Origin of the sequence: Odoribacter laneus YIT 12061 (assembly GCF_000243215.1) — a bacterium.
Taxonomy (GTDB): Bacteria; Bacteroidota; Bacteroidia; order Bacteroidales; family Marinifilaceae; genus Culturomica; species Culturomica lanea.
Window position 1 is genome coordinate 1,118,465 of sequence record NZ_JH594596.1, and the last position, 57,671, is coordinate 1,176,135.

Sequence of the window (57,671 nt, forward strand, 5' to 3'; positions counted from 1 at the left end):
TTTCTTACAGAGAAACCACACGATTTAGCCTCTCCAAAATCTCCTTATTTGCCTCATCTATAACAGAATTTTCGAGTGACGCTAAATAAATCTGTGTCGTTCTCTCGCTGGTATGCCCCATACCTTCACTGATAACAGAAATAGGCACATTATGGTTACGCGCCGTCGTTGCCCATGTATGACGGGCTGTGTATGAGGACAGATATAGATGCTCTCCGATTTCTTCTCCCAGTCTCTTCAATTTGCGGTTGTGGTAACTTAAGGCTATCTGATACTGATTGTATGCCACTTCCGGATCTGTCGCAGTGATAATAGGAAAGACATATATGCTGTCTGCTGTTTCAGTTTCATATTGCTTTATGATTTTTTCAATACAAGGTTCAATCCTGATGCAAAGCTGCTGTCCTGTCTTATGTCGCACATAACTGATAACGCTGTTTGATACATCTGATTTCTTAAGGAAGGAAATATCGACGAATGACATACCGCGGGTGCAATAGCTGAAAACGAAGAGATCTCGCGCCAAAGCAAGAGGTTTGGAATAATCCAAATTCATTTTTAGCAAACGCATTATGACATCTTCTCCAACGGCTCGCTTACGGGTTCGGTCTGTACCGGTATAGGCATTGTTGAACGGAAACCTTTGCTCTGTAAGATTCCTCTTCACCGCCTTGTTGTAAATTGAACGCAAATTTCTGATATAGAATGAACTGCTATTCCTTACCACACCGTTTCCGGCAAGCCATCTTTCATATTCTAAGACAAGTGTTTCTGTTATCATGGTAAAAGGGATGTCGTTCCCTTTCAAGAAGGTTCGGATGCTGTTCAGAGTGCGCTGATAGTTTCGGACAGTTCCCATTTGCCTGTTCAGCTTGCAATGCTCTATCTGCTCCTCGAAGAACGAGAAAACCAACAAGTCACTTTCCGACTTATTAAACAATGATATGACATCGGAGAGTGTGTACTTGTCACCCTTTACATCAAGCTCGCCAATGATATGTTTCAGTCTCGACAAATCGCTGTCGATTTTGAAATGATATTCGCTGAGCAACGGATTGACGCTGGGCTCTGATGACAATTTGATAATATTCTCTGCCTTTGTATCCCAATACTCAGGACATAAATGGATATTAGTTGACAATTGCTTAACCTTGCCTTCATGACATAGCTGATAGTATATACTGCCGGGCTTTCCAGCGACTGTTGATTTTCTGAATTTTACCTTTATTGTTGCCATATAATGCTTGGGTTATTAATGATTTAGACCATAATATTGCCAATATAAAAGCCTCCACTCGTGAGAATGAAGGCTGAGATTATCGTTTGTTAATTTGTACAAAGCTTTCCATAAAATCTAAGAGTATAATCAAAAATTTTACATACTATATACAAAGGCTGATAAGGACAGAGAAAAAGAGAGAAAAAATAAATTTTTGAAACAAAAACTTTCTTCAAATCAAGAGAAGGAGGTCTTTTAAAGATAAAAAATTATACCTGTTTTAAGAAACTCTATTTTCTTCACACTTTCACCAACGAGTAATTTTACTTAATGCCTTCTTTCGAAGTAGAATTAACTTTATTTACTTTAAATGTATATTTTCTCCGAATAAGTCCTATAATAAAAAGTAAATCATTATTTTGTCCAAAACTTTATTGTTGAAAAATGTCGAAATTATTTAAAAAATATAAGTTTTCAAGGTTTATGTAATAAGTTTTTCTCTACTTTATTGATTTAAAATGAATAAAAGAGGTGATTTATCGGCAAAAGGGATGCTTTTTTATTGCTGTAATTTTCATTATCTTTGTAAGCTTAATTCATTCAAAAGTCTAAAAGTTCAAATGTATAAACTTTCAAGAGTTTAAGGGGACTTCGCTCCTGATTAAAGAATCCGGAAATAGGAGTGTTTTTATCAAATTTCCCTTTAGGAAGCATTGATCCCCCTGTACGAACTGTTAAGCATTTAAGCTTCTGAACATTAAATATTTTTATTACAGGAATGGAAAAAGGAAAACAATATATAGAGCTGAAGGGAGTCCGGGTACATAATCTGAAAAATATCAACTTAAAGATAGAGTTGAATAAATTGATTGTGATTACCGGCGTATCGGGTAGCGGGAAATCTTCTCTGGCTTTTGATACCTTATATGCTGAAGGACAGCGCAGATATGTGGAGAGTTTGTCAGCTTATGCCAGACAATTTTTAGGACGGCTGAATAAGCCGGAATGCGATTATATCAAAGGTATCCCGCCGGCTGTCGCGATTGAGCAAAAAGTAAATACTTCTAATCCCCGTTCGACAGTGGGAACTTCCACGGAAATATACGATTATATCAAATTGCTTTATGCACGGGCAGGACGGACTTTCTCCCCTGTATCCGGTAAAGAAGTACAACGGGATTCCGTAGACAGTATTTGCAGATATATTATAGAAGGGCACGAAGGGAAAAGCGTTATTATCCTGTCCCGTCCAGAAAAGCTACAGGAAAAAGAGAGTCTTTCTCTTTTACTGAGCCAGGGATTTACCCGTATTAAAAGCGGAGACCAGTTTTTCCGCATCAACGATATTATGGATCAGCCGGAACTATTGGAAAAACAGGCGGAAACTTATCTGGTAGTGGACCGGATTTCTATTGATAAGGAAAGAGATACGCAATCCCGGATTTCAGAATCTGTAGAAACAGCCCTTTACGAAGGGAAAGGAGAATGTTTTATTGAAATAGACGGAAATATACGGTCTTTTTCAAACCGGTTTGAAGCCGACGGAATGGTTTTTCAGATTCCTTCCGTCAATATGTTCAGTTTTAACTCTCCCATAGGAGCCTGTCCTAAATGCGAGGGGTACGGCAGAGTATTGGGAATAGACGAAGATTTGGTCATTCCCAATAAAGCACTGAGTGTGTACGAGGATGCCATTATGTGCTGGCGGGGAGAAGTCATGAGCGAATGGAAAAAAGAACTCCTCCGGAACGCGCATCATGTAAAATTTCCCGTCCACACTCCCTATTATGAGTTGACTCCTGAGGAAAGACAACTACTTTGGAACGGTTGCCGGTATTTCCATGGAATCTATGATTTTTTTACTTATCTGGAATCCAAAAAATATAAAATTCAAAACCGGGTCATGATTGCCAGGTATACCGGAAAGACCAGATGCCCCGACTGTCAGGGAACCCGCTTAAAACCGGAAGCTGCTTTCGTAAAAATCGACGGGAAATCTATTCCGGAATTGGTAGAAATGCCTGTAGACGAATTAAAATCGTTTTTCGATCAACTCACCCTGACCGATTATCAGCAGAAAGTGGCAGAGCGGATATTGCCTGATATTCGTAATCGTCTGGAATTTCTACAGGAAGTAGGACTAGGGTATCTCACTTTAAACCGTCTCTCCTCTTCTCTTTCCGGAGGGGAATCTCAACGGATCAATCTGGCTACATCTTTGGGATCTGCACTGGTCGGTTCGCTTTATATCTTAGATGAACCCAGTATAGGACTTCATTCCAGAGATACAGCACAACTGATTAAAGTTTTGAAAAGACTGAGAGATCTGGGAAATACGGTTATTGTCGTAGAACACGACGAAGATATTATCCGGGCGGCGGATCAAATTATAGATATCGGCCCTTATGCCGGCAGACTGGGCGGAGAAGTCGTATTCCAGGGAACGATGGAAGATATGAAAAAAGCGAATACTCTGACAGCCGGTTATATCTATGGAAAAGAGCATATTGAAGTGCCCCGGCAACGCCGTTCTTTTTCCCGGAAAATTACAGTTACGGGGGCTACGGAAAATAATTTGAAAAATATTTCAGTAGATATTCCCTTGGGAGTTATGACTGCTGTAACCGGAGTCAGCGGTTCCGGAAAAAGTACATTGATTAAAGACATACTGGTACCGGCTTTACAAAAATATTACGGCGATTATTCAGACAGGACCGGAAGCTTTGATAAACTGTTGGGGGATCTGAAAGCACTGTCAGCAGTCGAATTTATCGATCAAAATCCGATCGGAAAATCTACCCGTTCCAATCCGGTCACTTATGTGAAAGCCTGGGATGATATTCGAAAGATATTTGCAGATGAAAAATTATCAAAACAACAAGGCTTTAAACCCTCCCATTTTTCGTTTAATGTTCCGGGGGGACGCTGTGAAGAATGCCAGGGGGAAGGTATCATTAAGGTCGAAATGCAATTTATGGCCGATGTGTACCTGGAATGTGAACATTGCAAAGGACGGCGTTTTAAAGATGATGTGCTAGAAGTAAAATACAAGGGAAAAAATATATTCGATGTTTTGGAAATGACCGTCAATCAAGCTGTCGAATTCTTTTCCTCCGGGAGCTCTCATAGTGAACGAAGTATCATTGAAAAATTACAAAAATTGGTGGATGTAGGCTTAGGATATGTAAAATTGGGACAATCTTCCAGTACATTGAGTGGCGGAGAAAGTCAACGGGTAAAACTGGCTTATCATCTGAGCCGGGAAAATCCGGAACCGACTTTATTTGTATTTGACGAACCGACTACCGGCCTGCATTTTCACGATATCCACAAATTGATGGATTCTTTAAATGCCCTACTGGACCGGGGACATACCGTACTGATCATCGAACACAATATGGATGTGATAAAATGTGCGGATTATATTATTGATTTAGGTCCGGAAGGCGGAAAACAAGGAGGAAAGATTGTTTTTGAAGGCCGGCCGGAAGAGCTTATTCTCTGTGAACAATCTTATACCGGAAAATATTTAAGAGAAAAACTGAAATAAAGTGAATAATCAGGTGTGTTATGCATAATTCATGCAGTATGAAAAAAATAATCGATTTCCTAGTAAAGGAGAACCGGCAACTCAATGAAAATATGTTTTTACTGAGTTTGTATTCCGAAGAATTGCCTTCTCTCCGGCCCGGACAGTTTGTAAATGTGAAAGTGGAAGATTCTCCTGCCACTTTTTTGAGGCGTCCTCTATCTGTTTATGATGTAGATGAAGAAAATAAACTGTTATTCTTATTCATAAAGATAGCAGGTGCAGGTACACAAAGACTCTCCCGTTTAAAAGCAAATGAAAGGTTGAACCTTATACTACCCTTGGGTAATTCTTTTTCTATACCCCAAAAGGGACGCTGTCTACTCGTTGGAGGGGGTGTGGGAATAGCCCCCTTGCTGTATTTATCCAAGGAAATGCATAAAAAAGGATTAACCCCGGATTTATTGATCGGGGTTCGTTCAAAAAATGACATCGTACTGGAAGATTCTTTCCGGCAATATGCTCAATTATACTATACAACAGAGGACGGTTCCTTCGGGGAAAAAGGGTATCCTACCCAGCATTCCCTGTTGGCCAATCAATACGATCACATTTTTTGTTGTGGTCCCGAACCCATGATGAAAGCTGTGGCAAAATATGCAGCAGCCCGTCAGGTGGATTGTGAAGTATCTTTGGAAAACTTGATGGCCTGCGGCATTGGAGCCTGTCTTTGCTGTGTTACGGATACGACTGCCGGACACAAATGCGTATGTACAGAAGGACCTGTTTTTAATATAAAAGATTTGAAATGGCAGATTTAAACGTTCATTTAAAAGGATTGGATTTGAAAAATCCGGTATTAACGGCTTCCGGTACTTTCGGCTACGGTTCTGAATTTCAAGATTTCATCGACCTATCCCACTTAGGAGGCTTTATTGTCAAAGGAACTACTTTAAACCCCCGTGAAGGGAATCCCTACCCGCGCATGGCAGAAACTCCTTGCGGTATGCTGAATGCCGTAGGTTTGCAAAACAAAGGGGTGGATTATTTTATTACTCATATCTACCCGGAAATTAAAGATATCTCTACTTCTGTTCTGGTGAATGTTTCAGGGTCTACTGTTTCAGATTATATAGCCACTGCGGAGAAAATTAACGAGTTGAGCCATATTCCGGGTATTGAATTGAATATATCCTGTCCGAATGTGAAGGAAGGCGGGATGGCTTTTGGCACCCGTTGTTCTTCCGTTTCGGAAGTGGTTAAAGCTGTCAGACAAGTTTATCACAAACACCTGATGGTAAAATTATCCCCTAATGTTACCGATATACAGGAAATAGCCCTTACAGCTGAGGGAGAAGGAGCAGATTCCGTCTCTTTGATCAATACACTGCTGGGTATGGCTATAGATATCAAAACCCGTAAACCCAGGCTCAGTACGGTGACAGGCGGGTTAAGCGGTCCATGCGTAAAGCCTGTCGCTTTGCGCATGGTATGGCAAGTTGCTAAAGTCGTAAAAATACCCGTCGTGGGATTAGGCGGAATCATGAACGCAGAGGATGCTATCGAATTTTTCTTAGCGGGAGCCTCAGCTATTCAGGTTGGTACGGCTAATTTCATCGATCCTGCGGTAACGATAAAAATAACAGAAGGGATAAACGATTATCTGGACAAAAACGGATTCCAAAAAATACAGGATATTGTCGGACTGATCTAAATCCTATCCTTTTAGATAGTCTTCAAAACTACCGTCAGTAAAAAACAAGACAATCCGTTTTACGGTCTTACCTGACTCCGTCCTCGGTAAAGCGGCAGTTATTTCGTCCGGAATAACTGCCGGAGAGGCTGAGGATGTCACAACGGGAGACTCCTCCGTCTCTTTTTTTATTTCCTTTTTGTTTTTCTCACTATCTACAGAGGGTAAACTTAAATTTGCCGGGGACGGGGAAACCGACATGCTTCCTTTTCCTGTCAACAACCAATCCATACTGATATCCGGAAACACTTTGGCTATATTTACCAATACATCATATCCGGGCTTATTCCTTCCTTTCAACAAATGTGAAATGGCAGAAGGATTGACCTCTATCATATTTGCAAATTTTGTTGCCGTCAATCCCTTTTTTTCAATCAACTCGTTTAACCGTTCTTTCATAAAAACCGCATCTTTAGTAAAACCTCCCTAAAACGATAATACAACGTAATCTGTATATATTACAAATGTAATAAAAAGAAAAAGAAAAATCAAATTACAATTGTAATTAATAACCTGTTACAATTGTAACTAAAATCATTCTTATTTCTAATTTTCATTTTAATAACTGGTATTCAATTTATTAAAAACAATCCTCTGGCACTCAATGCTTAAAATTTTTATAATCAATATATTAGTATTAAAAGATCATTTTTTCAAGACTGTATTTCACATGTATTTCTACTTTATATAAATGTTATATTTCATTGATTATAAAACACATTACTATTAATTTTATATTATTTTTCAATTAAAATGAAAGAAAATAAATTTTTAGAGCTTATAATTATAAAGTAAAATATTAATTGATTATGAATTTTATATTGGTTATCAATTTATTATATGCACAATATAATCTTTGTCAATCTGTTCTTGCTAACAATGAATTTACAACTGTATTTTTATCTGTTTTAAATGGTTTTGTTACAAGTGTAAACTCTATTATCCCCTTTTTAAGGCCTTGAACTTAGATTACATTTGTAATGAGGATTTTTTTCTTCTAAAAATAATTTTGTGAACCCTGTTTCAATTTGTTATTTGTAAATTGTACGATTCTTATTATATTTGAAAAAATAATAAAATTGAATAATTTATGACGATAAAGGAAAAACTGGCTGCCTTACGGGAAATTATGGACCGGGAAGGTTTAGACGCTTACATTGTCTCCGGTATAGACCCGCACAATAGCGAATATTTACCAGAAGCCTGGCAGCAGAGAAAATGGATATCCGGTTTTACCGGTTCCTATGGTACGGTTGTGGTAACACAGGAAGAAGCAGGTTTGTGGACAGATACCCGTTATTTCATTCAGGCAGAAAAGGAATTGCAAGGAAGCGGGATTCATATGCATAAGTTGAGGGTACCGGAAGCTGTAGATTATCCTGAATGGTTGAATGATACACTGGCTCCGGAATCGAGAGTCGGAATCGATAGTTTTTGTATGACTGTCGGAGATATTGAACGGTTAAACCGGGTATTTGCTTCCAAACAGATTCGTGTAGTAGAAAAAACGGATTTGTTGGGAGAAATATGGCTGGACCGGCCGGCCCTTCCGGAAGCTGCTGTATTCTTATTGGATGCAAAGTATACCGGACTGACAACAAAACAAAAAATTCAGTCCGTCAGGGATTATTTAAAAGAAAAAAAAGCGGATGCACTTCTTTTAAGTTGTCTGGACGAAATTGCCTGGTTGTACAATATCAGAGGAAAGGATATTCCTTATAACCCGGTTGTTATCAGTTACGCTTTGGTCTCTGCCGAACGGGCCTGGTTGTTTGTAAAACCGGCTAAGATACCTGCCGAAGTCAAGCAGGCTTTGGAAGAAGCCGGAGTCGAAATTCGGGATTACCATCATTTGTTTCTCTTTTTGGAAGAATGGAAAGACAAAAAGAAATTTTGCCTAGACACCTCTACATTGAATTTTGCTGTATACAATAAAATCGCTGCTTCTCATGAGATCATTACAGGCAGATCCCCCGTCGTCCTTTGGAAAGCGTTGAAAAATCCGACGGAAATTGCTGGATTCCGAAAAGCTTGTCAACAAGACGGGATTGCCATGACGCGCTTTTTTTACTGGCTGGAACAACAAGTGGGAAAACGGACAATTTCTGAAACCGAGGCTGCCGAAAAACTTACTGCTTTGCGGAAGGAAAATCCGGATTACATTTCAGACAGCTTTCATACAATTTCCGCTTATGGTCCTAACGCAGCTTTACCACATTATTCGGCTGTCCCTGGAAAAGATACCTTGTTACAACCCAAAGGCTTGTATCTGGTGGATTCCGGAGCTCAGTATTGGTATGGCACCACGGATATAACCCGTACTGTTCCGCTGGGCGAATTGACTGCTCTGGAAAAAGAAGATTACACCCTCGTTCTGAAAGGTATGATTGCTTTGAGCAGATGTATTTTCCTGCAAGGAACTAGCGGTGCAAATATCGATATAGTTGCCAGGCAGCCTTTGTGGGATCATTTCAGAAACTTTGGACACGGCACCGGACATGGAATTGGACATGTCCTTTGTGTACACGAAGGACCGCAGGATATACGTCAAACCTGGAAAGATCAGCCTTTGTTACCTGGAATGGTTACTTCCGACGAACCGGGAATATACCGGGAAAATTTCCACGGCGTGAGACATGAGAACATTACTGTCTGTTGTCGGTTGAGGGAGAATGAATTCGGTATATGGTTGGGTTTTGAAACACTAACACTTTGTTATTTCGATACCTCTGCCCTTTTACCTGAATTATTAAATGAAGAAGAAAAAAAATGGCTGAATGCATATCACCATAGCGTCTACAAACAAATTTCTCCTTACCTCTGTCCGCAAGAAGCTGAATGGCTCCAAAAGAAAACAAAAGAAATTTAAAAAATATTGCGTCATTCTTTAAAGAGTGACGCAACCTTTTTAGGTGTCGTGCATCTTATCAACAGCTACCGATGTGTAAATTGGATAATATAATAGATAAATGTAAAAAAGGTGATCCGAAGGCTGCTGAGGAACTTTACCATATGTTCGCGAGCCAAATGTTTGCCATATGTATCCGATATTCACGGGATAGAACGGAAGCAGAAGATAATTTGCAGGATGGTTTTCTGAAAGTATTTGAATCGATATCGCAATATTCGGGAAGAGGTTCTTTTGAAGGATGGATGAAACGGATTTTTATTCATATCACATTCGAAAAATACCGGAAAAACAATATGCTGCAGGTGGTGGAAGAAGTACCGGAAACGACAATGGCCGATATAGAGGAAAATATTTATATCCCGGAGGAAGTTTTATTCGGTTTTATCGAAGAATTACCGGAAAAATACAGACAGGTTTTCAGTTTATATGTCATAGACGAGATGCAGCACAAGGAAATTGCGGCTTTAGTGGGGATAAGTGAAGGGACGTCGAAGTCCAATTTGGCAAGAGCAAGAGAGATATTGAAAAGGAAAATTAAAGATTACCTGAAATATGAGCAATAATATTGATTCATTATTTAAAAAAGCATACCAAAACAGGCATGCTGAACCGCCAGCTTATATTTGGGAGAATATAAATCAACAACTGCAAGTCCATAAAAGGAAAAGAAAAATTATCCTGTGGCGATACCGGGCAGCTGCAGCAATCGCATTGTTGCTTGCTATAGCCGGAGTGACGATTCTGAAAAATACATCTGAGGTTAAACCTGCGTTTTATTCTTTTTCTGCACCTCCTGTCCATAAACTGGAATATACGCTACCTACCCCTCAGTTAATAGTTATGACACCTGCCGTTCATCCCATACCCGTCATAAAAGAACGTATTCCTGAAAAACGTACAATTTTCCCCGAGTTGCTACCTGAGTCGATTGGAGAAACGAAAGTTGCATTGGCTACTTCTCAACCTTCATTCAGGAAATTAACACCTAAGGATTATATTCCATTGATCAATAAACAATCTTATAAAACTTTACGACTTTACCAGCAGGTATTAGAATCCGAGCAAATTGAAAAAAAGGCTGTCTCCGTTTCGGATAAAAAGACTAAAATTTTACTGAGCGGACACATCGCTCCCGGCTATGCTTCCGGAAGCTATAATACTCCGGAAGCCTTGAACCGGGATTATGGTTATTCCAAGGATCAGATGAGCGGTATATTCAATTTTAGCGGAGGAATGAAAATCGCCATTATTCCTCACAAACGCTTTTCTATACAGACAGGTATTATGTATACCCGTATGGGGCAAAAAACAGGAGAAAGCCGGGCTTATACCTATATGGACAACAGCAAAGCACCGGCCTATATCCTATCGCCTTTAGGAGCAGTAAGTAAAAAAGTAACCCACTCCCCCCTGGGAAACATCAAAAGCCGGAGCACTGCAGAAGTAGTAGGAGCCCCTAGCTTTATTGCTCCTAAAAATGGTAGCAGTAGTGAAATAGAACAAATTTTCGATGCACTGGAAATTCCGATAGCTGTGAAATATTACCTGAACAATAATAAGATCCGATTCAGTTTATTGGCAGGTTTCAGTGGGAGTTTTATCATCAGCAATAAAGCTTACCTGAATTATGAAAACAACAGAGAATACATTGGCAGTACAGAAAATATCCGGAATTTCAATATTAGCACCGATTGGGCTCTCGGCGTCGAATACCCCATTTCCCCTAAAGTTAAAATCATGCTGGAACCCGGATTCCGTTATTATTTACAATCGATTAGCGAAGATGAGAATATCGATTTTAAACCGTATATATTCTCCTTCTCAACCGGAATAGGTATTAATTTCTAATCGTATTTCCGGTTGAGGATTTCGTTATATAGAATTGCCTTTTTCAAATCAAACTGAAAATCACCTTCTTCTTCGGTCGTTTCCCGGGGTTCTTCAGATTCTGTATGCTTCATCGCAAGTTTCTCCTTATAATAATCTCCCCCCTTTAAAATTTCCGTTTCCGTCGCTTCTATCCGGTTTTTATAATAATCAGAATACTCTTCCACTATTATCGGCTCCGTCCTTTGATTTCCGTTCTCTTCCGGCCATTCTTCTTCCTCGTCAATCTCCTCTGCGGAATGCGGATGTGAAGGAATAGGTTTTTTTTTCGACAAAGATTTTATCATACTCAACCCTCCTGCGACCAAAGCCATAAGCAGGTATATCCAATCGGAAGCATTATTGTCATTCATTTTTCAGGAATTTACGTTTCCATTTTTCTCTATTGTTCAAAAGTAGTATTTTTTATTTATACTCTCGTTTAAAAAAATGAATATTCCTCTGAGAAGAAAATGAAAGATAAAAATATTCACGCTGTTTTATTCTTCGGACAAACTGTCAATATATTGTTATACAGACAATTATAAGCTACTAAGCGAACCTCTGATAAAAATATTGCACTATCTGCCAATTTATTAAAAAAAAACGTTCTTTTTTTTTACCTTTGCGACGAAACGAAATTCACACTAATAAAATATCCGGATGAAAAGAGCATTAATCAGTGTTTTTGATAAAACAGGAATCGTTGATTTTGCAAAATCATTGAATTCCTTAGGATGGGAAATCATTTCTACCGGAGGAACCTCTAAAAAACTGAAAGAAGAAGGCATTCAAGTTCAAGATATTTCAGACCTGACAAAGTTCCCCGAATGTTTCGACGGCCGAGTAAAAACTTTACATCCCAATGTGGAGGGAGGAATATTGGCTGTCCGAGACAATGACCGCCATCTCCAGCAAATGAAAGAATTGGGAATTGAGCCGATAGATATAGTAGTATGTAACCTCTATCCTTTTAAGCAAACCATTTTAAAACCAGGGGTTTCACATGAAGAAATCATCGAGAATATCGATATCGGCGGTCCCACTATGATCCGTGCAGCAGCTAAAAATTACCGCTTTGTGACGGTGCTGACGGATCCGGAAGATTATGATAAAGTATTGGACGAACTTCGGCAAAAAGGCGATACTTCTTTGGAAACCAAAGAAATGCTGGCGGCTAAAGTATTTATTCATACGGCTCATTACGACGCCTTGATTGCAAACTATTTTTCAGAGCGTCTGCGTATCGAAGAACCCAAAACCATAACCCTCACTTTTGAGAAAAGGCAAGCTTTGAGGTATGGAGAAAATCCCCACCAGTCAGCTGCTTTTTATACTGCCGTAAAAGGTACGGAAGGTACCTTAACTTCTGCAAAGCAGTTGCATGGCAAAGAATTGTCTTACAACAATATAGGGGATACAGATGGCGCTTTGGAAACGTTAAAGGAGTTTGATGAACCGACTGTGGTAGCTGCAAAGCATGCCAACCCTTGCGGAGTCGGCAGTGCTCCCACTCTTGCAGAAGCATACAAAAAAGCATACGAAGCAGATCCGGTTTCCATTTACGGGGGAATTGTAGCTGCCAATCGGGAAATTGACAGAGAAACGGCTGAGAAGATGTCTCAGATTTTTCTGGAAGTAATTCTGGCACCTTCTTTTTCTCCGGAAGCTTTGGAAATTTTAACCCAAAAGAAAAATATTCGCTTACTTCAGTTGGACAACATCCTGAAGACAGACAAAACGGCCTTTAAAGCAAAAACGGTATTGGGCGGTTTACTGGTCCAGAACCTGGATACTCTTCTTCTTCCGGAAGAGGGATTTAAAGTAGTGAGCAAACGTCAACCCAGTGAAAAAGAACGGGAAGATTTGCTTTTCGCCTGGAAGGTTGTAAAGCATACTAAATCCAACGGTATTGCTATAGCAAAAGATAAATGTACGACGGGCGTAGGACCGGGACAAGTCAGCCGTATTTGGGCTCTGGAAAATGCTATCCGGCAAGGAGGAGATAACATAAAAGGTAGTGTAATGGCTTCAGATGCCTTCTTTCCTTTTTCAGACTGTGTAGAGGCGGCTCACAAGGCCGGAATCACAGCGATTATCCAACCGGGGGGATCCGTTCGGGATCAGGAATCGATAGACGCTGCTGATAAATATGGGATTGCAATGATTTTTACAGGAATGAGACATTTCAAACACTAATAAAGACATGGGATTATTTTCTTTTTTATCACAAGATATAGCTGTTGACCTGGGTACGGCCAACACCATCATTATAAATAACGATAAGATGGTTGTCAATGAACCTTCTATCGTAGCCATTGACCGGCGGACAGAAAAAGTAATTGCCATTGGGGAAAAAGCCCGGCAAATGCAAGGAAAAACACACGATAATATCAAGACAATACGGCCTTTACGGGACGGGGTTATCGCCGACTTCAATGCAGCGGAACAAATGATTCGCGGGATGATAAAAATGGCTAATATCAATAACAAATTTTTTTCACCTTCTTTACGGATTGTCATCTGTATTCCTTCGGGAAGTACGGAAGTTGAAGTACGTGCTGTACGGGATTCTTCGGAACATGCCGGAGGCCGCGATGTTTATATGATTTACGAACCGATGGCCGCCGCTTTGGGAATCGGCTTGGATGTGGAAGCACCGGAAGGAAACATGATTGTAGATATAGGAGGAGGTACTACAGAGATTGCTGTCATTTCCTTGGGAGGAATTGTTACCAATAAATCCATCCGTATTGCAGGAGATGATCTGACGGACGATATCCAGGAATATATGCGTCATCAGCACAATATAAAAATCGGAGAAAGGACGGCAGAAGAAATCAAAATTCATGTGGGATCAGCGCTTTCAGAATTAGATGAACCACCGGCCGATTTTATCGTACAAGGTCCGAACCAGATGACTTCTCTCCCGGTTGAAGTTCCTGTTTCCTATCAGGAAATAGCCCATTGTCTGGAAAAATCAATTTCCAAAATCGAAATCGCTATTTTAGGCGCTCTGGAACAAACTCCCCCAGAACTGTATGCCGATATTGTCAATAAAGGTATTTATCTGGCCGGAGGCGGAGCATTACTACGGGGATTAGACAAGCGTTTGTCCGATAAATTGAATATACCCTTCCATATTGCGGAAGATCCTTTACGTGCGGTGGCAAGAGGAACCGGTATCGCTCTGAAGAATGTGGACAAATTCTCCTTCCTGATCCGCTAGATCCAATCACTAATCTGTAAACGACTGCTGAAAAGACGGATCGCTGGTTCACCCGGACTTTTCAACAGCCGTTACAAGACATTAAAACCGTGAAGAATATTATAAAACTTATATTAAAGTATCATTTTACTATAATTTTTATATTATTGGAATTTGTGGCGTTCTCTTTGATCGTGCAACACAATAACTATCAGAAAACCATATTTTCCCGGCAAACATCTTCTCTCTTCTGTTATATTTCCTCTTATCTCACAGATATTCAAAGTTATTTTCGTTTGAATGCTGTCAACCAAAAGTTACTGGAGGAAAATACAGTTTTGAGAAACAGAATCGAGCAACTGAAAGCGAATGTCTCTCCGGATTTACTCGATTCTACGAAGGTGGCCGGCATGTATATCTTTCGGAAAGCCAAAACCATCAATTCCAATTTCAATAAAACTAAAAATTATATTACGATAGATAAAGGATTCGCAGATGGGATAAGAAAGGAAATGGCCGTTATTTCTGCAGATGGAGTGGTCGGTATCATTCAAAATATCAGTAATCATTATGCCGTTATACTCCCTTTAATCAATGTCAACCTAAGGGTTTCTGCCAAAGTGAAAAAAAATGGATATTACGGCTCTTTCCAATGGGACGGAAACAACTATCGCTATTCTTACCTGAATGATATTCCCTTTCATGTGGATGTACAAAAAGGAGATACAATTGTGACATCCGGGTTCTCTTCTATTTTTCCGGAAGGGGAATTGATTGGATTTGTAGAATCAGTTGACAAGGAGACTGCTAACTTTTTATCTATCAAAGTAAAATTGGCAACTGATTTTAAAAAGATATCAGATGTCTATGTGATTGAAAACAGGGAAAAAGAAGAAAAGAGAAAACTAGAGGCCCATACTTATGAAGAAAAATAGGTCGGATAAATTTATATGCGATGAATGGTGCTAAATATTGGATTCATGTAGTGTGTTTATTTATTATCCAGCTGACTATTCTGGATAACATTCAGCTACACTCCTATGTCTATATTAATATTTATATTTTAGCTATTCTGGTTTTACCTTATGGAATGAAGAAACTGACAGTGTTGTTTCTGGCCTTTCTATTCGGTTTGATTGTGGATTTAGCCAATAATACAATGGGGATTCATGCTGCAGCTACTACTTTTTTGGCTTATATCCGTCCCCGCTTATTACAACTTACTTTTAACCGGGAACCGGTTGACGAAATGGAAGGAACCCACAAGATGAGAAATCTGGGCTGGTTTTTAAAATACACCTCTTTTTCTGTATTGGCATACAATGTGGTATTAATTCTGGCAGAAGCTTTTACATTTGCCAATATAAATATTACCTTTATGCGTATTTTGTGTAGTAGTATCGTTTCTTATGTTTTTATTCTCCTCTATTATTTCATTGCGATCAAGAAGAAACAGGAATAATCGGAAGGATGGAATGCAGCGGGATTTTTAAAGGTTTCAGAGAGCCATGAATAAATTTACTCATAGAAAAACGATCATTTCGGGTATTATTATCGGTGTATTCGGAATATGTATCGTACAGCTGTTTAATTTACAGGTAATAGATGAATCGTATAAGCTGTCTGCGATCAATAATGCCCAGCGGACGGAGACTCAATATCCGGCCCGGGGATTGATCTACGACCGGAATCAGGAATTATTGGTATACAATCAGGCGGCTTACGATTTAATGATTATTCCGCGTCAGGTAAAAGTATTCGATACCTTGGAGCTGATATCGATTCTAGGTATTTCGAAAGAGACGCTGGAAAAGAATATTCATAAATGTAAACACTATTCCAATTTCAAAGCTTCTATTCTGATTTCTCAGATTACAGACAGTAAATACGCCCGCTTACAGGAAAAATTATACAAGTATCCGGGTTTCTTTATGCAGACCCGAACATTACGGAAATACAATGTAGCTCATTCTGCCGACGTATTCGGTTATATCGGAGAAGTAAGTCCGGCCCAGATTGAACGGGATAGCAATTACGCTTTAGGGGATTATATCGGTATCAACGGTTTGGAAAAAAGTTATGAAACGGTATTAAGGGGTACCAAGGGAAAGAGAATTCTGTTGGTCGACAATTACAATCGTGTAAAAGGCTCTTATCACAACGGCGATTACGATGTCCCGGCTATTGTCGGAGGAAATATCACAACAACACTGGACATCAAATTGCAGGAATATGCTTATCAGTTGATGAGAAATAAAAAGGGGGGTATTGTTGCCATCGAACCCTCAACAGGAGAGATATTATTAAAAGTCTCCAGTCCCGGTTACGATCCTCAGTTATTGGTCGGTCTTGAACGGGGTATGAATTACCGGAAGCTGCAAGCCGATGAGAATACCCCTTTATTCGATCGTACCGTCATGGCTTCTTACCCTCCCGGCTCTACTTTTAAAACAATTCAAGCCTTGATTGGTTTGCAGGAAGGGGTTATCACTCCCGAATCCCGGTTTGAATGTCACGGAGGTTATTTTTTCAACGGCCTGCGTATGGGATGTCATAACCATGCTTCTCCCCTCGATTTGAAGGCTTCCATACAACATTCCTGTAATCCGTACTATGTAAATGTATGGAGACGTATTTTGGAAAATTCCAAATATCCGAATGTCAGGGAAGCATACGGAAACTGGAGAAAATACGTGATGTCCTTTGGCCTGGGGCAAAAGATATGTCCGGATTTCCGGAATGAGCTGAGCGGCTCCATACCCAGTCAGGAGTATTATGACAAGGTACACAAAACCAAAAACTGGCACTGGATGTATATCATGTCCTTATCTATCGGACAAGGAGAACTGCTGATCACTCCTTTACAAATCGCCAATATTGCTGCTTGTATTGCCAATCGTGGTTATTATATGACACCTCATATTGTACGTCCTTCCGAACAGGTCAGCAACTATGTAGAAAAACACATCGTTCCCATCGACCGGAAAAACTTTGAAATAGTCATTGATGGAATGCAAATGGCTGCAGGTGGAGGAACGGCACGTAGCGCTTCTATCGATTCTATTATTGTCTGCGGGAAAACGGGTACGGTACAAAATCCTCACGGAGCAGATCATTCCGTATTTATGGCTTTTGCTCCCAAAGAAAATCCGAAAATAGCCATTGCAGTATACGTAGAAAACGGTATTTGGGGAGCCACCTATGCTGCTCCTATTGCAGGGTTGATTATGGAAAAATACCTGACAGGGAAAATTTCTCCCCGTAAGAAAGATTTGGAACAGCGGATGATGAATGCGAATTTACTCCCTGTCAGCAAACAACTGAAGAATGCGGAGAACGAAGAAAATATAGGCGATTAATACACCAACGGCATGAACAGACAATCTAACCTTTTAAAAAATATCGACTGGGTATCTATTTTTCTCTATACCCTATTGATCTTTATGGGATGGCTGAATATTTATGCGGCTGTATACGACGACACCCATAGTAATATCCTGGACATGACCCAAAAATACGGGAAACAACTTCTTTGGATTGGAGCCTCTTTTTTAATCGGCTTTTTGATTTTATTGACTGACAGTAAATTTTTTACAGCTTTTTCTTTTGTCATATACGGTTTAATGATTTGTCTGTTGGCAGCCGTACTGGTTTTCGGGCGGGAAGTGAACGGGGCCCGTTCCTGGTTTGAATTGGGAGGAATCCGGATACAGCCGGCAGAATTTGCTAAGTTTGCCACGGCTTTAGCGGTAGCTAATGTCATGAGCCGGCACGGATTTAAGATCATGCGGTTCTCCAGTTTGCTACAATTGGGAATCCTGTTATTTATTCCCGCAGCTCTGATCATTTTACAAAACGATACCGGGTCCGCTTTGGTATACAGTTCTTTTATTCTGGTCATGTACCGGGAAGGCCTGCACGGATCCATACTGTTGCTCTGCTTTGTTACAGTAGCCCTTTTTATCCTCACTTTGTTGTACAGTCCCTTTACCGTCCTGCTTATTATTATTCTGGCCAGTTTGATAGCCTTCTGGTATTACCGCCAGGGAAAAGGGGAATGGTACAAAGTATTGCTTTTTATGACAGGGTGTTTCTTTTTATCATGGGGAATCTGCTGGGTATTGCAAGGATCGGTTTCCCTTTATCAATTATTATTATATACTTATATGCTCACCTGCCTAATAGGTGTATATTTTATTTACAAGCGGAAAATGAAACGGATTATGTTCGTTCTTCTGGCTTCCTGGCTTTGTATAGGAGCAACAGTTTCTGTAAGCTACGCTTTCGACCGCCTTCAACCTCATCAAAAAGACCGTATCAATAATTTACTGGGAATAGAGACCGATTTAACCGGAGCAGGATACAACGTAAATCAATCTAAAATAGCAATCGGTTCCGGAGGATTTTTAGGCAAGGGATACTTGCAGGGCACCCAGACGAAATTCAATTTTGTTCCGGAACAAAGTACCGATTTTATCTTTTGTACTGTCGGGGAAGAATGGGGATTCGTCGGAACGACCTTCGTCATGGCCTTGTTTTTAATATTTATTCTCAGACTTATCTATCTCTCCGAACGGCAACGTTCTGATTTTTCCCGGATTTATGGATATGCCGTGGCCTCTATCCTCTTTTTTCATGTTGCTATCAATGTAGGTATGACAATTGGAATCGCACCGGTCATTGGAATCCCTCTCCCTTTCTTTAGTTACGGAGGCTCTTCCTTATGGGCTTTTACTATTTTGATCTTTATCTTTTTACGTTTGGATGCAAACCGACTGCAAGTATTTAATTAACAGTAAGTATATTGTATACCTTTCTCCTCTATCGTAAGAGAGAAAAAGGTTTTTATACAAACGTTTTAAATATCGGGCTTTTTTCCTATTTTAGTGCCTTCATTAAAAATAAATCATACTTATGAAAACATTGATAACAAATATAAAACAACTGGTACAGACCGAAAAAACACCTCGTAAATGGGTTGCCGGAAAAGATATGGCTCAGCTGGAAACAATAAGTCATGCTTATTTGTTGGTGGAGGGGGAAAAGATCGCAGCTTTCGGTCCTATGGAAGAACTCGATCGCGAAGAAATCGAAAAAGAAAGTGGAATTTTAAAAGAAATCGATGCGACGGGACGTTTGATATTACCTTCTTTCTGTGATTCTCACACGCATTTGGTGTATGCCGGTAGCCGGGAAATTGAATATATCGATAAAATCAAGGGATTGTCTTATGAAGAAATTGCCCGCAGAGGAGGCGGCATCCTGAATTCAGCACAAAGAATCCGGGAAACGAGTGAACAGGAATTATACGATTCGGCTTTAATACGGCTGGAAGAGATAGCCATGTACGGGACCGGAGCCGTGGAAATTAAAAGCGGGTATGGTTTGGATACCGAGAGCGAACTGAAGATGTTAAGGGTAATCCGCCGGCTGAAAGAAAGTACACCCTTACTGATTAAATCCACCTTTTTAGGAGCCCACGCCCTACCGGCTGCTTATAAACACGATCAAACAGGATATGTAAATCTGATTATCAACGAAATGATTCCTGCTGTAGCGGCTGAAGATTTAGCGGACTATATAGACGTATTCTGTGACAAAGGCTTTTTCACTGTAGAAGATACCGATCGCATATTAAATGCAGGGATGAAATACGGAATGCGTGCGAAGATACATGCCAATGAATTGGATTACTCGGGTGGTGTACAAGTCGGTGTAAAATACAATGCCATTTCTGTAGATCATTTGGAATATGTCGGAGAAGAAGAGATTGATTGTCTTTTATCAAGTGAGACGATGCCAACCGTCTTACCGGGAGCAGCTTTTTTTCTGAATATGCCCTATTCTCCTGTGCGCCGGATGATCAATGCCGGTTTACCGGTAGCTTTGGCTTCCGATTATAATCCGGGCTCCTCTCCTTCCGGCAATATGAAATTCGTCATGTCTTTGGGATGCATCAATTACAAAATGTTACCGGAAGAAGTCATTCATGCAACGACTCTCAATTCGGCTTACGCCATGGGAGTCGAAGAAGAAGCCGGGAGTATTGCGGTAGGTAAATGGGCTAATTTTTACATTACCACTCCTGTTCCGGGCATAGAGTATCTTCCCTATGCTTACGGCAGCCATTTGATTGATGCCGTTTTTTTGAAAGGGGAACAAATGTAAAGTTTTAACCGAAGATGCTCCTTCGCAAATAGCCGGAAAAGAAAGATGAAAAGTGTTCCTGAAATCAGATATAAAAACGAAAGGCAGACTTTTTCATCCAAATATTTATAAAACTAGATAAAAAGGTGGAACAACTACTTTTAAAATAAAAGATATGAAAAAACAACTTATTGAATGTGTTCCTAATTTCAGTGAAGGAAACGACATGAATATTATCAACCAGATTACCGCAGCGATGAAAACGGTAGAAGGTATTAGTGTTATCGATGTCGATCCGGGTAAAGCCACGAACCGCACAGTAGTGACTATGGTGGGGGAACCGGAAGCGGTCTGTGAAGCTGCATTCCGGGCTGTAAAAAAGGCTGCGGAACTCATAGATATGACAAAGCATAAAGGGGCTCATCCCCGTTTTGGAGCTACCGATGTATGTCCTTTAATTCCGGTTTCCAATATCACGATGGAAGAAACGGTAGACTATGCCAGAAAATTAGCCGAACGCATAGGGAAAGAATTGCAGATCCCGGTTTATTGCTACGAGTTTGCTGCTTTTACTCCGGAAAGGAAAAATCTGGCTGTTTGCCGGGCTGGGGAATATGAAGCCTTGGGAGAACGCTTGGGAAGTGAACAATGGCATCCCGATTTCGGACCGCGGGAATTAAATGCCCATACGGCTAAGACAGGAGCTACAGCTGTAGGAGCCCGGAATTTTCTGGTGGCTTATAATGTAAATCTCAACACGACTTCTACCCGGCGTGCCAACGCCATTGCTTTTGACGTCAGAGAAAGAGGACGGGTAAAACGGGAAGGAAATCCGATTACCGGAAAACCTGTCAAAGATGAAAATGGGAAGAACGTCATGATTCCGGGAACTCTTAAATCGGTCAAGGCTATCGGTTGGTATATTGAGGAATATGGTATCGCACAAATTTCCATGAACCTGACAGATATTTCAGTCACTTCTGTGCATGAAGCTTTCGATGAAGTTTGCCGGAAAGCTGCCGACCGGGGGATCCGGGTAACCGGCTCCGAATTGGTCGGGGTCATTCCCTTGCAAGCCATGTTGGACGCCGGACGTTATTTTTTACGGAAACAACAACGTTCTACTGGCGTATCGGATAAAGAACTGATAAAAATTGCCGTCAAGTCATTAGGTTTGGACGAGCTTTATCCTTTTGACCCACAGAAAAAAATTATTGAATACATATTGGAAGAAGAAGCGAACAAGGGACAAAAAAAGTTAATCGACAGGACGCTGACGGATTTTGCTGATGAAACGGCTTCGGAATCGCCGGCTCCCGGAGGCGGATCCATCTCTGCTTATATGGGAGCTTTGGGAGCTGCCTTGGGTACCATGGTAGCGAACCTTTCTTCCCACAAACGGGGTTGGGATGAACGTTGGGAAGAATTCAGTGACTGGGCTGAAAAAGGAAAAGCTTTCCAAATACAATTGATGAAATTGGTGGATGAAGATACCAATGCTTTCAATAAAATAATGGATGCTTTCAGTCTGCCTAAAAAAACAGAGGAAGAAAAAGCGATCCGGAAACAGGCTGTACAGGAAGCGACCCGCTTTGCCACAGAAGTACCCTTCAAGACAATGCAACTTTGTTACGAATGTATGTCTGTAGCCAAAGCTATGGCTGAAATCGGAAATCCGAATTCTGTTACAGATGCTGGTGTGGGAGCCTTGGCTGCCCGGGCCGGCGTAGTGGGAGCATTCCTGAATGTAAAAATTAATGCATCCGGCTTAGACGATAAAGCATACGCAGAAAAAATAATCCGGGAAGGGGAAAATGTCGTCGAAAAAGCCGGACAATTGGAAGCAGAAATTTTACAGATTGTCCATTCTAAAATTTAAACTTCGTTTTTAGAGGAAAAATTAATAATTCAAGGGGGAAGGGTGTCCTAAAAGGAATTTTCAGACACTCTCCCCCTTATTATTATAGAAACATATAATATCTTTCTTTTACATATTTTATTAACAAACATTTAAGAAAAATTTCAATACGTATAAGGAATAATCTCCAATTTAATTAATTTTGGAGGGTTATAAAAAGTACACTTGAAGACGATGGAAAATAAACATTACGCTGGTTTATCAAAGCAACAGGTAAAAGAAAGCCGTGAAAAACACGGAGTCAATCTTTTGACCCCTCCTACCCAAGTTCCTTTGTGGAAATTATTTTTGGAAAAATTTAAAGATCCTATTATCCGGATCTTGTTGGTTGCAGCAGCTCTTTCCTTAATTATATCCATCCTTCACAATGAGTATGCGGAGACCATCGGAATTATTGCGGCTATTCTATTAGCTACTGGTGTAGGGTTTTGGTTTGAAATGGATGCCAATAAAAAATTCAAACTGCTCAATCAGGTCAATGATGATATTCTGGTTAAAGTCATCCGGGATGGTAATATTCAGGAAGTTCCCAAAAAAGATATCGTTGTCGGAGATATCGTTGTGTTGGAGACAGGTGAAGAAGTTCCAGCAGACGGGGATTTACTGGAAGCCGTTTCTCTTCAGGTAAACGAATCGACTCTAACCGGAGAACCGGTGATTGATAAAACGACCCATCCCGAGGAATACGATGTGGAGGCGACCTATCCTTCCAACCGAATTCTGCGGGGAACTACAATTGTCAACGGGCATTGTATTTACGAAGTAAAAACAGTAGGTGACGCTACGGAATTCGGAAAAGTAGCGGAAAAGTCTACAGAAATCACCGATGATAAAACCCCGCTCAGTAAACAATTAGAGCGTCTGGCACATTTTATCAGTATTGTCGGGTTTATTGTTGCAGGGCTTACTTTCTTTGGTTTATTAGGAAAAGATATCATTGAAGGTGTATTTACTTCCGAAAATCTTTTCACTTTGGATACTGCCGGCAGAATATTAAAATATTTTATGGTGGCCGTTACCTTGATTGTCGTTTCTGTACCGGAAGGCCTGCCGATGAGTGTCACCTTAAGTTTGGCATTGAGTATGAGAAAAATGCTGAAGACAAATAATTTAGTCCGGAAGATGCATGCTTGTGAGACCATGGGGGCTACTACTGTTATCTGTACAGACAAGACCGGTACGCTGACACAAAATCAAATGCAGGTATACCAAACCAACTTCTATGCTCTTGCAAACCAGAAGTTGGGAGAGGATCAAACCAGCCAATTGATAAAAGAGGGTATTTCTGTGAACTCTACGGCCTTTCTGGATTATACAGACCCGGAAAAAATCAAGACGTTAGGAAATCCTACAGAAGCAGCACTGCTTTTGTGGCTGCACTCCCAAGGGGTGAATTATATAGATTACAGGGAAAATGCTTCAGTTGTCGAACAGCTTACGTTTTCCACGGAACGGAAATATATGGCTACAATCGTGAAAGCTTCACAAGGAGAACAGCTCCTCTATATAAAGGGAGCTCCCGAAATTGTATTTTCTAAATGTAGCCGCGTACTCACTGCGGAAGGTTTAAAGCCGGTAGCAGAATATGGAGAAGAGGTGGAAAAACAACTCCTCGCCTATCAAAATCAGGCTAGGCGTACTTTAGGTTTTGCCTATAAAACAATAAATTGTAAAGGAGGGGATTGTATTGAAAAATTTGCAAAAAGCGACCTTATCTTTCTGGGGATAGTCGCTATTTCAGACCCTGTCCGGCCAGACGTTCCTGCGGCAGTACAAAGATGTCTGAATGCAGGGATCGATGTAAAAATTGTGACAGGCGATACACCGGCTACTGCCCGGGAAATCGGAAGGCAAATCGGAATCTGGAAAGAAGGAGATACCGCAGAACAAATCATCACGGGAGTAGATTTCGAAAAACTGCCCGATCCGGAAGCCGCCCAGCGCGTTTTAAAATTGAAGATTATGTGCCGGGCCCGTCCTACAGATAAACAACGTTTAGTAGAACTTTTAAAACAATCAGGAGCTGTTGTGGCCGTAACGGGAGACGGGACGAATGATGCTCCGGCTTTAAATCATGCCGATGTAGGATTATCGATGGGAACCGGAACTTCCGTTGCAAAAGAAGCCAGTGATATTACACTTCTGGACGATTCTTTCAACAGCATCGCAACTGCCGTCATGTGGGGACGTTCCCTCTACCACAATATACAACGCTTTATCCTCTTCCAACTGACCATCAACCTCTCGGCTCTCCTGATCGTACTGCTGGGCTCTATTTTCGGACAGGAACTGCCCTTGACTGTAACCCAAATGCTATGGGTAAATATGATTATCGATACTTTTGCTGCAGCAGCTTTGGCTTCCCTTCCTCCCAATCCGAATGTAATGGAGGAGAAACCCCGGAAATCCACAGATTTCATCATCACCAAACCTATGCGCAACCGTATCATTGGTATCGGTATTTCCTTTACGATCATTTTACTGGGATTAATGTACTATTTTACCAACGAAGAGGGGGTAATTTCCCGCTATAATTTATCGGTATTTTTCACCACTTTTGTCCTGTTGCAATTCTGGAATATGTTCAATGCCAAGGCTTTTATTTCTGGTAGTTCTGCATTTAAAGGTCTTTCGAAAAGTACAGGATTTCTAATTGTCATGGGTCTCATTCCCGTTGGTCAGTTTCTGATAGTGGAATTCGGAGGAGATGTATTCCGTACTGTGCCCCTTTCTTTGAAAGACTGGGGAATAATTATCGGTCTGACATCTGTAGTCCTCTGGATGGGAGAAATAGTCCGTCTGTTCCGGAAAAAATAAAAGACATCGTAATATTAAGCCGGAAAGATAGAGAAGGATATTTCCGGCTAGGAACAGCTCCCTGTTTCTCTGATGAACGAACTCAGAACCGAAGGTTCGTTCATCCAGACTTCGACAGAAGATATTCCTCTGGTGTAATTTCCGGAATTTTTATCAGTCTGGACGACAACCCTTCTTTTTACGGCATACGAAATACATCGGGTGATAGGTCAGGGGAAGCCCCCGGGAAGAAGAAAACAACAAACGGTATTCTGCACAAAAATGGTCTAAACGACCTTTTGTCCAGCCATCGGCTCGTCCTACGGCATTTACGCCGGTACGTTTTATATGTCGTATAATGTCTATCGGATCTGAAAAATAAAGAGTATGCTTTGCCTCTTCTGTATACAAAACGTCAAAATCCTCAGCCAAAAGTTTCGTCCATTCTATCCTGTCCGGATAAACAAGTCCCTGATGAGTAATTGTTTTTAATTCATACAAATTTTCTTTCCCAAAAGTACTGAATGCCAATATTCCTTCTGTTGTCAGATGTTCAGCAAATTTCTTAAATACAGCTTTCGGGTGATTCAACCATTGAAAAGTAGAAGAGGAAACAATCGCATCAAAAGTACCGGGCAAAGGTATACATTCAATATCCCCCACCAAAAAATGATTCCGGTCAATTTCACATACAGCGGAAGTTTTACAACACATCTCCTCTACAATATCATTGATAACCAAAATAGAATCTTCACATTTCCGTTTTAGCTTACGGGTAAATAAACCGGTACCACATCCCACTTCCAAAATACGAAACAAAACTTCTTCCGAATACTTCTCCAGTAACTGAAAAAGTCTTTCAGCAATCAGCTTTTGCACCGTGGCATTTTCTTCATAACTTTCCACACTACGACGGAAACGGCATTTTATCTCTGTTTTATCCATATCGCCCTATTATTTTATAAGCATATTTTGCCATTTCATTGATAATCAACACCTATACATCTGATTATATCAATCTTTACTTTTCCAAATATCTTCCCAAGTCCGAAAGAAATAAAAAGGATAATGAGCCGTCGGTAAACTTTCAGTTGGAACTCCTCTCTTTTCCCACCAATTCTGTTGGTTCTCCACAGGGAAGATAAGGTCCTTTTCCGAAACATAAGCTCTCTCCCATTCCAAGGTATGCTGATACTTTTCACATTGGGTACGGATGGCCTGTAATTCCTGAATCTGTCCCGCCAATTCCCGTTCCGGCCGACAAGAAAAAAATTCCTCTTGTTCTTTCTGGCAGGTAAACATACGGGAGAAAAACTTTTCTCTTCCCTTTTCGTTCATACGCTTTTCCGTCAGCAAATAGACAGGAGAGGGAATTCCCCAACGGTTGTCTACCGGTCTCTCCGTACCATTAAAAGCCACCAGATGCCCGGGCTGTATCCCCCATTCCGGTAAAATATTGGCAGCAGCCCAGACTCCCATCGACCAAGCCACGACATTTATTTTTTTATATCCGATAAAAGAAGGCGTGGAATCCGTATTCAAAGTACGGTAATCCCAACACACTATTTTATCCATCTCTCCTTCCAAACGGGGAAAAGTCCGTTTGTCCATTCCCCAACCGTTAAAAAAAACAACTACCTGGTCCGTATTATTTTTAACAAGCCACTCTATTCGCATCTTTTTGAGAATTAATTCTGCATTTATTCAAGACATCCGAGAAATTCAAACAGACATTCGTAATCTTCTGCCGGAATAGCAGCATTTAACGAAAAGCGAATACGGGCTTCGTTTTTAGGTACGGTCGGATACCTTACGGGCAGAGCAAAGAATCCATTATCCCGGAGTAATTCAGCCATTTCCACGCTACTCTCATTTGAACCACATAGGAAAGGTACAATATGAGAATTTCCTCTGGTCTCAAAGCCGTTGTCTACTAATACTTTTCGCAATTGATCTGCCGTATGGGCCAATTTGATCCGTAATTCATAGAAGTCGGGCATGTGATTCAATACAAAACGGGTCCAGGCAACATTAATCGGAGGCAATGCCGTCGTAAAAATCAAACTTCTTTGTGTATTCACCAAAAATGCTTTAAATAATTCCCGACAGACCACAAAAGCTCCCATAGAAGCAAAAGCTTTTCCGAAAGTTCCGACAATAAAATCGATATCTTCTATACAGGCTTGTTCTTCGCTGCATCCCAACCCATTAGTTCCCCTCACTCCTACAGCATGGGCTTCATCTACATACAAAAAAGCTTCAAATTCTTTCTTGATTTCGCAAAGTTCCTGCAAATCTGCCAAGTCTCCATCCATACTGAATACTGATTCCGTAACGATAAAGACATTTTCATATTTTTCCCGGTGTTGTTTTAAAAGACTCCTTAAATGTTCCGTATCCAAATGGTGGTATCTCAACATTTCGGCTTCACTCAGCCGCATCCCATCAATAAGGCTGGCGTGTACTAACTTATCCGCGATGATCAGATCGCGTTTTGAAGTCAATGCCGGTAAGATACCAATATTAGCATGGTAACCGGAAGTGAAAACCAAAGCTGCCTCCTTTGCATACAAATCGGCTAAATCCGTTTCCAACATTCCGTAGTATTCATGATTCCCGGATAACAAACGGGAAGATACGGCACTATAAGGCAAGGCTTTCACATCGGTTTGTTCGTAAAATTCTTCCAATAACTTCGGATAAGAAGATAAGCCCAGATAGTCATTGGAAGAAAGATTCAACATCTCCCGTCCTGCGTCGTGAATCAAAAAACCATTATGCTGTATATTCCGCAATTTCCGGTAATTCCCGGCCTCTTTTATTTTTTCTAATTTATGAGTATAACGTTCTAAATTCATACCTTGTTTCTTGTATAATAAACAAATCCCGGTCTTTATGCTTTTATTTCCCTGACGACCTTCAATAAAGCCGTCGTCAACCGTTGCAATTCCTCCGGACAAATAACGAAAGGAGGCATAATATATACTAATTTACCGAAAGGTCGTACCCATACACCTTCCCGAACAAAGGCGGCCTGAACTTCTCCCATCCGAACGGGTTCTTTCATCTGTATAACTCCTATAGCACCCAGTACGCGTACTTCTTCTACCTGTGCATACGCTGCAGCCGGAGCCAGTTCTGTTTTCAACTGATCCTCTATTTTCCCAATCATTTTTTCCAGGTCATAACTCAATATTAAGTCGACAGACGCCCGGGCAACGGCGCACGCTAACGGATTCCCCATAAAAGTCGGACCGTGCATAAAGACATAGGGATCTTTTGAACAAATACCAGAGGCGACCTTTTCGCTGGCCATGGTAGCTGCGAAACTCATATATCCTCCCGTAACAGCTTTGCCGATACACATAATATCCGGAGAAATACCGGCATGCTCTACTCCCCACAACCTTCCGGTACGTCCAAAACCGGTAGCAATCTCATCACAAATAAGTAGCACATTATACCGATTGCATAATTCCCTTACTTTTCTAAGATAGTCAGCTGAATAAAACCACATTCCTCCCGCCCCTTGTACAATAGGTTCCAAGATCACCGCCGCAATATCCTGCTGATTCTTTTCCAAACATTCTTTAAAAGGACGAATATCTTCTTCCCGGCATTCTTCCCCATAACGGCAAGCCGGATGTTCGACAAAATATTGTATTGGTAAACAACCCTGAAAAATACCGTGCATCCCGGTAACGGGATCGCAGACAGACATAGCGTTCCAGGTATCTCCGTGATAGCCCTTTGTCAGCGTCAGAAAATGTTTTTTACTTCTGTTTCCGGAAGCATACCAATATTGCAAAGCCATCTTCATCGCCACTTCCACAGCAACAGAACCCGAATCGCAAAAGAATATTTTGTCCATTCCGGCAGGAGCTACCGACAGTATTTTCTCGGCCAACTCCACAGCCGGCCTATGTGTAAATCCACCGAACATAACATGTGACATTTCCTGGATCTGCTTTTCAATGGCAGCATTTAAAACCGGATGATTGTAACCGTGTACGGCACACCACCAAGACGACATTCCGTCTATTAAACGCCGCCCGTCTTCCAGTTCGATATAAACTCCTTCAGCCCTTTTCACCGGATAGACAGGTAAGGGATCTAACGTAGAAGTATAGGGATGCCAGATATGTTCCCGGTCGTATTTCAAAACGTTATCTATATCCATTTTTATTTTCATTGATTATTTTATTAATCTGTTGTAAATCCCAAAGCCTTCACTTTAACCATATCTTCTTTTACCTGCGAACCGATTGTCGTCAGCAAATCACCTACGATCGCAGCATTGATTCCGGCTTGTATGGCTTCTTCTTCTATATGCCGAATCAGCATTCTTCCTCCGGCAAAACGCAAAAAAGCCGTCGGATTGATAAAACGGAACAGTGCTATCGTCGTTAATATCTCCTCGTCTTTTAAAGGAGGCATCTTCTCTAAAGGAGTGCCGGGTATAGGGTTAAGCACATTGATCGGAATAGATTTTATACATAAGTCCCTCAAAGTAATAGCCAGGTCTATCCGATCTTCCATCTGCTCCCCCATTCCGATAATCCCTCCGGAGCATACTTCCATCCCTACTTCCCGGGCCGCATGTATAGTCTCCATTTTATCCGCTGTCGTATGAGTCGTACACAATTGAGAAAAATAATGGGGAGATGTTTCCAGATTACAATGGTAACGAAGTATTCCCGCTTCTTTTAAGCGCTGCAACTGGGATTTTTTCAACAATCCCATGGAAGCACACAAATGAATATCTGCTTTTTCCTTTATTTTCCGGGCATATTCACAAATCTTATCGACGTTTCTGTCAGAAAGGGCACGCCCGCTAGTCACAAAGGAAAATTTATCCACTCCGTAAGCTGCATTGGACAATGCCAGTTCTATACAAGTTTGTTCGTCTATCAATTCGTACTCCTGTATATGCGTCTTAAAGACAATAGATTGAGCACACCATTTACAATTTTCCGAACATCGTCCGGAACGGGCATTAATGATGGAACAAGTGTCAAAGTGACGGCCGCATTTCTGATCCCGTATCTCACCCGCTGCTTTATATAAAGCCATCTTATCCGTTAATTCACTTAGCTTTATCGCTTCCTCCCGGGTCAATTGTCCCCCCTCCAATACTTTTTTTTGCAATGTAGAAACCAACATATTTAATCATTAAAAAAGGGATATACAGTGTTTCACCGTCATATCCCCCAGTTTATATTTCTTTTCTCTATCATTTTTGTTTTCATCAGGACATACCTCACCTGCAAAAGCCAGATTACACCTTTCCCTTATCTCCTTCCAAACCGGACAATTTTCTTCAGCTTCTGCACAAGTATCTCTATTTACCATAATTCCCCGCCGGGCAGCTTTTAGCAAAACACTGCCATACATATGCAACGCTAAAACTGAAATACATATATTCTTTCCTAAAGCGGCAAATACAGCAAAACCTTTCCTACTCCAACAAGAAAAGTATACCTTGCTCCTATTTGAATTTATGTATTGCTTCATTCTTTTTTTCTTTATGACTGAAATCAGGCTTTCGGTCTTAAACGTCTTGACAAAGGAGCGGCAAGTTACTAAAATTTTGTGAAAATAAGGCACATTACAAATTTTATCCGTTTCTTTTCCCTTTCGACCTGCCCTTTCCAAACCCAAGAACGGATAACGGCTGTTTTATAAACCATTTTTTTTTAGTAATATTGCTGTTAGACGTTTTCAGCATTCGGATAATAGAAAAATAACTTCCTATGGAAAAAATCGATTTACAACGTATTTATAAAAGGAAAAAAACAGACCGGGATATTTTTCAGGAACTCATGGCTTTCAAAGTAAAAGAAATCCTACTCATTGCCAATTATTATGATGCTTATACCATTGAAAGGGAAGGACAATTTACAGATAAGGTATACGGTGAATATTTGCAGGTCAATCTCTATACAGCTCCCCGCTTTATTTCCGTAGCCAGTGAAGAAGAAGCCTTGGACGTATTGGCAAAGCGGAAAATTCATCTGATCGTTATCATGGCAGGTCTGGACAAACAAACACCTCAATTGATCAGTCTGCATCTAAAGAGTAAATACAAAGATATTCCGCAGTTGATGCTCGTGAATAACAATGCGGATTTAGCTTATTTCGACAGCATTGAAGACCAACTCAGTCAGAGTATAGAACGGATCTTTGTCTGGAACGGTTCCACCAAGATTTTTTTGGCTATGGCCAAATACATCGAAGACAAGGTGAATTTAGAGACGGATACCCGCTTAGGAGATATACGGGTTATTCTGTTGGTAGAAGATTCCATACGTTATTATTCCCGCTATCTTCCTTTGTTGTACAGTGAGATCGTCACCCAGACACAGGAACTGATCCGCAATGAACCGGAAAATGACGAGCTAAGTCTGATCATGAAGATTCGGGTACGCCCCAAAGTAATACTTGTGAGTACATTCGAGGAAGGTGTAGCCATCATCGACAAATACCGGGACAATTTACTCTGCGTTATTTCAGACGTAAAATATAGCCGTAATGGCGTAGAAGACGAAGATGCAGGGGTCGATCTGATTGAATATACCCATCAGGCGGACGACAAAATTCCCTGCCTGTTGCAAAGCCACGACGTGGAAAATGCCAAACGGGCCAAGGCGGTTAATGCTGAATTTATCAACAAAAATTCTGTAACCCTATCACATGAAATTACTCGTTTTATTAAAGAAAAACTGGGATTCGGAGATTTTATTTTTAAAAATAGTTCGGGAAAACCGATTGACAAAGCCAGTTCTATAGAAGAATTCAAGCATAAATTAACCACCATCCCCGATGAAAGTTTAAAATACCACTCCATTCGCAACGGTATTTCCACCTGGTTTATGGCCAGAGGTCAAATCAGTCTGGCAAAGCGTCTGAGACGATACCGGTTTGAAGATTTTAAAACAGTAGATGAAATCCGTCGATTTATCCTTCAGGTTTTTGAAGGCTATGAATTAAAAAAAATCAGGGGCAGGATTATCAATTTCCGTCCTCAGCTGGTGAACAGTAATCGTTATATCGTCAGTTTGGGCAAAGGATCTTTCGGAGGAAAAGGCAGGGGAATGGCTTTTTTATCCAATTTTATAGAAAATGTGTCCTTTAGAAAGTTAATCCCTGAATTGAAAATTGCCATTCCGAAAACAGCTATCATCGGAGTGGAAGAATATGATAACTTTATAGAAATCAACAATTTAATTCAGACTATATATACAGAGAAAAACTATGAGATAGTTAAAGATGCTTTTATCAGAGGTAGTCTTTCCCTCCAACTGAGACAGAAATTGAGAAGTTACCTGGAAATCATGAAAAGGCCGTTAGCGATCCGCTCTTCCGGGCTTTTTGAAGATTCTCTCAGCCAGCCATTTGCCGGCGTTTATGCTACTTATCTTATTCCCAATAACCATCCCGATCTGGAACGTCGTTTACAGGAATTAGAGACCGCTATCAAACTTGTATATGCTTCGATATATACGGACGATTCCCGGGCTTATTTTAATGCAATCGACTATGTGATCGAAGAAGAAAAAATGGCTGTCATCATTCAGGAAGTGGTTGGCCAGGAACATAATGGCAAATACTACCCGAATGTGAGCGGAGTGGCTCAGTCCTATAATTTTTACCCTTTTTCTTATATCAAGCCGGAAGACGGTTTTGCTGTCATAGCTGTCGGTTTAGGGGCCTATGTGGTGGGAGGTGAAAAAACATACCGTTTCTGTCCGCGTTATCCCCGTTTACAGCTGGCTTCTATTCAGGATATGATGCGGGATTCTCAGAAATATTTTTACGCCATCGACTTAGGGCGCTCGGATTACGATCTGGCTAAAGACGGGGAACAGGCGGCTATTACTTCTTACGATTTGAAAGAAGCCGAGGCTGACGGAACCTTGACATACAGCGCTTCTGTATATGATTTTCTGAATGAACGGATCGTATACGATTTCAATAGCCGGGGCAGCCGGATTGTCAATTTCCCAGGACTTCTGGAATATGATCAGATTCCTTTGCCTAAAACATTGGACATTTTACTCGACATCTTTTCCCAGGCAATGGGTTCTCCGGTTGAAATAGAATTTTCATTGAATATCGAGAATCAAATACCTACTCTTTATCTATTACAGATCAAACCCTTGATAAAAAATGATTTTTGGGTGGATATCGACCAATTGCCTATTGATACACAACGGATGTTGATGCGGGCGACAAAAGGAATGGGAAACGGTAAAATAGAAAATATTCAAGATGTCATTTACATCGATCCGGATAAGTTCAATCGTTTGAAAACAGAGGAAATGGCCGAAGAAATTAAAAGCTTAAATCAAAAGATGACAGCTCTCGACCGGAATTACCTGCTGATCGGACCGGGACGTTGGGGAACCCGCGATCCTTTGACCGGTATTCCGGTTACCTGGTCGGATATTTCCAAAGCTCAGGTGATTGTCGAACAAGGATTGAAAGACTATCCTCTGGATGCTTCATTGGGTTCCCATTTTTTCCATAACGTTACCTCTATGAAAGTCGGTTATTTTGCTATTCCCTACGACTCGGGAGATTCTTTTATCAATTTTGATATTTTAAAAAAACAAGAAACAGTAGAAGAATTAAAATATGCCCGGCATATTCGTTTCACCGCCCCTTTGACGATACTCATGGACGGTAAAAAACAAACGGCTGTCATCCTTTATGGAGAAAATGAATGAGGAAAGGATAAATTAAAAGTGCTCAACAGGAAACGAAGGGAACGCTTATCGTTTCCTGAAAAAGTCAGAAAAGCCTAGGTTTAATTTGCTTTTTTATTTTTTCTCAGGTATTCCTCCGCCTTATTTCGGGAAAGAGCTGGAGGCTCCGTTCGCTATTTTGTATAGTCAGTCTCCCCTAAAACGCAGATGCTTCCTCCTTTTAGTCACACTTCGTGTGCCTAACGTCGGCGGACAACCCTGCGTTTTTTAACAGTACGACTTCCTGACAAAATTACGCTCTCTCCCGCCATACCTCTTTCCCGAAACAAGGCTCCGGCTCCAAACACAGGAACTTTGAGAAAACATTTAAAGAAGCGACGAGGGGAGGATTTGGCGGGCATCGGAGGTCATTTGTGTTTTTCAGTCATTGCGGGAAGGAGCGTCTTTCTGTGCGAAAGCGGAGTGTGAAAAAACACCATTTGTCCGCCGACGTTAGGCAGGCTTTGCCTGTCTAAAAGGAGGAAGTTTTGGTGTTTTAACGGAGCTTGAGCTTACAGAAAAGCGAGTGAAGCACGACTGAAAAACACAAATGACCGGAGAAGGGAGAACAAATTAAACCTACATTTGATTACCTAAATCGACCAGCCTTGAATTTGTCTCTATTCTGAGTTTATGTTATCTTTGTCCGCAAAAGAACGGGAATGAAAAAAGCGATTGTATTGTTATCAGGGGGGCTCGATTCTTCTACAGCTCTTTACGTAGCTAAAAACGAAGGATTCGATGAAGTATATGCCCTTACTTTTGAATACGGGCAAAAACACGATAAAGAAATTGAAAGTGCCAAGGCAGTTGCTCGGGCGGCAGGGGTAAAAGAACACAAATTTGTCCGCTTACTGTTGAATCAATGGGGAGATTGTTCGTTGACAAATCCAGCCGTACAAATCGATAAGGGCAATGTCAACCGTACAGACATTCCGGCAACGTATGTGCCGGCCCGGAATATGGTCTTTCTTTCCGTTGCAGCTTCCTATGCCGATGCACTGGAAATCAGCGATCTGTTTATCGGAGTGAGTGAAACAGATTATTCCGGCTATGTCGATTGCCGGGAAAGCTTTATAAAAGCCATGGAAGAAGCCGTTAATCTCGGTACGGTACTGGGGGCAGAAAAGAAGCGGAGAATCACCATTCATGCTCCTTTTTTACATATGACCAAAGCTGACGAAATTCGGTTAGGAATAAAATTAGGTGTGGATTTCAGCTTGACGTGGAGTTGTTACCGGGGAGAAGAAAGACCTTGCGGCACTTGTGATAGTTGTCTTCTGCGAGCCAGGGCTTTCGCTGAGGCAGGAATAGAAGACCCTCTTCTGAAAAAATAAAAGTTATGATTATCCGAAAATTATTTAAATTCGAAGGAGCCCATATTGTCCGGAATTGTTCTTCTCAGCAATGCCGGGAAAATATACACGGTCATTCTTATATCGTAGAAGTGTTCATTCGTTCCGATAAACTGGATCGCGGTTGCATGGTCATGGATTTCAGTTTGCTGGATAAAGTAAAGATGTTTATCGAAAGTTTTGACCACACTTATTCACTTTGGAAAGGTGAGGCAGAAGAATTGAAACATTTTATTTATAAATATAATCGTCGGGTAGCGGAATTTCCCCTTTCCCCTTCTGCCGAAGGATTTGCCCTTATCTTTCTCTATGTCATAGATCTGATCCTGAAAAATACCCGTTTCGAAAACGGAGAAGGCAACATAGAAGTCTCCTCTGTACGGGTGCATGAGACAGCAACGGGGTATGCCGAAGCATTCCGGGAAGATTTACAAGAGGTACATTTTTCTGTGCGGGATATACACTTTTCTCCGGGAATTACAGAACAATGGAAAACAGCCGATTGGTGGGAAAAATTAATAAACGCCTGAGTTTTATGTTGCATCTGGCCAAAGACGGTATCTTTCCCATTGTCAAAGACGCGGCAGGGCATCCCCTCTCCTCCCTTCCGGCCTCGGGTTTCCCCTTTGCGGGGACCATCCAGGGGGAAGGAAAGTTATGTGGAATACCTTCTCTTTTTGTGAGAGTTGCCGGTTGTAATTTACATTGCCATTGGAGCACTTCCGAGGGAAAATTAACGGAATGCGATACGGCCTATGCCGCATATCGTTTACAAAATACTTTTTCTCTGGAAACAGAAGAAATTTGTAGACTCATCCGGGCTAATACAGAAAATTTGGATCATATCGTGATTACCGGAGGTGAACCTTTTTTACAGGCGGATGCACTCACAAACTTATGTAAAGCTTTAAAACAAAGCCGGAAATACCACGTGAGCATAGAAACAAATGCCACCTTATACGACAAAGATTTGGTGGAACAAATCGATTTTTTCAGTCTTTCACCTAAATTAAGCAGCTCCCAGTCCCCTGCTTTCTCCGGAAAACAAAAATCAGGAGTCCCCCTGAACCCTCTTTGCATTCAGCAATTCATAGACCATGCCCGTTCGAATGGAAAAGATTTCCAATTAAAATTCGTATATACAGCAACAAAAGATATTCAAGAAATTAAGACCCTGCTTTCCTCCCTGAAAAAGTGGCATAAATCGGATATACTTCTTATGCCTTTAGGAACCATTCCCACTGAAGTTCAAGCTCATAGCCGGGAAACACTCCGCCATTGTCTGCAAAACGGATGGAGGTATTGCGACCGGTTACATCTCACCTTATTTGGTCCGAAAGAAGGAGTTTAACCGGAATATTCTATTTTCCGTTCAGATCATTTTTCCGGATGGCCAATAAAGTCGGCTGTTTATAATAAATCACATTATCATCAAGCAATTCCCTCAATTCTGCTATTCCCTCTTCCCTCTCTGTATCGTCCAACTGGTACAACAATTCTTTTATATTCCAGTCCTTTTCCCCCAGCAAATGCAAAATTGATTCTTTTATTTTTTTCCTGTCGGGCAAATTTTTCTTCTTTTTCCGGCTTAAACAAATATCGCATATCTTGCAAGTTTCCTTTTCCTTTTGGCCGAAATACTGCATCAGCATTAATTGACGGCAATCTTCTTTCTCTTCTACATACCGTACGACAGCATTGATTTTCGCTGTATAAGCTTGCTTCCGGTCTTCGTAAGCCTCAGGCGATATCTGTAAATAAGATAAAGGTAAACGAGGTTGGTGGTAAACAATATAAGGCCGGTCATTCCCCGGAATATAACTGACAATCTTTTTCTTGGCCAGAGAAAGCAAAACCTCATACATCCTTACCCCTTTTATACCGATCTCCTCTGTCAGATATGTCTCACTGATATATACATATTTCGTAAAAATTCCCGGATACTTACGCATAAGTATTACCAACACCTTCTCTTCATATTCATTCTCCGGTATAAATTCGTTCAATTTTTCCCGGCTTACCGAAAAACAAATGCGGGAACGGGAATGAATATCGGTCGTACATTCGATATATCCTCCTACTTGAAGAATATGAATAGCAGAAAGGGTACGACTATAATCTAATTCAAAATTTTTCACAAAAACTTCCGGATCAAATTCAAAAGCATATCCTTGTCCGCTTCCTTCCGCAATCTGAAAATAATTCCCCAAACATTCGTAAACCTGTTTGATGTACTTCTTCTCAGGAAAATCTTTTGTAATCCTGGTTTTTAAAGCCGTCAATGCAGCCTGATTATAAAGTAATACAGCATAAGCCTTTTTCCCATCCCGTCCGGCCCGTCCGGCTTCCTGAAAATAAGCTTCTAAACTATCGGGAATATCAAAATGTATCACGATGCGCACATCCGGTTTATCGATGCCCATACCGAAAGCATTTGTAGCCACCATTACCGGAACTTCATCCTGTTTCCATTTTTCCTGCTTCTTTTCTCTTTGCTGAGTATTCAAACCTGCATGATAAAAATCGGCCTTTATCTTATTTCCGTTCAAAAAATTTGCCAATTGCTCGGCCGTCTCTCTCTTACGGGTATAGACAATTGCACAGGCAGATAGTTTCTGCAAAATATGAAGTAATTCGCCCAATTTATCTTCTACTTTCCGAACAATATAAGCGATATTTTCTCTCCGGAAACTTTTAGACAAGACATGAGGAGCGGCAAATTTTAATTGTTTCTGAATATCTTCCGTTACCACCGGTGTTGCTGTCGCTGTCAGTGCCAGAACCGGAGCTCCCGGAAAAAATGTACGTATTTCTGCGATTCTCAGATAAGTGGGACGAAAATCATATCCCCACTGAGAAATACAATGAGCCTCATCCACAGCAAATAAACATATTTTCATTTGCTTTAAACGCACCCGAAATTTCTCAGAAGCCAAACGTTCCGGAGAAATATAAAGGAACTTCATTTTAGCACCTATACATTTATTAAGGATAGATTCGGCTTGTTCCCGGGACATACCCGTATATATCGCTTCAGCAGAAATTCCCCGGTGTTTTAAATCTTCAACCTGATCTTTCATTAAAGCGATCAATGGGGTAATAACGACACACATACCTTCTTTAGCCAATGCCGCTATCTGATAGGTGAGAGATTTTCCTCCTCCGGTCGGCATCAGGGCCAAGGTATCCTTTCCGGCTATTACAGAGCGAACGATCTCTTCCTGTAAAGAACGAAAATCTTCGTATCCCCAATATTGCTTTAAGATATCTTTTATATCCTTCATAATAAACCCTCCTCTCCCCGGCAAATATACAAAAAGATCCATTTGCAATAAGAAAAAGAAAGATGGAATGCGGTAAAATGTACAGTATCAATGTTCTCCTATACTTCCTTGAAAAATTATTCAGCAGACACAAAGTATCCCCAATCTTCTGATCTTCCGGAATTTTCGATTACACCTTTGAACAGATAAACCATTCAACACCTGATCATTCTTCTTCAAAAAAAGTCTAAAAACAGATTTTCTACGGGGATTTTTAGTAATTTCGTCCCAATATTTTAATTCAAAATCATTTACAATGTCGTTTATAGAAGATAGAGTTACTGCCGAAGGATTAACCTTTGATGACGTACTATTAGTGCCGGCATATTCGGAAATACTGCCCCGTAATGTGGATTTGACTTCCCGCTTTTCCAAGGGAATAGAATTAAAAACTCCCATTGTTTCTGCAGCTATGGATACGGTAACGGAAGCGGCTATGGCCATAGCCATAGCCCGGGAAGGCGGAATCGGAGTTATTCACAAAAATATGACCATTTCAGAACAAGCCCGTCAGGTAGAAATGGTAAAAAGAGCTGAGAACGGAATGATCTATGCGCCTGTAACCATTCAACCCTATAAAACGGTAAAAGATGCACTGGATTTGATGAAAGAATTTAAAATTGGAGGGATCCCCGTTGTCGACAACGATAATATACTGGTAGGAATTGTAACCAACCGGGATCTAAGGTTTGAAACCCAAATGAATCGTAAAATTCAGGAAGTGATGACCAGCGAAAAACTGGTCACAACAACCGAAAGTACAGACTTGCAAAAAGCAGCTGAAATCCTTCAGCAATATAAAATCGAAAAACTTCCAGTCGTAGACAAACACAACAAATTAATCGGCCTGGTAACTTATAAAGATATCACGAAAGCAAAAGACAAACCTCTGGCTTCCAAGGATACCAAAGGGCGTTTACGGGTAGCGGCAGGTGTCGGAGTTACTGCCGATACAATGGAAAGAGTTGAAGCTCTTGTCAAAGCGAATGTGGATGCGATTGTCATCGATACAGCTCATGGTCACTCCAAAGGAGTCATCGATATGTTACGCAAAGTAAAAGACACTTTTCCCAGGCTGCAGGTAGTCGTTGGAAATATTGCCACAGCGGAGGCTGCTATAGCACTGGCTGAGGCCGGAGCGGATGCGGTTAAAGTCGGCATTGGTCCCGGCTCCATCTGTACCACCCGTATTATTGCAGGTGTAGGGGTTCCTCAACTGACCGCCATATACAACGTAGCTAAAGCGATGAAAAAATATGATGTACCGGTGATTGCTGACGGGGGACTGCGTTATTCGGGAGATATCGTAAAAGCATTAGCTGCGGGAGCCAGCTGCGTCATGGCCGGTTCTCTGTTTGCCGGCGTAGAGGAATCACCAGGGGAAACCATAATTTATAATGGACGTAAATTCAAATCCTACCGGGGCATGGGCTCGCTGGAAGCCATGCAAAAAGGATCGAAAGACCGCTATTTCCAGGATGCAGAGGACGATATAAAAAAATTAGTTCCGGAAGGAATTGTAGCCCGCGTTCCTTTCAAAGGTTCCCTTTACGAAGTCATATATCAGATGATAGGAGGATTAAGAGCCGGTATGGGTTATTGCGGAGCACCCGATATCGAAGCCCTGCATCAAGCCAAATTTGTAAAAATCACCAGCTCGGGGATAACAGAAAGTCATGCTCATGATGTAACCATTACCAGTGAGGCACCTAATTATAGTAGATAATAAAAAGCAAAACTCCGCACCGGAAGTTTTGCTGCTGCAGAATTTCCGGTCGCCCGGCTTTATCTGTCCTGTTTTTGTAATTATATAAACCGAACGAAATGAAATTTTGCTTTATAATTTTTTTCTTTTCATTCCTTTTTTCCTGTACATTTCGTCAGCTTAAAGACGATAAACCTGTAGTTAAGGTCTTCGACTCGGAATTAATGTATTCTGAAGTATTGGCATTTATCCCTTCCGGGACTTCCCGTGAAGATAGTATTTTAATGTCCCAGAACTATATCCGAAACTGGATTACCAAAAAGTTACTCCTTCACAAAGCCATAGAAAATCTTTCGGAACAAGAAAAAAACATACATAAACAAGTAGAAGATTACCGTACCTCTCTCCTCATTCATAAATACAAACAAAAATTGATTGCACAGAAATTACAGGCAGAGATCAGGGCACAGGATATCGAAAATTACTACGAAGCCAATAAACAAAATTTTATACTGACGACTCCCGTCGTAAAAGCTATATTTTTTATTATCCCCAAATCGGCTTCCAATATTAAAGAAGTAAAGAAATGGTTTCGGTCGGAAGAGGTAAAAGACCGAGAGAAACTGGAAGAATACTGTATTACCAATGCCAAAAAATTTGACGATTTCGAACACAAATGGATCGAATCCAAATATTTAATTAACCTATTTCCCCCTTCTTCCGGAGAATTGGAAAAAGAAATTTTATCTCTAAAATACATTGAAAAAGAAGACGAGGAAAATTTATACTTCCTCAAAATTCAGGAAATTTGCAAAGAACAGGAGATTGCTCCCGTAGATTATGTGAGAGACGAAATTATTCTGATTTTAAAAAATAAAAAGAAACTGGAATTTGAAAATGAACTCGACAAAAGGATTAACGAAGAGGCTCTGCGTAAAAATTATGTCAAAATCTACTAAAATCCATGGAAAAATAAAAATTGAAAATTGAAAATGTGAGAAACATTCTCAGGTTTCAATAAAATGTATTAGTTTAGAGGGCTGATTGAGAAATACACATTTAATACAAATTTATAAAATAAAATAGAATGAGAAGAGGCTTTTTGTTACTAACAATATTATATTGCAGCAGCTATATTTTCGCACAAAATAATGTGGTAGATAAAATCATTGCCATTGTAGGGGAAGAAATCATTCTGAAATCTGACATTGAGAATGAGTTTCTACACGAACAGGGACAAGGTCTCATATCCACAAGCAGTGATTACCGGGCTGAAATTTTAGAGAGGCAACTGATGCAAAAGCTACTGCTGGCACAAGCAAAGCTCGATAGTATTTCCGTTACAGAAGACGAAGTGGAAAACGAAGTAAACTCCCGCATACAATATCTGACATCAAATATCGGTTCCAGGGAAAGACTGGAAGCTTATTTTGGGAAAAACATAGAGGAAATCAAAAGTGATATGCGTGCCCCCATCCGGGAGAAACTGATTACAGAAATGATGCAACAAAAAATTGTAGAAAAAATCAGGAGTACTCCTTCCGAAGTAAAGACATTCTATAAAAAACTACCGAAAGATAGTCTGCCGGATATACCGGATAAATACGAAATCCAACAAATCGTTATCAAACCTACAGTAAGTGAAGCTGAAAAAGAACGGATACGGGAAAAATTAAGAGGTTTCCGGGATCAGATTTTGAGTGGAGAAAAGACTTTTAATACTTTAGCCGTACTTTATTCGGAAGACGGTTCTGCTGTCCGGGGAGGCGAACTGGGATATTCCACTAAAAGTATGTGGGATCCGGCTTTTGCAGAGGCTGCATTCAGTTTGAAGCCCGGAAAAATTTCTAAAATTGTGGAGTCTGAATTCGGTTTTCACATTATACAGCTCATAGACAGACAAGGAGAAAGAATAAATGTCCGGCATATTATTTTACAGCCTAAAATATCTGATTCAGAACGGGAAGCAGCTATCCATCGACTGGATTCCATACGGCAATACATCCTGGACCAGGAAATGACATTTGAAGATGCCGCTTATTATTTTTCTACAGACAAACAAACCCGGAATAACGGAGGACTTATGTCGGGTAAAAACGGCGATTCCCGCATCGAAAAAGCCGAAATCGAAGGGGATATGGCCAAACAAGTAAACCGCATGAAAGTAGGTGAAATTTCAGAACCTTTTGTTTCAAAATCAGAAGCCCGGGAAGAGTATAAAATCATAAAAGTAAAAGCTTTCTATCCTCAACACAAAGCAAACCTGGAAGACGATTGGCAAATATTCGAAATGTTACTGAAGAATGAAAAACAAATGGATAAACTAGAAAAATGGATTAAAGAAAAACAAGCAAATACCTATATCCATATCGATGATTCATATAAAAATTCCAAGTTCCGTTACGACGGTTGGATAAAATAGTTTATTCCGGAACTTATTCTTCTATGTATCGTAAAGAAATATGACAAACTGAAGAGGAAAGTTGCACAGCCTTCTTTCCTCTTCTATAAAATAAAAATCCCGTTTGCCCCTTTAGAAAACGGACTTAAATGAAAAAGAAGTTGAAAATATTTTCCCCTGTCTCTTTCCGGTTATTCGATCGGCAATGGATTAAAAATAGCCTCCTTCTCATTTGTCTGACAGGAATGATTGTTCCGGCTGTTGCCCAACAGAAAACCACTATACGGATCTTACATGCCGATTTCTACAAACCGGAAACCGATCAGGGACGGAATAAACTGATCGGAAACGTAAAGCTGAAACACGAAGATATGTTGATGGACTGTGACAGCCTTTATCAGTATGCCGATAGTAATTATATCGAAGCCTTCGGAAATGTACATGCCGTCCAAAACGATACTTTAAATTTATGGGGAGATTTTATGACTTACAACGGAAATTCCCAACTGGCCAAAGTACGGAATAATGTGGTATTAAAAGATCCTGAAATTACCCTTACGACGGATTTCCTGGATTATAATGCTTTTACCAAAATCGGATACTATTTTAATAAGGGAACCATTAAAGATAGTGTGACGACCCTTATCAGCGATGAAGGGTATTATTTTACACAGGATGATCAGATGTTTTTTAAAGATAGTGTAAAAGTATATACCCAAGGTTATGAGCTGTACTCCGATACGATGAAATATCATACAGTTACTAAAATAATATCGATATTAGGACCGACGACCATATACGGAGACAACAGGACCCTCTATTCGGAGGACGGTTGGTACAATTCTTTGACAGCACATGCCGAATTGTATAAAAATAATAAAATCACCTACAACGAATTTTGGGGAAAAGCCGACACTATGTATGTAGACAGTGTCAGCAATACCGCTATTCTTAAGAATAATCTGCATTTATACGATACCGTAAACAATATAATTGTAGAAGGTAATTACGGAGAAGTCTTAAAAAATAACGATTATGCTTATGTGGTCGATCAGGCCGTATTGACTCTAGTGGGGAATCCTGATTCTCTCTTTGTTCACGGAGATACTTTATCCGTTAGCAAAGATACAGCAGGTAATAATGTACTAAAAGCTTATTACCACACTAAATTTTTCAGTCCCCAATTGCAAGGGGTATGCGATTCGATGGCCTTTCCCGTCGCAGATTCTACCGTTTATCTTTCCGGAAGTCCCATTGTCTGGGCCAGCGGCAACCAAATGACAGCTACAGCTATCGATATGCTTATGAATAATAATGTCATACAGGAATTTCATCTGAATGATAAAGCAATGATTATCAATCAACTGGATACAATTAAATTCAATCAGATCAAAGGTCGTAATATGATCGGACATATGAAAAATAACGAACTCTATCTGGTAGATGTGGATGGAAACGGAGAAACGCTTTATTATCCCGATGACAAAGGAGTCATTATTGGCATGAACAAAGCCTTGAGTTCCTACATTAAGATATTTATAGAAAACAGAAAAGTCAAGGATATTATTTTTATAAAAAAACCTGAAGGACAATTAAATCCCTTATTTTTAATCGAACCTCAGGAAATGAAATTGAGGGATTTTCAATGGCATATTGAGAAAAAACCTTTACAAAAAGAAGATATTTTTTTAAAATAATTTCAGCGACTTTTCCTGTGTTATTACGATTCTAAAAGAGGCGTTATAGCTCGGTTACGGTAATGCCGTCAAGCTATATCAGCTTTTAATAAGGGTAGTTTGCAGCTTCATCCTTTTCCAAAGGCACTCCTCTTCCAAAATCAAAAGATTGACGTTTATCCTATTTCATTTTTAGTCTTCCTGGAAATATACCGTATAATTTTCCCAAAAATCTCTATTCGTCTCTATATCTTCATAATACATCCGGCCTTGGAAAACTTCCGGATTTGTTGCATTCAGCCGGGTAGTCACATACTGCATCCGTCCATTTTTATTCTTCTCCCCTTCTTTATATGTATATTGAATGGTTATTCCACTAAGGAAATAAGCAGAATTTAACTTCTTATAATTTGTAATAATTGTCATTTTTACATTTTCCTGTTTCGGCGAATCAATTGCCACCAAATTTCGTCCCAAAATATTGAAATCCTTAGCAGAAATATACGTCACATTTTTTAATACAGCCAAATCTTTGAGATGAATATAAATTTCACCGCTGTAACTTGTAACGGAAGCGTCTCCGGAAGTAGATAAAGCAGGTTCACTGACTTCGTAAGCAATGACCTGTACGGAGTCGCCCTCGTATAATATACGTCCTTTATTTTTCAACTTATAATCCCGGGCATTGCTGATATCTAATACGTTCCGGGTATTCCGGATGATATCTGCCGTTAGGATATCGTCAAAATAATTCAACCCATCAGAAACCTTTCCTGTATCTTCACTTCTGCGGACTTCCCGAAAACGATAATTCAAATCCTTAAAAGCAGTTTGTACATCACTTCTCTTATATCCGGTACGGTCATAAATCTCCACAATAGCTTCTTTCGTACGGGCCGGTTGATCCTCTTCCGAAGTCATATATTCGAAATAACCTTCATAATTATAAGGTTTCGAGAGGTAATTCTTACCGATATTTTCTACAACCTGACGTATCATTTTCTTATATACCAGCGATTCGGCATACACATCTACTTCTCCGATACCGTAAGTAACGGGCTTCAATGCTATTCTCATGTTCTCCTCTCCTTTTACGTCTTCTACATTCATTTCATAAGAAGTATACCCCACTACAGATACCCGGACTTTATATTTTTCTAAACTAAGCGGTAACAGCAGTTCGAAATTTCCATCCATATCGGAAGCTACCCCTGCTACAGTTCCCAAAACTCCCAAATTTGCAAACGGAATCGGTTCCCCGGTAGTTGCATCGACAACCACTCCTTTTATCGTTATTCTATTGTCTTCCTGAGCAGAAAGAGTGGAAAAAATCCCGAAAAGTAATATTATTAATGAGAGAAGCTTTTTATCCATAGCAATTCTATTTTTTATTTATATATTTGCCCCAAAGTAAATAATTATAATCATTAAAACCAAAGCTATTTCGGGAATAGTAAAAATTAAAACGGTAAGAATCTTTCCTATGCTTTAGCATCTCCTCAGAAAGTAATTCTGACAGGAAAGTCTTCTTCAATACTGAAAATAAAATTATAAACATATGAAACGGAAGGCATTATACATACTCGGATTCTCCATTTTATCCCTTTCACTTACTTCTTGTGTCTCTAAAAAGAAATTTGACGAATTGGCCAGAGACAAAAGTATGGTAGAACGGGAAGCAGCACAATTGAAAACCGATAAACGTAACCTGGAAAAGAAATTGCAGGAAAACAAAGATGAGTTTAACAAAGTACGTTATCAGCTGACAGAAAATAATGCAGCCAAAGATAAGATCATTGACGATTTATATGGTAAACTCCGTACTGTAGAAAGTAAACAAAGTGAACTGAAATCCGAATTGAACGAAGTATCGGATCAGATGAAATATACTTCCCAAAGCAAAGAACAAAAAATCACTTCTTTAGAAAACAATCTGAAAAGAATTACAGCTGAACGCGATAATCTGAGAAAAGAAATTGCCGATTTACAAAACAATCTGGAATGGGAAAACCGCCAATTGAAGAATGAAATCGAAACGGCTAAAGCAAATTTACTTACCCGTAACAATGAAAATGCCCAACTCAAGAAGCAATTGGAGGAAGCGAATAAAAAATTGGCTTGGATCCGGAAACAAAAAGCTGCCGGCGATGCAGAAATTGAAAAACTCACCAACCAGGTCAACCTTTTGAAAAAAGAATTGAAAATGTAAGGGGAATATGCTTTATATCATCCTAGGAATAGCAGGGCTACTGATAACAGTTGCCCTGTTTACTTTTCTTTTTAAACGTAAAAACACGGCTCCAGAAGAAATCCATGCTCCAGCCGAGGGATGCTGTGGAGCGCATGCGATTTGTGAAAAAGGACTGAAAAAAATAGAGACACATATCGAATATTTCGAGGACGAAGAATTGGATGCTTTCCGGGGTATTACAGCCGATCAATATACAGATGAGCAGATCGATATATTCCGGGACATACTTTATACACTCCAAAAAGAAGAAGTAGCCGATTGGCTGATTAGTCTGGAAAAAAGAGGTATCAATTTACCGCTGATTCTCCGCCAGGAAGCCTTGGATTTATTGTGATCCGAGGCATAAATTCTTAAAAATCTGCTTTCCGATACGACATTGCAGACAACGATGAGGGTCACAATAAACTTTTCTCAATTGTATTAAAGCTTGTGTCTGCATAGCAGAATCGAATACAAATCCTTGTTTCTCCCATGCCCTTATAATATAATTATTTTCCGGCCTTGTTTCTTCCAACCAATCCAAGGCTTTTTCCGTCCATTTTTCTTCTCCCCGTTCTTTACCGTAAATAAATAAAAAAGGGATAATTGCATTAATCAGAATTATTTTCCGGCTTTCCTCCCCCAGCTTTTTTATCTTATACGGCGACTCTTTTCCGAAAATATAATGCGTTTCCCAATAAACAGAAGGCTGTACATCAAAAAGAAGTAACACTTCTTTCAGGCTTGAAGCTGACAGCACAGCTGACAGTAAACGACCGAAACGACATAACAAAGCCGCTAATAACGCTAAGCGTATTGTCGGAAAACCTTCCGGACGAATACGCATAAATTTCCATTGGGAAGGTTGCATCCTCCACAATTTATGTTTTTTCCGGAAGTACTGAAATTCTTTTTTTAAATTTGAAGTATACGGTTCGTCAGGAGCCGTTTCCAATAAACCGGAACACCCCAATAGCAAAGCTTCTACAAGATAAGGCCGGTCGATATAACGCAATAATATCTTATAAGGTAAATACAAAGCCAACTGATAAAAAGAATCCGAATTTACATTAGCAGACCAATATCTGCACAACAGACGATAAAAGCATTCTTCCCAATCGTTTTTAGTTTGAAAAAGAATTTTCCGGATATCATTCACTTTTCTTTCCAACCGTTCTATTGCCAAACTCTGTAAAGTCAGATAAAACCAGGGATCTTCCAGTAATTCCAATCGACGATAGCAAGCCGGTTGTTGCATCGTATCCCGCATATAGAGGTATTCATTGTATAAATAATCTGCGTATTCCAATTCGATACATTCGACTTCTGCTTTTCCCTGAGTATATACTCTTACATCATCTTCCCTGACGACAGAAAGGATTACATTATTATAAGCTTTATCTTTATGATGTCCGTGACGATACCAATCACTACTTTTCAAATGGATCTCAATATTGCCCGCTAATATGACATCCCCGATCCGAAGGCGGGCATTGAAAAAATCCGGACCGGCATCCCGGTTATAAGATCCCGGTTGTAAAATTTCAACCTTTTTACCGGTATATGTGGTCAGTTCTCTGTTTTTTAAAAGAGAATTCGCCCATATATAATGGAGAAAATCTTCTTTCATCACGCTGAATTTATAACACATACACAATTTACGTTAAAAAAATTCAAAAACAAAGTTTATAAAGGAGAAAATAAAAGCATTTCATTTATCCTTCTTACCATTTCAAGGTTATTTTTCATACCTTTGCACCTAAAGTCGGATATTTTTAAGTTAATATTCTCGAGGAAAATAAAGTAAATCTGAATAATAGAAACTAAATAATAACAACTGCTTCATTTATGGAAGAAAATAAATTTATTCAAAGTAAAAAAGACAAACGGCTGATGGTCATCATCGGTTGTCTTTCCGGTGTGCTGCTCCTCTTACTCGTATTCTTTCTGGTAGAATGGTCTCAAAACAGGAAACATATCGCTGCTATTCATGAAGAAAAAGAATTACTGGAACAGGAATTGACAGATCTCAGTACCAATTACGATAATTTGAAAACTTCTAATGATACCCTAAATGAAAAATTATTGGTTGAACAGGAAAAGATTGCTACCCTACTGGAGGAAATGAAAAAATTCAGGGACAATTCTTATGCAGAAATCAACAAATACAAGCGGGAAATCGGTACTCTTAAAACTGTATTGAGAAGCTATGTGGTACAAATCGATTCCTTAAATCGTTTGAACCAACAATTGGCTCAAGAAAACACAGAGGTAAAACAACAGATGAACTGGGTTCGGGAGCGCAATACAAAACTGGAAAATGAACAAAAAAATATGAAAAAAGTCATTGCCATAGCAGGTGCTTTGACGGTTGAAAATTTTGTAGTCGTTCCTATTAATAAAAAAGGCAAGGAGGTAAATTGGAAAAAATGTTTCCAGTTGCGGGCAGATTTTATCATCCCCAAAAACATTACCGCCAAACGGGGGAAACGCATCATCTATTTACGCTTGACACGTCCGGACGACAAAGTCATTGCTTTCAGCGAAAAATCTTACTTTAAATACCAAAATGCCACTCTTACTTATTCAGCCAAACGGGAATTCGAATACGAAGGAGAACGTCTGGAAATGTCCATATATTGGCCTAATGACGGAAGTCTGGTAAAAGGCAGATATACCGCAGACTTATTTTGCGATAATGAAAATATCGGAAGTACAGAGTTTTTCCTAAAATAGAATCGTCTTTTTAGAAACAAAATAGAGTTATAAAGCCATGACAGACATTGAAATAGCAAACACAATCCAATTAAAGCCCATTGGGGAAATTGCAGCGAAATTAGGCATAGATTCTGATATGCTGGAATTTTACGGGAAGTATAAAGCCAAATTACCCCTCTCTTTGATCGACGAAAATCGACTGCGAGAAAAGCATTTAATTTTAGTGTCTGCCATTTCGCCTACTCCTGCAGGAGAAGGAAAAACAACTGTTTCTATCGGCCTGACCGAAGGTTTGAACCGCATTGGTAAGAAGACAACGGTCGTACTCCGGGAACCTTCTTTAGGACCGGTTTTCGGTATCAAAGGGGGCGCTACCGGAGGAGGATATTCCCAGGTACTGCCGATGGAAGATATCAACCTGCATTTTACAGGAGATTTCAATGCTGTCGAAAAAGCACATAATTTACTGGCAGCTTTAATCGACAATAACATACAAAGTAAAACGACCTCCCTGGGGATAGATCCCCGTACCGTGACCTGGAAGCGGGTGATGGATATGAACGACCGCTCTTTACGCCACATCATTGTCGGTTTGGGAGGAACGGCTTCCGGTATTCCCAGGGAAACGGGGTTTGATATTACAGCAGCTTCCGAAGTAATGGCTATCCTTTGCCTTTCGGAAGATTTTGCTGATTTAAAAGAACGCTTGGGGAATATTTTTATCGGATATACTTACGACAAACAGCCGATATATGCCCGGGATCTCAAAGCGAACGGAGCAATGGCAGCCTTGCTCAAAGAAGCGATAAAACCAAATCTGGTTCAGACAATAGAAGGAAATCCCGCCATTATTCATGGAGGTCCTTTTGCAAATATTGCACAGGGAACCAATTCCATCATCGCGACCAAAATGGGTTTATCTTTATCCGATTTCGTCGTAACGGAAGCCGGCTTTGGATTCGACTTAGGAGCAGAAAAATTCTTCGACATCAAATGTGTTAAAGCGGGTTTAAGCCCCAGTGCAGTAGTACTGGTAGCTACTGTAAGGGCCCTGAAATATCACGGCGGAGTAAAAATGGACGCTTTGAAGGAAGAAAACAAGGAGGCTTTGCGAAAAGGAATGGAAAATCTGGAAAAGCATGTAGAGAACATGAAAAAATTCAACATCTGCCCGATTGTAGCCCTCAACCGCTTTGCTACAGACACAGATGCTGAAATTGAACTGATTGCAGATAAGTGCCGGCAACTGGAAGTACCTATGGAAGTGGCAGATGTTTGGGCACAGGGAGGAAAAGGAGCCGAAAAACTGGCCCGTCTCACGGCCAAAGTTGCAGAACAATGCGTATGTCGTCTGCACCCCCTTTACGATTGGAATTGGAGCATCGAGAAAAAAGTAGAAACCATTGCCAAGGAAATCTATGGAGCCGCTGCCATCGATTATACCAGTCAAGCTAAAAATGATCTGAAAAAAATTATCTCCTTGGGTTTAGACAAACTGCCCGTTTGTATTGCCAAAACTCAGAAATCCCTTTCTGATAATCCTAAATTGCTGGGCAGACCCAAAGATTTTATCGTAACCGTTCGTCAGATCGAAATTGCTTCAGGGGCTGGATTCGTCATCCCTATAACGGGCGATATTATGAGAATGCCCGGTTTGCCAGACTCCCCTTCTGCAGAACGCATTGATGTCGACAAGGAAGGGCATATTTCGGGACTTTTCTAAAATCATAATCCGGTATTTGAAAGAAGTATTTCAACCAAATACCGGAAAATTATCTTTTCCCTTCTAACGGATTTTTTCATTGTTCAATTTTGAAATAAGCTTACTATGCGTAGTAATATTTTAATATATTTAGTTGGTATATTATTTATAGTGTTAACAGATACTTTCTTATTTATTCAAATCAGAAAGTTTTTACGCAAAAAACGGGCTATCCTTTTTTATTTGATCCATAGTTTATTGTTTATTCTGGGTCTGACATTGTATCATTTTACAGTTCCCCGCCTCAAAGGACCTGAGAGTTATTACTGGATCGGACTGGCAATCGGTATCCTTTTCTTGTTCTATGCTCCGAAAGTTATTTTCATTTTATTGAATATTTTGGCCAGTATCGGAGGATTACTAAACCGTAAAATTCAAAAAATAGGACGCAAAATTGCGACAGTATGCGCCCTATCTCTCTTCCTGATCCTTTTATACAGTATGACCTGGGGACGTTACAATTTTAAAATGACTACAAGAGAAATCTGTTTTACAAATTTGCCTGAAGCTTTTCATTCATTTAAAATTGTACAACTTACAGATCTCCATCTGGGAAGCCTCCCCTCTCATTATCCGGGAATTTCCAGACTTGTTAAAGAAGTAAACGCCCTACATCCCGATCTTATTCTTTTTACGGGCGATATGGTCAATAATTTTGCTTCCGAGTTAGCTCCATGGACGGGCGAATTGAGTAAATTAAAGGCTAAATACGGTAAATTCGCAGTCACCGGCAACCACGATTACGGAAGTTATACCCGCTGGAGTTCCCCGGAAGAACAAAAACAAAATGGAATAGATTTTTTCCGGAATATGGAAGCTGCCGGATTCACAATGCTAAACAATACCCATCGTGCCATTCCTTTAAAAGGAGATACAATCTATATCGCAGGAGTCGAAAACTGGGGAAATCCGCCTTTCCCGCAGTATGGCAGACTAAAAGAAGCCATCGCCGGAATTCAGGGTCAGTTTATCATTCTCCTCTCCCACGATCCTTCTCATTGGCGTGCACAAGTACTGGACGAACCCATTCCCCTCACTCTCTCGGGACATACTCACGCCATGCAAATGGGAATTAAAATTGGAAAATACGAATGGAGTCCTGCCCAATATATTTACCCGGAATATGACGGATTGTATCAAAGCCAAAACCAATATTTAAATGTTTCCCGGGGACAAGGATATTTGGGATTCCCCGGACGAATCGGACTCAGGCCGGAAATTACAGTTCTCATTTTAACAAATAATTGCAAATAAATAAATAATTTATTAACTTTTTTATAAATTGCAAACTTAACTAAACTACTATAAAACTAAACTAGACTAATTTCAAATTGACTGATACACAATGAAGAAGTATACTTACAGGAGCTTTTCACAAAAACTGATTCTGTATCTTTTAATAGCGATGTTATGCATATTTTCACTCGTATTTGTATGCTTATATGCTTCTGCTAAAAATTTTACGCATACTTATATTTCTCATGAAATGAATGACTTAGCTTCAAACATTTGCAGAACCCTGAAACGTAAAATTGACGAAATCGAACAAATTCCCCAACTGACGTTCGGTAAGGAAGAAATAAACGATTCTACAAATTTCGATCATTTTCTTTCGAGAATGATAAATACCTACCCTTTTCTTACGCAAATCTCCCTTCATCATAATAATCGTACTTACTGTAAATCCAAGGGATCTGTTTCCCACGATATTGCAGAAAACAATGCAAACCTATCTGCCGACACCAAACAGATCCTTTATAAAAACTCCCGGGAAGGTTATTGGTATATAAAATCCCGAAATGCCGGCAACACTGTACTCTGTTATTGCGAACCCCTTCCTTCCTCTCTCAAACAAAATAAACCCGGGCATCTGGAACTTAATTTTTATTTAAAACATCTCACAAACTTTATCCAGGATATAAAGCCTTCTCCTTCCGGCTATATCTTTATTACAGATCAAGAGGGAAATTTTCTTATTCACCCGAAATCTGAAGTAATTCGTTACGGTAATCTGTTCCATTACCTAAAAGAAAAGCACATTAAATGTTGTGACAAAATAAAAAATTATCTGACCGCTGGAACAGGAAATAGCTATCTTACGAAGGAGAATACCCGTTATTGTATGTATTATCATACAGATTCGATATTTCATTGGAAGATTAACAGCATCTGTCCCTGTGAAGAAATTCAGAGCACTTCCGATAAATTCTGCTTATTATTCCTCTTCATTTTTTGTATAGGCTTTTTTACCCTACTCGGCATCATTATTTGGATTGTACGCCATTCCTTATTCCCTTTAGGTGAATTTACTAAAAATGTACATAATATCTGTAACGGAAAAAGGAATCTATTATTTCCAACCAATCCTCACAACAAGGAGCTGCAGGAATTATACGAATCTTTCGCTTATATGCAAAATAATATCACCTCCTATATCAAAGAGCTAAAGAGAACGACAGCAGAAAATGAAAAAATCACTACAGAAATTAATTTAGCCAGAAAAATACAAAAACGGTTTTTACCCAAACCCATCGATTTACCTCCTAATATTGAACTGTACGGAGAATTGAAACAATCCAAAAGTGTAGGAGGTGATTTATATGAATACTTTTTAATCGATAACCGCCTTTACTTCGCTATTGGGGACGTTTCCGGAAAAGGCGTCCCGGCAGCCCTCTATATGGCTTCCATTATCAAACTTTTCCGTTATGTAGCCAGCAGGCAAAATTCTACTGCTGAAATTTGCAATACAATCAATGCCCATATGTGTGATAATAATGAAGACGATATGTATGTAACGATGGCCATCGGAATTATGGATATAAATACAGGGGTTATCACGTTTACGAATGCTGGTCATCCCCGTCCTCTTATCATCCATCAGAACGGACAGATCCATACTTTGAATAAATATACAGATGTTCCTATCGGGATTCTCGAGGACTACAAATTTTCAGAATTTACGTATACGCTCTGCCAAGGATGCCAGATCCTCTTATTTACCGATGGTATTACCGACGCCGAAAACAATAACGGAAATTTTTTCGGACAAGGCAGGCTAATGGAATGTATCCAACAGGTGACAGACCGCTCTCCACAGTTTATCGTCTCTTCTATATTAAAAGGAATCCACAGTCATATCAAGGATGCAGGCCAATCGGATGATTTCACTATCCTTTCTATTTTATACAATGGGATTCCGAACTAATTGACGTCCTCGTCCAATACTTGCAGGTAAGCCTTTAATCGTTCATTATTTAAAGCCAAACTATCGCCTCTAAGATAGGTATTGTTTTTTAAATCGTAAATAGAAATTCCTTCCTGAGAAACAATACCCATAGCATTGGAATAGGAATAAAAAGCAAATGGAATAATATCTTCTGCCAGTAAATTCTTACTGTACCGATACCCGGAAGCATCCATTCCCAATTGAGCCAATAAGGTGGCTGCTATGTCAGACTGCGAACCGATAGTCGAAATAACAGTATCCTGTACATTTAATGCTCCTCCGGCAAACAATAAAGGTATATGAAAAGCTTTCGGCTCAAAAGGCTGCAAATCCCCTATTTTTATAGTACCATGATCTGCTACCAAAATAAACAGGGTATTGTCCCACAATCCAGATGCTTTACATTTACGAATAAAATCACCGATACAAGCATCGCTGTAATAAATGGCATTTAAAAATCGTTTTTCTTCCGAACTACCGGTTATACGGGTTTCCATAGGTACTTCAAAAGGTTCGTGGCTACTCATATTAAAAGCCATATACATAAAAGGTTGAGGAGCTTTTTTTATATCTTCAAAAAGACGTTCGAACATATACTCATCGTGTATTCCCCATTTAAATCGTTCTTCCTGAGCTTTTCCGGAGAAATCATCTTCTGTCACCATCTCCTGAAAACTCATCGTAACATACGAACGGAACCCTCCAAAATTGATATCTCCCGCATAATAAAAACGCGTATGATAACCATTGGCTTCCAGATCTTTCGAAAAACGAGGGCGGGCAGCCGTCTTATTCGGGTATTTCAATAAAGAAAAATTCGGGTGAGAAGGATAAGCACTGATCACTCCTGCCATTCCCCGGTCAGATCGATTCCCGACAGCGTAAATATGGGAAAAAAGTATACCTTCTTTTGCCAACTGATTCAGATGCGGGGTTACCCCCGGTTCTCCTCCCAAAGCTTCTATTGCATTTGCAGTAAAACTCTCCAATAAGAGAAAGACAATATTGGGGCGGGGATTCTTTAAGATCTGCTTATACGCACCTTCTTGCCGGATCAAAGTATCCACGATTTCGTGCGCTTTCCCGGTCGGCATATATTCGAATTTTTTTTGTCCCTTATTCATGTGAAGCACTTCGTAAATAAAATTCCATACCGGATTGATGGCCGCTTGATTGGCAAACATACTGGTTTTATGGAAAAAGACAAAGCTTGTATTCATCGGGGCTACGTTAAAGCCTCCCCGTACCGGAATAATCATCAAGGCGCTCAAGATTAAAAAGAGAGGGACTTGTCCCCATGAACCGGATTTATAATGATAAGGCCGGGAAATAAAACGGTAATACAAGTAATAACTGCCTGCAATCAGAACAACTAAAAACAATAGCAATCCTATAATCCACCCATTCGGCAAAGACGCCAAAGCTTCCTTCGGAGTCTTTATATACAATAAAGGAGTGGAATCGATATGATATCCCCAATTTTTAAAAAGTTCCAGATCTACCACTACCACTGTCCAAAACAAGATCAATAGTATAAATGTCAATACGGCAAAACAGCTCTTAATGATGGATTCCCGAACGAAGGGAGTAAATGCCGTAATCAGGCAGGCTAACATCATAATGTATCCTCCCAATGAAAAATCCAGCTGTAGTCCCCGGTAAAAGATTTGAAAATAATCCGTAACCTGTAGAGCATCTCCTTTTTCATAAAGCAAAAAAATGACTTTTGCAAGGATAGATAATACGATCCAAAACAAATAGTATTTCACTAAAAACCAAATCTTTGCACGCATAGAACAGTATATTTAAATTCTTTATACAGACAATCTTGTTAAAACGGAGCTTCCCCCGGAATAATTCCGGATTCAAATGATTTTCCTCCTTCCTCAAAACCGGAATCCAAAGAAGGGACTGGTTCGTCATTCAATTTGGAACTATAGGTGCGGGTTACCAATTCCCCGGTTGTCGTATCCGAATGAAAAGGAGTCGCCATTTCCAGATCACAGAATTGCGTCAGTTCGCTTCTGAAACGCAATTGTATTTCTCCCACAGCTCCGTTACGATGCTTGGCAATAATAATATCTGCTATACCTTTTAGGCTATTGCCCTGCGCATCTGTCATGATACCGTATTTTTCAGGACGATGGATAAACAATACCATATCAGCATCCTGTTCAATCGCTCCGGATTCCCGCAGATCGGATAACATCGGTTTTTTAGCATCCCCCGTTCGCAATTCTACACCACGATTAAGCTGGGAAAGGGCAATGACCGGTACATTCAATTCTTTAGCAATAATCTTCAATTGCCGGGAAATCATGCTGACTTCCTGCTCCCGGTTTCCCCTCATGTCTGCACCTGCTGTCATCAGCTGAAGATAATCGATAATGATGACTTTGACGTCGTATTTTTGCTTCAATCTCCTGCATTTTGCCCGTAATTCAAAAATAGACAGAGCCGGAGTATCATCTACATATATGGGAGCAGTTATCAACGTTTTAATTTTACTGTGCAGATGTTTCCATTCATCCTCCGTCAGACGCCCATTTTTTATTTTTTCGGAACCCAATTCTGTCTCACTGGCAATCAGACGATTGACCAACTGTATAGAAGACATTTCCAAAGAAAAAACAGCTATCGGTTGTTTATACGACACAGCCATATTCCGGGCCATTGAAAGTACAAACGCCGTCTTTCCCATAGCCGGACGGGCAGCAATGATTACCAAATCAGAGTTTTGCCAACCGGAAGTAACTTCATCCAATGCCGTAAAACCAGAAGGAATACCGCTGATCCCGTCCGGTCGTTTTGCTGCAGCTTCTATTCCCCGGATAGCGTCTTCTATAAGGGGAGCTATCTCCGTTGTATCCTTGCGAATATTACCGTCTGCTATATCAAACACAGCCTTCTGAGCCTTATCGACCAAATCCGCTACATCTGTCGCCTCATCATACGCCATATCCTGCAACTCTGTACAAACACCGATCAGTTTCCGCTGTATATACTTTTGCACAATTATCCTGGCATGAAATTCAATATGTGCAGCCGAAGCCACTCGTGAAGTCAACTGAGAGAGATAATAATAACCTCCCACTTGCTCCAACTCTCCGTTACTCTTCAATTTTTCACTTACCGTCAGCAAATCCACAGGTTCATCATTGATAAATAACTGATGGAT

General features: G+C 40.2%; 43 protein-coding genes (1 of these 43 cut by a window edge). 29 read left to right on the forward strand and 14 right to left on the reverse strand.

Annotated features, from left to right (window positions below; all coding sequences use genetic code 11):
* Positions 1–4: 4 nt before the first annotated feature.
* The gene (locus tag HMPREF9449_RS04735) at positions 5–1,237 is read right to left on the reverse strand and encodes a site-specific integrase (protein WP_009136099.1); all 1,233 of its coding nucleotides are present in this window, start codon (positions 1,235–1,237) and stop codon (positions 5–7) included.
* A 760-nt stretch (positions 1,238–1,997) separates the two neighbouring features.
* On the opposite strand from HMPREF9449_RS04735, the gene uvrA reads away from it, so the two are divergent.
* The 3 genes from uvrA to HMPREF9449_RS04750 are packed head-to-tail and all read left to right on the forward strand — an operon-like array spanning position 1,998 to position 6,462.
* Positions 1,998–4,769 carry an excinuclease ABC subunit UvrA gene (gene uvrA / locus HMPREF9449_RS04740; protein WP_009136100.1) on the forward strand — a complete coding sequence of 924 codons (2,772 nt, stop codon included), beginning with the start codon at positions 1,998–2,000 and terminating at the stop codon, positions 4,767–4,769.
* A 38-nt stretch (positions 4,770–4,807) separates the two neighbouring features.
* Positions 4,808–5,569, forward strand: coding sequence for a dihydroorotate dehydrogenase electron transfer subunit (locus HMPREF9449_RS04745; protein WP_040611216.1), 762 nt, complete (start codon positions 4,808–4,810; stop codon positions 5,567–5,569).
* Entirely contained in the window at positions 5,557–6,462 is a 906-nt protein-coding gene (locus tag HMPREF9449_RS04750; RefSeq protein ID WP_009136102.1) for a dihydroorotate dehydrogenase, read from the forward strand. The genes HMPREF9449_RS04745 and HMPREF9449_RS04750 overlap by 13 nt, the downstream gene beginning before the upstream one ends.
* Before the next feature lie 3 nt (positions 6,463–6,465).
* On the opposite strand, the gene HMPREF9449_RS15825 is transcribed toward HMPREF9449_RS04750, so the two are convergent.
* Positions 6,466–6,900, reverse strand: a complete 435-nt coding sequence (locus HMPREF9449_RS15825; protein WP_009136103.1) for a helix-turn-helix domain-containing protein — start codon at positions 6,898–6,900, stop codon at positions 6,466–6,468.
* 691 nt (positions 6,901–7,591) lie between these two features.
* On the opposite strand from HMPREF9449_RS15825, the gene HMPREF9449_RS04760 reads away from it, so the two are divergent.
* From HMPREF9449_RS04760 to HMPREF9449_RS04770, 3 genes are all read left to right on the forward strand, one after another.
* Entirely contained in the window at positions 7,592–9,370 is a 1,779-nt protein-coding gene (locus HMPREF9449_RS04760; RefSeq protein ID WP_009136105.1) for an aminopeptidase P family protein, read from the forward strand.
* Between the two features lie 71 nt (positions 9,371–9,441).
* Positions 9,442–9,975, forward strand: coding sequence for an RNA polymerase sigma factor (locus tag HMPREF9449_RS04765; RefSeq protein ID WP_009136106.1), 534 nt, complete (start codon positions 9,442–9,444; stop codon positions 9,973–9,975).
* Positions 9,965–11,260: an outer membrane beta-barrel protein gene (locus HMPREF9449_RS04770; protein WP_009136107.1), complete on the forward strand. Its 1,296-nt coding sequence runs from the start codon at positions 9,965–9,967 to the stop codon at positions 11,258–11,260. The genes HMPREF9449_RS04765 and HMPREF9449_RS04770 overlap by 11 nt, the downstream gene beginning before the upstream one ends.
* Here the strand turns inward: HMPREF9449_RS04770 and HMPREF9449_RS04775 are convergent.
* Positions 11,257–11,652 carry a hypothetical protein gene (locus HMPREF9449_RS04775; protein ID WP_009136108.1) on the reverse strand — a complete coding sequence of 132 codons (396 nt, stop codon included), beginning with the start codon at positions 11,650–11,652 and terminating at the stop codon, positions 11,257–11,259. The two genes, HMPREF9449_RS04770 and HMPREF9449_RS04775, sit on opposite strands and share 4 nt — an antisense overlap.
* A gap of 289 nt (positions 11,653–11,941) precedes the next feature.
* Here HMPREF9449_RS04775 and purH point away from each other — a divergent pair, with 289 nt between their 5' ends.
* The 9 genes from purH (at position 11,942) to HMPREF9449_RS04820 (ending at position 25,368) form a co-directional block, all read left to right on the forward strand.
* Positions 11,942–13,477, forward strand: coding sequence for a bifunctional phosphoribosylaminoimidazolecarboxamide formyltransferase/IMP cyclohydrolase (gene purH / locus HMPREF9449_RS04780; protein ID WP_009136109.1), 1,536 nt, complete (start codon positions 11,942–11,944; stop codon positions 13,475–13,477).
* 7 nt (positions 13,478–13,484) lie between these two features.
* Positions 13,485–14,507 carry a rod shape-determining protein gene (locus HMPREF9449_RS04785; RefSeq protein ID WP_009136110.1) on the forward strand — a complete coding sequence of 341 codons (1,023 nt, stop codon included), beginning with the start codon at positions 13,485–13,487 and terminating at the stop codon, positions 14,505–14,507.
* Between the two features lie 89 nt (positions 14,508–14,596).
* On the forward strand, positions 14,597–15,421 hold the full coding sequence (gene mreC, locus HMPREF9449_RS04790; RefSeq protein WP_071987181.1) for a rod shape-determining protein MreC: 825 nt from the start codon (positions 14,597–14,599) through the stop codon (positions 15,419–15,421).
* A gap of 20 nt (positions 15,422–15,441) precedes the next feature.
* Positions 15,442–15,948 carry a hypothetical protein gene (locus tag HMPREF9449_RS04795; protein WP_009136112.1) on the forward strand — a complete coding sequence of 169 codons (507 nt, stop codon included), beginning with the start codon at positions 15,442–15,444 and terminating at the stop codon, positions 15,946–15,948.
* Between the two features lie 46 nt (positions 15,949–15,994).
* Positions 15,995–17,845, forward strand: a complete 1,851-nt coding sequence (mrdA, locus tag HMPREF9449_RS04800) for a penicillin-binding protein 2 (protein WP_009136113.1) — start codon at positions 15,995–15,997, stop codon at positions 17,843–17,845.
* 12 nt (positions 17,846–17,857) lie between these two features.
* Complete coding sequence (gene rodA / locus HMPREF9449_RS04805) at positions 17,858–19,279, forward strand: rod shape-determining protein RodA (RefSeq protein ID WP_009136114.1); 1,422 nt, start codon at positions 17,858–17,860, stop codon at positions 19,277–19,279.
* 121 nt (positions 19,280–19,400) lie between these two features.
* Positions 19,401–20,654 carry an imidazolonepropionase gene (gene hutI, locus HMPREF9449_RS04810; protein ID WP_009136115.1) on the forward strand — a complete coding sequence of 418 codons (1,254 nt, stop codon included), beginning with the start codon at positions 19,401–19,403 and terminating at the stop codon, positions 20,652–20,654.
* A gap of 154 nt (positions 20,655–20,808) precedes the next feature.
* Positions 20,809–22,512 (forward strand): glutamate formimidoyltransferase, encoded by a 1,704-nt coding sequence (gene ftcD, locus HMPREF9449_RS04815; RefSeq protein WP_009136116.1) that lies wholly within the window; start codon positions 20,809–20,811, stop codon positions 22,510–22,512.
* 213 nt (positions 22,513–22,725) lie between these two features.
* Positions 22,726–25,368 carry a calcium-translocating P-type ATPase, PMCA-type gene (locus HMPREF9449_RS04820; protein ID WP_009136117.1) on the forward strand — a complete coding sequence of 881 codons (2,643 nt, stop codon included), beginning with the start codon at positions 22,726–22,728 and terminating at the stop codon, positions 25,366–25,368.
* Positions 25,369–25,521: 153 nt separating this feature from the next.
* Here the strand turns inward: HMPREF9449_RS04820 and bioC are convergent, their stop codons facing one another.
* From bioC to HMPREF9449_RS04850, 6 genes are all read right to left on the reverse strand, one after another.
* Positions 25,522–26,292, reverse strand: a complete 771-nt coding sequence (gene bioC, locus HMPREF9449_RS04825; protein WP_009136118.1) for a malonyl-ACP O-methyltransferase BioC — start codon at positions 26,290–26,292, stop codon at positions 25,522–25,524.
* Between the two features lie 69 nt (positions 26,293–26,361).
* Positions 26,362–27,024, reverse strand: a complete 663-nt coding sequence (locus HMPREF9449_RS04830) for a pimeloyl-ACP methyl esterase BioG family protein (RefSeq protein WP_009136119.1) — start codon at positions 27,022–27,024, stop codon at positions 26,362–26,364.
* A gap of 23 nt (positions 27,025–27,047) precedes the next feature.
* Positions 27,048–28,205 carry an aminotransferase class I/II-fold pyridoxal phosphate-dependent enzyme gene (locus tag HMPREF9449_RS04835; RefSeq protein ID WP_009136120.1) on the reverse strand — a complete coding sequence of 386 codons (1,158 nt, stop codon included), beginning with the start codon at positions 28,203–28,205 and terminating at the stop codon, positions 27,048–27,050.
* A 35-nt stretch (positions 28,206–28,240) separates the two neighbouring features.
* Positions 28,241–29,527: an adenosylmethionine--8-amino-7-oxononanoate transaminase gene (bioA, locus tag HMPREF9449_RS04840; protein WP_040611638.1), complete on the reverse strand. Its 1,287-nt coding sequence runs from the start codon at positions 29,525–29,527 to the stop codon at positions 28,241–28,243.
* A gap of 23 nt (positions 29,528–29,550) precedes the next feature.
* Positions 29,551–30,510, reverse strand: a complete 960-nt coding sequence (bioB, locus tag HMPREF9449_RS04845; protein ID WP_009136122.1) for a biotin synthase BioB — start codon at positions 30,508–30,510, stop codon at positions 29,551–29,553.
* Between the two features lie 9 nt (positions 30,511–30,519).
* The gene (locus tag HMPREF9449_RS04850; RefSeq protein ID WP_009136123.1) at positions 30,520–30,861 is read right to left on the reverse strand and encodes a hypothetical protein; all 342 of its coding nucleotides are present in this window, start codon (positions 30,859–30,861) and stop codon (positions 30,520–30,522) included.
* Positions 30,862–31,100: 239 nt separating this feature from the next.
* Between HMPREF9449_RS04850 and HMPREF9449_RS04855 the strand changes: the two genes are divergently transcribed.
* The 4 genes from HMPREF9449_RS04855 to HMPREF9449_RS04870 all read left to right on the forward strand — a co-directional run bounded on the left by HMPREF9449_RS04855 (position 31,101) and on the right by HMPREF9449_RS04870 (position 36,800).
* Positions 31,101–34,076: a PEP/pyruvate-binding domain-containing protein gene (locus HMPREF9449_RS04855; protein WP_009136124.1), complete on the forward strand. Its 2,976-nt coding sequence runs from the start codon at positions 31,101–31,103 to the stop codon at positions 34,074–34,076.
* A gap of 680 nt (positions 34,077–34,756) precedes the next feature.
* Positions 34,757–35,431 (forward strand): 7-cyano-7-deazaguanine synthase QueC, encoded by a 675-nt coding sequence (gene queC / locus HMPREF9449_RS04860; protein ID WP_009136125.1) that lies wholly within the window; start codon positions 34,757–34,759, stop codon positions 35,429–35,431.
* A 5-nt stretch (positions 35,432–35,436) separates the two neighbouring features.
* Positions 35,437–35,979 (forward strand): 6-pyruvoyl trahydropterin synthase family protein, encoded by a 543-nt coding sequence (locus HMPREF9449_RS04865; RefSeq protein ID WP_009136126.1) that lies wholly within the window; start codon positions 35,437–35,439, stop codon positions 35,977–35,979.
* Positions 35,937–36,800 (forward strand): 7-carboxy-7-deazaguanine synthase QueE, encoded by an 864-nt coding sequence (locus tag HMPREF9449_RS04870; RefSeq protein ID WP_232211406.1) that lies wholly within the window; start codon positions 35,937–35,939, stop codon positions 36,798–36,800. Before HMPREF9449_RS04865 ends, HMPREF9449_RS04870 begins: the two co-directional genes overlap by 43 nt.
* Before the next feature lie 10 nt (positions 36,801–36,810).
* Here HMPREF9449_RS04870 and HMPREF9449_RS04875 read toward each other — a convergent pair whose 3' ends face one another.
* Positions 36,811–38,733, reverse strand: coding sequence for a RecQ family ATP-dependent DNA helicase (locus tag HMPREF9449_RS04875; protein ID WP_040611639.1), 1,923 nt, complete (start codon positions 38,731–38,733; stop codon positions 36,811–36,813).
* Positions 38,734–39,028: 295 nt separating this feature from the next.
* On the opposite strand from HMPREF9449_RS04875, the gene guaB reads away from it, so the two are divergent.
* The 4 genes from guaB to HMPREF9449_RS04895 all read left to right on the forward strand — a co-directional run bounded on the left by guaB (position 39,029) and on the right by HMPREF9449_RS04895 (position 44,575).
* Complete coding sequence (guaB, locus tag HMPREF9449_RS04880) at positions 39,029–40,498, forward strand: IMP dehydrogenase (RefSeq protein ID WP_009136129.1); 1,470 nt, start codon at positions 39,029–39,031, stop codon at positions 40,496–40,498.
* A 203-nt stretch (positions 40,499–40,701) separates the two neighbouring features.
* Complete coding sequence (locus tag HMPREF9449_RS04885) at positions 40,702–41,436, forward strand: peptidyl-prolyl cis-trans isomerase (RefSeq protein WP_147640021.1); 735 nt, start codon at positions 40,702–40,704, stop codon at positions 41,434–41,436.
* A gap of 128 nt (positions 41,437–41,564) precedes the next feature.
* Positions 41,565–42,899, forward strand: a complete 1,335-nt coding sequence (locus HMPREF9449_RS04890; RefSeq protein ID WP_009136131.1) for a peptidylprolyl isomerase — start codon at positions 41,565–41,567, stop codon at positions 42,897–42,899.
* A 128-nt stretch (positions 42,900–43,027) separates the two neighbouring features.
* A complete protein-coding gene (locus tag HMPREF9449_RS04895) occupies positions 43,028–44,575 on the forward strand; it encodes an OstA-like protein (protein ID WP_009136132.1) in 1,548 nt (515 codons plus the stop codon).
* 171 nt (positions 44,576–44,746) lie between these two features.
* On the opposite strand, the gene HMPREF9449_RS04900 is transcribed toward HMPREF9449_RS04895, so the two are convergent.
* Entirely contained in the window at positions 44,747–45,928 is a 1,182-nt protein-coding gene (locus tag HMPREF9449_RS04900; RefSeq protein ID WP_009136133.1) for a carboxypeptidase-like regulatory domain-containing protein, read from the reverse strand.
* A gap of 184 nt (positions 45,929–46,112) precedes the next feature.
* Between HMPREF9449_RS04900 and HMPREF9449_RS04905 the strand changes: the two genes are divergently transcribed.
* Together HMPREF9449_RS04905 and HMPREF9449_RS04910 are read left to right on the forward strand one after the other, a co-directional pair.
* On the forward strand, positions 46,113–46,763 hold the full coding sequence (locus HMPREF9449_RS04905) for a hypothetical protein (RefSeq protein ID WP_009136134.1): 651 nt from the start codon (positions 46,113–46,115) through the stop codon (positions 46,761–46,763).
* 7 nt (positions 46,764–46,770) lie between these two features.
* Positions 46,771–47,139: a hypothetical protein gene (locus tag HMPREF9449_RS04910; RefSeq protein ID WP_009136135.1), complete on the forward strand. Its 369-nt coding sequence runs from the start codon at positions 46,771–46,773 to the stop codon at positions 47,137–47,139.
* Here the strand turns inward: HMPREF9449_RS04910 and HMPREF9449_RS04915 are convergent.
* Positions 47,131–48,414, reverse strand: coding sequence for a DUF2851 family protein (locus HMPREF9449_RS04915; protein WP_040611218.1), 1,284 nt, complete (start codon positions 48,412–48,414; stop codon positions 47,131–47,133). The two genes, HMPREF9449_RS04910 and HMPREF9449_RS04915, sit on opposite strands and share 9 nt — an antisense overlap.
* 218 nt (positions 48,415–48,632) lie before the next feature.
* Between HMPREF9449_RS04915 and HMPREF9449_RS04925 the strand changes: the two genes are divergently transcribed.
* The 4 genes from HMPREF9449_RS04925 to HMPREF9449_RS16395 all read left to right on the forward strand — a co-directional run bounded on the left by HMPREF9449_RS04925 (position 48,633) and on the right by HMPREF9449_RS16395 (position 54,472).
* Positions 48,633–49,520 (forward strand): hypothetical protein, encoded by an 888-nt coding sequence (locus tag HMPREF9449_RS04925; RefSeq protein WP_009136137.1) that lies wholly within the window; start codon positions 48,633–48,635, stop codon positions 49,518–49,520.
* A 37-nt stretch (positions 49,521–49,557) separates the two neighbouring features.
* Positions 49,558–51,225 carry a formate--tetrahydrofolate ligase gene (locus HMPREF9449_RS04930; RefSeq protein ID WP_009136138.1) on the forward strand — a complete coding sequence of 556 codons (1,668 nt, stop codon included), beginning with the start codon at positions 49,558–49,560 and terminating at the stop codon, positions 51,223–51,225.
* A 105-nt stretch (positions 51,226–51,330) separates the two neighbouring features.
* A complete protein-coding gene (locus tag HMPREF9449_RS04935; protein WP_009136139.1) occupies positions 51,331–52,518 on the forward strand; it encodes a metallophosphoesterase in 1,188 nt (395 codons plus the stop codon).
* A 91-nt stretch (positions 52,519–52,609) separates the two neighbouring features.
* Positions 52,610–54,472 carry a SpoIIE family protein phosphatase gene (locus HMPREF9449_RS16395; RefSeq protein ID WP_083833156.1) on the forward strand — a complete coding sequence of 621 codons (1,863 nt, stop codon included), beginning with the start codon at positions 52,610–52,612 and terminating at the stop codon, positions 54,470–54,472.
* Here HMPREF9449_RS16395 and HMPREF9449_RS04945 read toward each other — a convergent pair.
* Positions 54,469–56,286 (reverse strand): LTA synthase family protein, encoded by a 1,818-nt coding sequence (locus tag HMPREF9449_RS04945; RefSeq protein WP_009136141.1) that lies wholly within the window; start codon positions 56,284–56,286, stop codon positions 54,469–54,471. The genes HMPREF9449_RS16395 and HMPREF9449_RS04945 overlap by 4 nt on opposite strands.
* A gap of 38 nt (positions 56,287–56,324) precedes the next feature.
* Positions 56,325–57,671 carry the 3' portion of a replicative DNA helicase gene (gene dnaB / locus HMPREF9449_RS04950; RefSeq protein ID WP_009136142.1) on the reverse strand. Its footprint extends 201 nt past the window's final position, so only the last 1,347 of its 1,548 coding nucleotides appear in the window; its start codon lies beyond the right edge, outside the window; it ends in the stop codon at positions 56,325–56,327.

Excerpts from the sequence above, each read along its gene's own strand:
- purH (WP_009136109.1), top strand. The coding sequence starts at position 11,942 with ATGAAAAGAGCATTAATCAGTGTTTTTGATAAAACAGGAATCGTTGAT.
- HMPREF9449_RS04765 (WP_009136106.1), top strand. The coding sequence starts at position 9,442 with ATGTGTAAATTGGATAATATAATAGATAAATGTAAAAAAGGTGATCCG.
- HMPREF9449_RS15825 (WP_009136103.1), bottom strand. The coding sequence starts at position 6,900 with ATGAAAGAACGGTTAAACGAGTTGATTGAAAAAAAGGGATTGACGGCA.
- bioB (WP_009136122.1), bottom strand. The coding sequence starts at position 30,510 with ATGTTGGTTTCTACATTGCAAAAAAAAGTATTGGAGGGGGGACAATTG.
- HMPREF9449_RS04905 (WP_009136134.1), top strand. The coding sequence starts at position 46,113 with ATGAAACGGAAGGCATTATACATACTCGGATTCTCCATTTTATCCCTT.
- HMPREF9449_RS04795 (WP_009136112.1), top strand. The coding sequence starts at position 15,442 with ATGAATGGTGCTAAATATTGGATTCATGTAGTGTGTTTATTTATTATC.
- HMPREF9449_RS04820 (WP_009136117.1), top strand. The coding sequence starts at position 22,726 with ATGGAAAATAAACATTACGCTGGTTTATCAAAGCAACAGGTAAAAGAA.
- HMPREF9449_RS04915 (WP_040611218.1), bottom strand. The coding sequence starts at position 48,414 with ATGAAAGAAGATTTTCTCCATTATATATGGGCGAATTCTCTTTTAAAA.
- HMPREF9449_RS04855 (WP_009136124.1), top strand. The coding sequence starts at position 31,101 with ATGGAAAAAATCGATTTACAACGTATTTATAAAAGGAAAAAAACAGAC.
- HMPREF9449_RS04775 (WP_009136108.1), bottom strand. The coding sequence starts at position 11,652 with ATGAATGACAATAATGCTTCCGATTGGATATACCTGCTTATGGCTTTG.
- guaB (WP_009136129.1), top strand. The coding sequence starts at position 39,029 with ATGTCGTTTATAGAAGATAGAGTTACTGCCGAAGGATTAACCTTTGAT.
- HMPREF9449_RS04885 (WP_147640021.1), top strand. The coding sequence starts at position 40,702 with ATGTATTCTGAAGTATTGGCATTTATCCCTTCCGGGACTTCCCGTGAA.
- bioA (WP_040611638.1), bottom strand. The coding sequence starts at position 29,527 with ATGGATATAGATAACGTTTTGAAATACGACCGGGAACATATCTGGCAT.
- HMPREF9449_RS04750 (WP_009136102.1), top strand. The coding sequence starts at position 5,557 with ATGGCAGATTTAAACGTTCATTTAAAAGGATTGGATTTGAAAAATCCG.
- HMPREF9449_RS04945 (WP_009136141.1), bottom strand. The coding sequence starts at position 56,286 with ATGCGTGCAAAGATTTGGTTTTTAGTGAAATACTATTTGTTTTGGATC.
- HMPREF9449_RS04910 (WP_009136135.1), top strand. The coding sequence starts at position 46,771 with ATGCTTTATATCATCCTAGGAATAGCAGGGCTACTGATAACAGTTGCC.
- rodA (WP_009136114.1), top strand. The coding sequence starts at position 17,858 with ATGAACAGACAATCTAACCTTTTAAAAAATATCGACTGGGTATCTATT.
- HMPREF9449_RS04745 (WP_040611216.1), top strand. The coding sequence starts at position 4,808 with ATGAAAAAAATAATCGATTTCCTAGTAAAGGAGAACCGGCAACTCAAT.
- HMPREF9449_RS04895 (WP_009136132.1), top strand. The coding sequence starts at position 43,028 with ATGAAAAAGAAGTTGAAAATATTTTCCCCTGTCTCTTTCCGGTTATTC.
- HMPREF9449_RS16395 (WP_083833156.1), top strand. The coding sequence starts at position 52,610 with ATGAAGAAGTATACTTACAGGAGCTTTTCACAAAAACTGATTCTGTAT.
- HMPREF9449_RS04770 (WP_009136107.1), top strand. The coding sequence starts at position 9,965 with ATGAGCAATAATATTGATTCATTATTTAAAAAAGCATACCAAAACAGG.
- HMPREF9449_RS04935 (WP_009136139.1), top strand. The coding sequence starts at position 51,331 with ATGCGTAGTAATATTTTAATATATTTAGTTGGTATATTATTTATAGTG.
- HMPREF9449_RS04890 (WP_009136131.1), top strand. The coding sequence starts at position 41,565 with ATGAGAAGAGGCTTTTTGTTACTAACAATATTATATTGCAGCAGCTAT.
- ftcD (WP_009136116.1), top strand. The coding sequence starts at position 20,809 with ATGAAAAAACAACTTATTGAATGTGTTCCTAATTTCAGTGAAGGAAAC.
- HMPREF9449_RS04875 (WP_040611639.1), bottom strand. The coding sequence starts at position 38,733 with ATGAAGGATATAAAAGATATCTTAAAGCAATATTGGGGATACGAAGAT.
- HMPREF9449_RS04830 (WP_009136119.1), bottom strand. The coding sequence starts at position 27,024 with ATGCGAATAGAGTGGCTTGTTAAAAATAATACGGACCAGGTAGTTGTT.
- HMPREF9449_RS04865 (WP_009136126.1), top strand. The coding sequence starts at position 35,437 with ATGATTATCCGAAAATTATTTAAATTCGAAGGAGCCCATATTGTCCGG.
- bioC (WP_009136118.1), bottom strand. The coding sequence starts at position 26,292 with ATGGATAAAACAGAGATAAAATGCCGTTTCCGTCGTAGTGTGGAAAGT.
- HMPREF9449_RS04835 (WP_009136120.1), bottom strand. The coding sequence starts at position 28,205 with ATGAATTTAGAACGTTATACTCATAAATTAGAAAAAATAAAAGAGGCC.
- uvrA (WP_009136100.1), top strand. The coding sequence starts at position 1,998 with ATGGAAAAAGGAAAACAATATATAGAGCTGAAGGGAGTCCGGGTACAT.
- hutI (WP_009136115.1), top strand. The coding sequence starts at position 19,401 with ATGAAAACATTGATAACAAATATAAAACAACTGGTACAGACCGAAAAA.
- HMPREF9449_RS04930 (WP_009136138.1), top strand. The coding sequence starts at position 49,558 with ATGACAGACATTGAAATAGCAAACACAATCCAATTAAAGCCCATTGGG.
- mrdA (WP_009136113.1), top strand. The coding sequence starts at position 15,995 with ATGAATAAATTTACTCATAGAAAAACGATCATTTCGGGTATTATTATC.
- queC (WP_009136125.1), top strand. The coding sequence starts at position 34,757 with ATGAAAAAAGCGATTGTATTGTTATCAGGGGGGCTCGATTCTTCTACA.
- HMPREF9449_RS04760 (WP_009136105.1), top strand. The coding sequence starts at position 7,592 with ATGACGATAAAGGAAAAACTGGCTGCCTTACGGGAAATTATGGACCGG.
- HMPREF9449_RS04785 (WP_009136110.1), top strand. The coding sequence starts at position 13,485 with ATGGGATTATTTTCTTTTTTATCACAAGATATAGCTGTTGACCTGGGT.
- HMPREF9449_RS04900 (WP_009136133.1), bottom strand. The coding sequence starts at position 45,928 with ATGGATAAAAAGCTTCTCTCATTAATAATATTACTTTTCGGGATTTTT.
- HMPREF9449_RS04870 (WP_232211406.1), top strand. The coding sequence starts at position 35,937 with ATGGAAAACAGCCGATTGGTGGGAAAAATTAATAAACGCCTGAGTTTT.
- HMPREF9449_RS04925 (WP_009136137.1), top strand. The coding sequence starts at position 48,633 with ATGGAAGAAAATAAATTTATTCAAAGTAAAAAAGACAAACGGCTGATG.
- HMPREF9449_RS04735 (WP_009136099.1), bottom strand. The coding sequence starts at position 1,237 with ATGGCAACAATAAAGGTAAAATTCAGAAAATCAACAGTCGCTGGAAAG.
- HMPREF9449_RS04850 (WP_009136123.1), bottom strand. The coding sequence starts at position 30,861 with ATGAAGCAATACATAAATTCAAATAGGAGCAAGGTATACTTTTCTTGT.